General features: G+C 71.9%; 53 protein-coding genes (1 of these 53 only partly in view). 23 read left to right on the top strand and 30 right to left on the bottom strand.

Annotated elements, in window-relative coordinates:
* The 3 genes from ABT288_RS05535 to ABT288_RS05525 all read left to right on the top strand — a co-directional run.
* Positions 1–157 carry the end of an LCP family protein gene (locus ABT288_RS05535; protein WP_351603046.1) on the top strand. Its footprint begins 1,064 nt before the window's first position, so only the last 157 of its 1,221 coding nucleotides appear in the window; the start codon falls outside the window, past its left edge; the stop codon is at positions 155–157.
* 231 nt (positions 158–388) lie between these two features.
* Positions 389–2,149 (top strand): LCP family protein, encoded by a 1,761-nt coding sequence (locus tag ABT288_RS05530; protein WP_351603044.1) that lies wholly within the window; start codon positions 389–391, stop codon positions 2,147–2,149.
* Between the two features lie 131 nt (positions 2,150–2,280).
* Complete coding sequence (locus tag ABT288_RS05525) at positions 2,281–3,885, top strand: LCP family protein (RefSeq protein ID WP_351603098.1); 1,605 nt, start codon at positions 2,281–2,283, stop codon at positions 3,883–3,885.
* A 39-nt stretch (positions 3,886–3,924) separates the two neighbouring features.
* Here the strand turns inward: ABT288_RS05525 and ABT288_RS05520 are convergent, their stop codons facing one another.
* A complete protein-coding gene (locus ABT288_RS05520) occupies positions 3,925–4,962 on the bottom strand; it encodes a glycosyltransferase family 2 protein (protein WP_351603042.1) in 1,038 nt (345 codons plus the stop codon).
* Between the two features lie 128 nt (positions 4,963–5,090).
* Here ABT288_RS05520 and ABT288_RS05515 point away from each other — a divergent pair, with 128 nt between their 5' ends.
* Entirely contained in the window at positions 5,091–6,599 is a 1,509-nt protein-coding gene (locus ABT288_RS05515; protein ID WP_450859950.1) for an LCP family protein, read from the top strand.
* 16 nt (positions 6,600–6,615) lie between these two features.
* On the opposite strand, the gene ABT288_RS05510 is transcribed toward ABT288_RS05515, so the two are convergent.
* Positions 6,616–7,164, bottom strand: coding sequence for an acyl-CoA thioesterase (locus tag ABT288_RS05510; RefSeq protein WP_351603038.1), 549 nt, complete (start codon positions 7,162–7,164; stop codon positions 6,616–6,618).
* Between the two features lie 119 nt (positions 7,165–7,283).
* On the opposite strand from ABT288_RS05510, the gene ABT288_RS05505 reads away from it, so the two are divergent.
* On the top strand, positions 7,284–8,606 hold the full coding sequence (locus tag ABT288_RS05505; protein ID WP_351603036.1) for an LCP family protein: 1,323 nt from the start codon (positions 7,284–7,286) through the stop codon (positions 8,604–8,606).
* Between the two features lie 88 nt (positions 8,607–8,694).
* Here ABT288_RS05505 and ABT288_RS05500 read toward each other — a convergent pair whose 3' ends face one another.
* Together ABT288_RS05500 and ABT288_RS05495 are read right to left on the bottom strand one after the other, a co-directional pair.
* Entirely contained in the window at positions 8,695–9,057 is a 363-nt protein-coding gene (locus tag ABT288_RS05500; protein WP_351603034.1) for a four-helix bundle copper-binding protein, read from the bottom strand.
* A 165-nt stretch (positions 9,058–9,222) separates the two neighbouring features.
* The gene (locus tag ABT288_RS05495; protein ID WP_351603032.1) at positions 9,223–10,380 is read right to left on the bottom strand and encodes an acyl-CoA dehydrogenase family protein; all 1,158 of its coding nucleotides are present in this window, start codon (positions 10,378–10,380) and stop codon (positions 9,223–9,225) included.
* Between the two features lie 181 nt (positions 10,381–10,561).
* Here ABT288_RS05495 and ABT288_RS05490 point away from each other — a divergent pair, with 181 nt between their 5' ends.
* Entirely contained in the window at positions 10,562–11,905 is a 1,344-nt protein-coding gene (locus ABT288_RS05490) for a UDP-glucose dehydrogenase family protein (RefSeq protein WP_351603030.1), read from the top strand.
* A gap of 105 nt (positions 11,906–12,010) precedes the next feature.
* Here the strand turns inward: ABT288_RS05490 and ABT288_RS05485 are convergent, their stop codons facing one another.
* On the bottom strand, positions 12,011–12,517 hold the full coding sequence (locus ABT288_RS05485; protein WP_351603028.1) for a CGNR zinc finger domain-containing protein: 507 nt from the start codon (positions 12,515–12,517) through the stop codon (positions 12,011–12,013).
* 95 nt (positions 12,518–12,612) lie between these two features.
* Here ABT288_RS05485 and ABT288_RS05480 point away from each other — a divergent pair, with 95 nt between their 5' ends.
* Entirely contained in the window at positions 12,613–12,987 is a 375-nt protein-coding gene (locus ABT288_RS05480) for a VOC family protein (RefSeq protein WP_351603026.1), read from the top strand.
* A 20-nt stretch (positions 12,988–13,007) separates the two neighbouring features.
* Positions 13,008–13,400 (top strand): VOC family protein, encoded by a 393-nt coding sequence (locus tag ABT288_RS05475; protein ID WP_351603024.1) that lies wholly within the window; start codon positions 13,008–13,010, stop codon positions 13,398–13,400.
* Positions 13,401–13,402: 2 nt separating this feature from the next.
* Here the strand turns inward: ABT288_RS05475 and ABT288_RS05470 are convergent, their stop codons facing one another.
* From ABT288_RS05470 to ABT288_RS05455, 4 genes are all read right to left on the bottom strand, one after another.
* Positions 13,403–14,497 carry a dipeptidase gene (locus ABT288_RS05470; protein ID WP_351603022.1) on the bottom strand — a complete coding sequence of 365 codons (1,095 nt, stop codon included), beginning with the start codon at positions 14,495–14,497 and terminating at the stop codon, positions 13,403–13,405.
* Positions 14,498–14,762: 265 nt separating this feature from the next.
* Positions 14,763–15,941 carry a dipeptidase gene (locus ABT288_RS05465; protein WP_351603020.1) on the bottom strand — a complete coding sequence of 393 codons (1,179 nt, stop codon included), beginning with the start codon at positions 15,939–15,941 and terminating at the stop codon, positions 14,763–14,765.
* 6 nt (positions 15,942–15,947) lie between these two features.
* Positions 15,948–16,469, bottom strand: coding sequence for a 5-(carboxyamino)imidazole ribonucleotide mutase (gene purE, locus ABT288_RS05460; protein WP_351603018.1), 522 nt, complete (start codon positions 16,467–16,469; stop codon positions 15,948–15,950).
* Positions 16,466–17,629, bottom strand: coding sequence for a 5-(carboxyamino)imidazole ribonucleotide synthase (locus ABT288_RS05455; protein ID WP_351603016.1), 1,164 nt, complete (start codon positions 17,627–17,629; stop codon positions 16,466–16,468). The genes purE and ABT288_RS05455 overlap by 4 nt, the downstream gene beginning before the upstream one ends.
* A gap of 182 nt (positions 17,630–17,811) precedes the next feature.
* Between ABT288_RS05455 and ABT288_RS05450 the strand changes: the two genes are divergently transcribed.
* The gene (locus ABT288_RS05450; RefSeq protein ID WP_351603014.1) at positions 17,812–18,318 is read left to right on the top strand and encodes a GtrA family protein; all 507 of its coding nucleotides are present in this window, start codon (positions 17,812–17,814) and stop codon (positions 18,316–18,318) included.
* Positions 18,319–18,324: 6 nt separating this feature from the next.
* Here ABT288_RS05450 and ABT288_RS05445 read toward each other — a convergent pair whose 3' ends face one another.
* Complete coding sequence (locus ABT288_RS05445) at positions 18,325–19,596, bottom strand: sensor histidine kinase (protein ID WP_351603012.1); 1,272 nt, start codon at positions 19,594–19,596, stop codon at positions 18,325–18,327.
* A 44-nt stretch (positions 19,597–19,640) separates the two neighbouring features.
* On the bottom strand, positions 19,641–20,318 hold the full coding sequence (locus tag ABT288_RS05440) for a response regulator transcription factor (protein WP_020940464.1): 678 nt from the start codon (positions 20,316–20,318) through the stop codon (positions 19,641–19,643).
* 516 nt (positions 20,319–20,834) lie between these two features.
* Between ABT288_RS05440 and ABT288_RS05435 the strand changes: the two genes are divergently transcribed.
* Complete coding sequence (locus ABT288_RS05435; RefSeq protein ID WP_351603010.1) at positions 20,835–22,340, top strand: peptide MFS transporter; 1,506 nt, start codon at positions 20,835–20,837, stop codon at positions 22,338–22,340.
* 90 nt (positions 22,341–22,430) lie between these two features.
* On the opposite strand, the gene ABT288_RS05430 is transcribed toward ABT288_RS05435, so the two are convergent.
* From ABT288_RS05430 to ABT288_RS05400, 7 genes are all read right to left on the bottom strand, one after another.
* Positions 22,431–23,708: a hypothetical protein gene (locus ABT288_RS05430; RefSeq protein ID WP_351603008.1), complete on the bottom strand. Its 1,278-nt coding sequence runs from the start codon at positions 23,706–23,708 to the stop codon at positions 22,431–22,433.
* Entirely contained in the window at positions 23,705–24,760 is a 1,056-nt protein-coding gene (locus ABT288_RS05425) for a hypothetical protein (RefSeq protein WP_502972726.1), read from the bottom strand. The genes ABT288_RS05430 and ABT288_RS05425 overlap by 4 nt, the downstream gene beginning before the upstream one ends.
* Before the next feature lie 32 nt (positions 24,761–24,792).
* Positions 24,793–25,758, bottom strand: coding sequence for a COG1470 family protein (locus tag ABT288_RS05420; protein ID WP_351603004.1), 966 nt, complete (start codon positions 25,756–25,758; stop codon positions 24,793–24,795).
* Between the two features lie 83 nt (positions 25,759–25,841).
* Complete coding sequence (locus ABT288_RS05415; protein ID WP_351603002.1) at positions 25,842–26,516, bottom strand: LPXTG cell wall anchor domain-containing protein; 675 nt, start codon at positions 26,514–26,516, stop codon at positions 25,842–25,844.
* A gap of 178 nt (positions 26,517–26,694) precedes the next feature.
* Positions 26,695–27,978, bottom strand: coding sequence for a serine--tRNA ligase (gene serS, locus ABT288_RS05410; protein WP_351603000.1), 1,284 nt, complete (start codon positions 27,976–27,978; stop codon positions 26,695–26,697).
* 371 nt (positions 27,979–28,349) lie between these two features.
* Positions 28,350–28,919, bottom strand: a complete 570-nt coding sequence (locus ABT288_RS05405; protein WP_351603096.1) for an ATP-binding protein — start codon at positions 28,917–28,919, stop codon at positions 28,350–28,352.
* 357 nt (positions 28,920–29,276) lie between these two features.
* Positions 29,277–29,654, bottom strand: coding sequence for an STAS domain-containing protein (locus ABT288_RS05400; protein WP_351602998.1), 378 nt, complete (start codon positions 29,652–29,654; stop codon positions 29,277–29,279).
* Between the two features lie 246 nt (positions 29,655–29,900).
* Here ABT288_RS05400 and ABT288_RS05395 point away from each other — a divergent pair, with 246 nt between their 5' ends.
* Positions 29,901–30,797, top strand: a complete 897-nt coding sequence (locus ABT288_RS05395; RefSeq protein ID WP_351602996.1) for an RNA polymerase sigma factor SigF — start codon at positions 29,901–29,903, stop codon at positions 30,795–30,797.
* Positions 30,798–31,109: 312 nt separating this feature from the next.
* On the top strand, positions 31,110–32,693 hold the full coding sequence (locus tag ABT288_RS05390; protein ID WP_351602994.1) for an RICIN domain-containing protein: 1,584 nt from the start codon (positions 31,110–31,112) through the stop codon (positions 32,691–32,693).
* A gap of 30 nt (positions 32,694–32,723) precedes the next feature.
* On the opposite strand, the gene hutI is transcribed toward ABT288_RS05390, so the two are convergent.
* The 4 genes from hutI to hutU are packed head-to-tail and all read right to left on the bottom strand — an operon-like array spanning position 32,724 to position 38,147.
* Positions 32,724–33,899, bottom strand: coding sequence for an imidazolonepropionase (gene hutI, locus ABT288_RS05385; RefSeq protein WP_351602993.1), 1,176 nt, complete (start codon positions 33,897–33,899; stop codon positions 32,724–32,726).
* Between the two features lie 20 nt (positions 33,900–33,919).
* A complete protein-coding gene (locus tag ABT288_RS05380; RefSeq protein WP_351603094.1) occupies positions 33,920–35,278 on the bottom strand; it encodes a formimidoylglutamate deiminase in 1,359 nt (452 codons plus the stop codon).
* The gene (locus ABT288_RS05375; RefSeq protein WP_351602992.1) at positions 35,269–36,486 is read right to left on the bottom strand and encodes an allantoate amidohydrolase; all 1,218 of its coding nucleotides are present in this window, start codon (positions 36,484–36,486) and stop codon (positions 35,269–35,271) included. The genes ABT288_RS05380 and ABT288_RS05375 overlap by 10 nt, the downstream gene beginning before the upstream one ends.
* On the bottom strand, positions 36,483–38,147 hold the full coding sequence (gene hutU, locus ABT288_RS05370) for a urocanate hydratase (protein WP_351602991.1): 1,665 nt from the start codon (positions 38,145–38,147) through the stop codon (positions 36,483–36,485). Before hutU ends, ABT288_RS05375 begins: the two co-directional genes overlap by 4 nt.
* Before the next feature lie 143 nt (positions 38,148–38,290).
* Here hutU and ABT288_RS05365 point away from each other — a divergent pair, with 143 nt between their 5' ends.
* The 5 genes from ABT288_RS05365 (at position 38,291) to ABT288_RS05345 (ending at position 42,011) form a co-directional block, all read left to right on the top strand.
* On the top strand, positions 38,291–39,697 hold the full coding sequence (locus ABT288_RS05365) for a type III PLP-dependent enzyme domain-containing protein (protein ID WP_351602989.1): 1,407 nt from the start codon (positions 38,291–38,293) through the stop codon (positions 39,695–39,697).
* Between the two features lie 179 nt (positions 39,698–39,876).
* Positions 39,877–40,263, top strand: a complete 387-nt coding sequence (locus ABT288_RS05360; protein WP_351602987.1) for a hypothetical protein — start codon at positions 39,877–39,879, stop codon at positions 40,261–40,263.
* A complete protein-coding gene (locus ABT288_RS05355; protein WP_351602985.1) occupies positions 40,260–41,063 on the top strand; it encodes a transcriptional regulator in 804 nt (267 codons plus the stop codon). The genes ABT288_RS05360 and ABT288_RS05355 overlap by 4 nt, the downstream gene beginning before the upstream one ends.
* Before the next feature lie 31 nt (positions 41,064–41,094).
* Positions 41,095–41,616, top strand: a complete 522-nt coding sequence (locus ABT288_RS05350; protein WP_351602984.1) for a roadblock/LC7 domain-containing protein — start codon at positions 41,095–41,097, stop codon at positions 41,614–41,616.
* 20 nt (positions 41,617–41,636) lie between these two features.
* Positions 41,637–42,011, top strand: a complete 375-nt coding sequence (locus ABT288_RS05345; protein WP_351602982.1) for a roadblock/LC7 domain-containing protein — start codon at positions 41,637–41,639, stop codon at positions 42,009–42,011.
* Here ABT288_RS05345 and ABT288_RS05340 read toward each other — a convergent pair.
* The 3 genes from ABT288_RS05340 to ABT288_RS05330 form a co-directional block, all read right to left on the bottom strand.
* Positions 42,008–42,592 (bottom strand): hypothetical protein, encoded by a 585-nt coding sequence (locus ABT288_RS05340; protein ID WP_351602981.1) that lies wholly within the window; start codon positions 42,590–42,592, stop codon positions 42,008–42,010. The genes ABT288_RS05345 and ABT288_RS05340 overlap by 4 nt on opposite strands.
* Positions 42,593–42,684: 92 nt before the next feature.
* On the bottom strand, positions 42,685–43,590 hold the full coding sequence (locus ABT288_RS05335; RefSeq protein ID WP_351602980.1) for a MurR/RpiR family transcriptional regulator: 906 nt from the start codon (positions 43,588–43,590) through the stop codon (positions 42,685–42,687).
* Complete coding sequence (locus tag ABT288_RS05330) at positions 43,587–45,113, bottom strand: aromatic amino acid ammonia-lyase (RefSeq protein ID WP_351602978.1); 1,527 nt, start codon at positions 45,111–45,113, stop codon at positions 43,587–43,589. Before ABT288_RS05330 ends, ABT288_RS05335 begins: the two co-directional genes overlap by 4 nt.
* A gap of 250 nt (positions 45,114–45,363) precedes the next feature.
* On the opposite strand from ABT288_RS05330, the gene ABT288_RS05325 reads away from it, so the two are divergent.
* Positions 45,364–45,786 carry a hypothetical protein gene (locus tag ABT288_RS05325; protein WP_351602976.1) on the top strand — a complete coding sequence of 141 codons (423 nt, stop codon included), beginning with the start codon at positions 45,364–45,366 and terminating at the stop codon, positions 45,784–45,786.
* 4 nt (positions 45,787–45,790) lie between these two features.
* Here the strand turns inward: ABT288_RS05325 and ABT288_RS05320 are convergent, their stop codons facing one another.
* On the bottom strand, positions 45,791–46,552 hold the full coding sequence (locus tag ABT288_RS05320; RefSeq protein ID WP_351602974.1) for an SDR family oxidoreductase: 762 nt from the start codon (positions 46,550–46,552) through the stop codon (positions 45,791–45,793).
* A 147-nt stretch (positions 46,553–46,699) separates the two neighbouring features.
* Between ABT288_RS05320 and ABT288_RS05315 the strand changes: the two genes are divergently transcribed.
* Positions 46,700–47,566 (top strand): helix-turn-helix transcriptional regulator, encoded by an 867-nt coding sequence (locus ABT288_RS05315; protein WP_351602972.1) that lies wholly within the window; start codon positions 46,700–46,702, stop codon positions 47,564–47,566.
* A gap of 374 nt (positions 47,567–47,940) precedes the next feature.
* Here ABT288_RS05315 and ABT288_RS05310 read toward each other — a convergent pair whose 3' ends face one another.
* Positions 47,941–49,332 carry a cystathionine beta-synthase gene (locus tag ABT288_RS05310; RefSeq protein ID WP_228624605.1) on the bottom strand — a complete coding sequence of 464 codons (1,392 nt, stop codon included), beginning with the start codon at positions 49,330–49,332 and terminating at the stop codon, positions 47,941–47,943.
* A gap of 159 nt (positions 49,333–49,491) precedes the next feature.
* Here ABT288_RS05310 and ABT288_RS05305 point away from each other — a divergent pair, with 159 nt between their 5' ends.
* The 3 genes from ABT288_RS05305 (at position 49,492) to ABT288_RS05295 (ending at position 52,987) form a co-directional block, all read left to right on the top strand.
* Positions 49,492–50,511 (top strand): SGNH/GDSL hydrolase family protein, encoded by a 1,020-nt coding sequence (locus tag ABT288_RS05305; protein ID WP_351602970.1) that lies wholly within the window; start codon positions 49,492–49,494, stop codon positions 50,509–50,511.
* A 174-nt stretch (positions 50,512–50,685) separates the two neighbouring features.
* Positions 50,686–51,906 (top strand): acetyl-CoA C-acetyltransferase, encoded by a 1,221-nt coding sequence (locus tag ABT288_RS05300; protein WP_351602968.1) that lies wholly within the window; start codon positions 50,686–50,688, stop codon positions 51,904–51,906.
* A gap of 289 nt (positions 51,907–52,195) precedes the next feature.
* Positions 52,196–52,987, top strand: coding sequence for a hypothetical protein (locus tag ABT288_RS05295; RefSeq protein ID WP_351602966.1), 792 nt, complete (start codon positions 52,196–52,198; stop codon positions 52,985–52,987).
* Between the two features lie 38 nt (positions 52,988–53,025).
* On the opposite strand, the gene ABT288_RS05290 is transcribed toward ABT288_RS05295, so the two are convergent.
* Positions 53,026–53,337 (bottom strand): hypothetical protein, encoded by a 312-nt coding sequence (locus tag ABT288_RS05290; RefSeq protein ID WP_351602964.1) that lies wholly within the window; start codon positions 53,335–53,337, stop codon positions 53,026–53,028.
* A gap of 99 nt (positions 53,338–53,436) precedes the next feature.
* Here ABT288_RS05290 and ABT288_RS05285 point away from each other — a divergent pair, with 99 nt between their 5' ends.
* Positions 53,437–53,667: a DUF4287 domain-containing protein gene (locus ABT288_RS05285; protein ID WP_020940491.1), complete on the top strand. Its 231-nt coding sequence runs from the start codon at positions 53,437–53,439 to the stop codon at positions 53,665–53,667.
* 75 nt (positions 53,668–53,742) lie between these two features.
* Here ABT288_RS05285 and ABT288_RS05280 read toward each other — a convergent pair whose 3' ends face one another.
* On the bottom strand, positions 53,743–54,603 hold the full coding sequence (locus tag ABT288_RS05280; RefSeq protein ID WP_351602962.1) for a Bax inhibitor-1/YccA family protein: 861 nt from the start codon (positions 54,601–54,603) through the stop codon (positions 53,743–53,745).
* A gap of 186 nt (positions 54,604–54,789) precedes the next feature.
* A complete protein-coding gene (locus ABT288_RS05275; RefSeq protein ID WP_351602960.1) occupies positions 54,790–55,965 on the bottom strand; it encodes a 4-hydroxybenzoate 3-monooxygenase in 1,176 nt (391 codons plus the stop codon).
* Between the last annotated feature and the right edge of the window lie 18 nt (positions 55,966–55,983).

The raw sequence follows: 55,983 nt of genomic DNA, 5'->3' as shown, positions 1-55,983 counted from the left end.
GGCGGTGACCCGGGAGACACCGCAGCAGGCCCCGGAAACCGGGGCGGAGACGGGCGGGGGGACGGGCGGAACGGACGGCGAGGGCGAGCCGCCCGCCGGCCCGTCCCCCACACCGACATTCCGCGGGAACACCGCCGCCGAACACACCTGCCAGTGATGCGCACATCAAGACGCCGAACTTCCGTCCGGGAAATGAGGCGGATTGCCCAGTTGTAGGCACGGGGAATTTGTCACCGGCGTCGCTTGACGCTGAACTGGGCGGATAGTGTGAGCGATCCGGTGCACCCGGCCGCGAGATCCGTCCTGGGGCCGTGCACTGTTTCACCGAGACCCGAGCGTCTTTGAGGGGGAAGGCGCCGCGTGGCCCCGACGGAGGATTCGGACAACCGTGGACGCGCAAGGCCGTGGGCGGGCGGACAACATCGATCCCGCAGACCAGTGGGTGCTCAATCCGAACACCGGCGAATACGAACTGCGACTGGGCCCTTCCGCAGAGCAGTCGTCGGTTCCCGGACCCCGCAGACCCGCCTCCCGGGCGGGCTCCGGTGCGCCGCGCCGCCGTGACGACTCGGCGCCCGGCGCGACGCGTGAGCCGCGCCAGGGGCGCGGGGACGCCGTACCGCCGCCGCGGTCGGGCCGGCGCCGGGGCGGCGAGCCGGAGACCCCGCAGGGGCGCAGGGCCGCCCGGCGGCCGGTGAAGAAGAAGTCGAAGGCGAAGAAGGTGCTGGCGTGGACCGCCGGCGGCACGGCCTTCGTGCTGGTCGCCATCGGCACCGCCGGCTATCTCTACCTCAAGCACCTCGAGGGCAACGTCACCACGACGGACGTCGGCAGCGCGGCCAAGAACGGCTTCAGCAAGGACGACGCCTTCAACATCCTGATCATCGGCACCGACAAACGCACCGGGAAGGGCAACACGGGCTACGGCGACAAGGGCAGCGTCGGGCACGCCGACACCAACATCCTGCTGCACGTCTCCAAGGACCGGACGAACGCGACCGCGCTCAGCATTCCGCGCGACCTCATCGTCAACGTGCCGGACTGCCCGACCAAGGAGGCCGACGGCACCGAGAAGGTCATCCCCGCTACGGAGAACGTCCGCTTCAACACCAGCCTCGGACAGGACGGGCGGGACCCCGGCTGCACCATGCGCACCGTCAAGGAGGTCACCGGCATCCAGCCGGACCACTTCATGATGGTGGACTTCAACGCGGTCAAGACGCTGACGACGGCCGTCGGCGGCGTGGACGTCTGTCTCGCGCACGCGGTGAACGACAAGGAGTCGCATCTCAACCTGCCCGCCGGCAAGCACAAGATCGAGGGCGAGCAGGCGCTGGCCTTCGTCCGCACCCGGCACAGCTGGGGCAACCAGGGCGATCTGGACCGCATCAAGGTCCAGCAGCAGTTCATGGCCTCGCTGATGCGGAAGATGTCCTCCAGCGACACGCTCACCAACCCGAGCAAGCTGATCGACCTCGCCGAGGCCGCCACCAAGGCGCTGACCGTCGACAAGGGCATCGGCTCCGTGGGCACGCTCAAGGACATCGCGCTGGAGCTGAAGAAGGTGCCGACGAAGAACATCACCTTCGTCACGGTGCCGGTGAAGGACAACCCGGCGGACGGTGTCGTCCACAAGACGGTGATCGTCGACCCGGCGGTCGCCCCGCAGGTGTTCGACGCGATCAACAACGACGTCTCCTTCACCGAGGTGAAGAAGAAGCAGAAGGCGGAGAAGGACGCGGAGGCCGCACGCCTGAAGGGCAGCAGGTCCGCGCCCTCCGACGTGCGGGTGCGGATCCTCAACGGCGGTGCCGTGGGCGGCAGCGCGCAGCAGACCCTGGACTGGCTGCAGAACCAGCAGGGCGTGCTCAAGTCGGAGAACGCGGGCAACGCGCCCGCGGAGCTGGACAAGACCACGCTGGAGTACGCGCCCGGCCAGGCGGCGCAGGCCCGCGAGCTGGCTCAGCTGATGGGGCTGCCCGGTTCCGCGCTCAAGCCCGGCAAGAGCGTGATCAACTCCCAGGGACTGCCGGCGATGACGCTGACCCTGGGCAAGGACTTCAAGGGCGCGGGTGTCTCGCTCACCGCTCCGAAGAAGGCTCCGGACGTGGACAAGTCCACGGCGGACAAGGTGAAGTGCGCGTCGTAGGTAACCCAACGGGCCCGTCGTGCGTCTAACCGGACGCGGGACGGGCCCGTTGTAACGCGCAAAGGGTGGGGAGGGCAGGAAGTTTGGCGCAGAGCGATGTGCGAGGGCAGGACCCTGCGGTCGACGACACGATGTCGCTCGCACCGCAGGACCGGGACACACCGGAGCGGTCCAGCCGGCACGGCGGGGGGCAGCGCAGAGGGGGTTCCACGGCCGAGCGGCCACGGCGCAGACGGCGCGCCCTGCGCTGGTCCGCGACCGTGCTGGCGGTGGTCATACTCGGTACGGCGGGAGCCGGTTACCTGTACTACCAGCACCTGAACGCGAACATCCGGAAGGGCGCGCGCAGCAGCGGCGACGGCAAGGCGCAGAAGACCGCACCGAACGCCGCCGGCCAGACGCCGCTGAACATCCTGCTGATCGGCTCGGACAGCCGTAACTCGGCCGAGAACCTGAAGCTCGGCGGCAGCAAGGCCAGCGTCGGCGGCCCCCCGAACGGGGACGTGCAGATGCTCATCCACCTCTCAGCGGACCGCAAGAGCGCCGCCATGGTGAGCATCCCCCGGGACACCCGTGTCGACATCCCCCCGTGCAAGGACCCCGACACCGGCAAGTCGTACCCGGCGACGAACGACATCATCAACACCACCCTGGGCCGTGGCGGGGCCGGCTGCACACTGTCCACCTGGGAGAACCTCACCGGGGTCTACATCGACCACTGGATGACGATCGACTTCTCCGGTGTGGTGCGGATGGCGGACGCCATCGGCGGGGTCGACGTCTGTGTGAAGCAGAACGTGTGGGACCACCCGACCCCTGCCCAGCCCGGCGGCTCCTGGCTGAAGATGACGGCCGGCACGCACAAGGTCCAGGGCGTGCAGGCACTGCAGTGGCTGCGCACCCGGCACGCCTGGGGCAGCGATCCCTTGCGGGCCCGCGCCCAGCACATGTACCTGAACTCGATGATGCGTACGCTGCGGCAGCAGAACGTCTTCACCGACACCGGGCGCCTGATGAACCTGGCCGAGGCCGCCACCAAGTCCCTGAAGGTGTCCGAGGAGATCGGCACGGTCAAGAAACTGTACGACCTGGGCATGGAGATGAAGTCGGTGCCGTCCGACCGCATCACGTCGGTGACGATGCCCAACCTCCCCGATCCGCAGGACCCCCGCAACCACGTCGTGCCGGACAAGGCGAACGCCGACAAGCTGTGGCAGATGCTCCGCGACGACGTGCCGCTGGACAAGAACGGCGACAAGAACGGCTCCGGTACGAAGCAGGTCTCGAGCAGGCCCGCCCCGGCCAAGACGCCCTCCACGGATCCGAGTCGGCTCGGGGTGCTGGTGCAGAACGGCACGCAGACCTCGACCGAGGCCGCCGTGCAGCACCGGGCTTCGGCGGTCAGCGACGTCCTCGTACAGGCGGGCTACGCCAGGGCGGCGGCCGACACCTCGGGCACGCGGTCGGTGGACAAGACGATCGTGCAGTACCCGAGCACGGATCTGCAGGGCGACGCCGAGGCCGTGGCCAAGGCGCTGGGGATCCCGGCGAGTTCGGTGACGCGCTCGACCGACGTGTCCGGCGTCACGGTCGTCGTCGGCGCGGACTGGCGCACCGGGACGTCGTATCCCAAGGAGTCGAAGCCGAAGGCCGGGGACATCCCGGACGGCACCGACGCCGTCAACGGCTCGGACACGTCGAAGTGCATGGACGTGTACAAGCCCTATCAGTGGTGACCGGTGCCGGGGCCCCGGCGACGGGGCCCCGGCACATGGTCAGGCGCTGTACACCGCCGGCCGCCGCGAGGCGATGACCTTCCGCGCCAGCGACTTCGGGCTGGTCAGAAAGCCCCAGCCCCACGACATGTGCATCGTGGCCAGGGCCACCGGGATCTGCAGCCGGGCCTTCGGGGACAGCCCCTTGCCCGCCGGGAGCGAGCCCGCGACGATCGCCGCCAGATAGCCGCCGGGCACGACGAGGGCCCACGGGGTGAGCACCACGCCGACCACTGTGCCGGCCGCTATCGCGCACACCGCCGCCGGCGGGGCGAGGTAGCGCAGGTTGATGGAGCCGGAGTGGTAGCGGGCCACGACGTGCCGCCAGCGGCCGTAGTCCTTGTACTGCTTGGCCAGCGCGCGGACGGAGGGCCGCGGCCGGTACGACACCTTCAGCTCGGGCGAGAACCAGATGAGTCCGCCCGCCTCCCTGATCCGGAAGTTCAGCTCCCAGTCCTGGGCGCGGATGAACTCCTCGTTGTAGCCGCCCTGCTGCTCCAGGGCCTCGCGGCGGAACACCCCGAGGTAGACGGTGTCGGCGGGCCCGGCCTCGCCGCCCGTGTGGAAGGCGGCGTTGCCGACCCCGATCTTCGAGGTCATCGCGGCGGCGACGGCGTGCTCCCAGTCGTTCTCGCCCTCGGCGTGCATGATGCCGCCGACGTTCTGCGCGCCGGTCTCCTCCAGGAGCCTCACAGCGGTGGCGATGTAGTTCGGCGAGAGCATGCCGTGGCCGTCGACGCGGACCACGATCGGGTGCCGGGAGGCCTTGATCGCCGCGTTCAGCGCGGCGGGGGTACGGCCGGTGGGATTGGGGACGGTGTGCACGCGCTTGCTCTGGGACGCAGTCTCACGGACCAGCTCGGCGGCGATCTCGTCCGTGCGGTCCGTGGACGGACCGAGGGCGATCACGACCTCCATCTCGCCGGCGTACTCCTGCGCGAGGATCGCTTGGACGGCCCCGCGCAGATGCCGCTCCTCGTTGAGGACGGGCATGATCACAGATACGGCGGGGTGTCGCACGTCGGGCTTGGCGTTCATAGGGGGCTCACGTTACCGCGAACGGGGGACACCGGTGCGCGCCGCCGGGGCGGAGGGCCGGGCTGGAGATCGTATCGGCCTACCGTGCTCACGGATCCCACGTACGGCCTCGTCCGGAGGTGTCCCCGTTGGCAAGCCCGCCCCGGTCCCCCGCTCGTCCGCAGCGCCGACCGCAGCCACCCCGCCGTGTGCCGCGTCCGCCCGAGCGGCCCGTGCGGTCCGTACGGCCGCCCCGGCGGCCCCGGTGGGCCATGCGAGCGGTGAGCACGCTGTCCGTCGTGGTGCTCGCCTCCGCCGGGATCGGGCACGCGGTGATGAGCAGCCTGGACGCGGGGATCGCCCGCATCGACGCCTTCAAGGACATGAAGAACCGGCCGCGCGCGGGCCAGGGCATGAACATCCTGCTGGTCGGCACCGACGGCCGCGACAGGATCACCGCGCGGGAGCGGCGGGAGTACCGGCTGGGCGGGGTGCCCTGCCACTGCACCGACACCATGATGATCGTGCACGTCTCGGAGAACCGGGAGCGGGCCACCGTGGTGAGCCTGCCGCGCGACTCCTACGCCGAGGTGCCCGCGCACACCGACGCCGCCTCCCGGCAGGAGGTCGCAGCGCACCCGGTCAAGCTCAACGCGGCCTACGCCGAGGGCGGTCCCCAGCTGACCATCCGCACGGTCGAGAACATGACCCATGTGAAGATCGACCACTATCTGGAGGTCGACTTCACCAGCTTCATGCGGACCGTGGACGTCCTCGGCGGGGTGAACGTCTGCACGACGACCCCGCTGAAGGACTCCTACACCGGCCTCGACCTCAGCCCCGGCACGCACATGCTGAGCGGCGGGCAGGCCCTGCAGTACGTGCGGGCCCGGCACGTGGACTCGGCGAGCGACTTCGGCCGGATGCAGCGGCAGCAGCGGTTCCTCGCCGCGCTGATCGAGCGGGCCACCTCCTCCGGGGTGCTGCTGAACCCGATGCGGTTCAGGGACGTGACCCGCGCGGTGCTCGGCTCGGTCCGCGCCGACGAGGGTTTCGGCACCGACGAACTGCTCGACCTCGGCCGGGCCATGCGGAACTTCTCCCCGTCCTCCTCCGAGTTCGCCACCGTGCCCATCGTGCAGATGAACTACACCGTCAAGGGCCTCGGCTCGACCGTGAAGTGGGACCAGGCCAAGGCGGAGCAGCTCTTCTCGGCCCTGCGCGACGACAAGCCGCTCACCGTGGACCAGCCGCAGCGCGGCCACGGCCCCGCGCCCTCGGCGCCCGTGGAGGTGGATCCGCGGCAGATCCGGGTCCAGGTGGAGAACGGCACCGGCACGATCGGCCTCGGCAAACGCGTCGACGCGGGGCTCGCGGCGACCGGCTTCGCCACGACGCGCCTGCCGGTGACGGCCGCCGCGCACGTGCCGCACACCGTGATCTCCTACGACCCCCGCTGGGACCGCTCGGCCCGGGCCCTGGCGGCCGCCCTGCCGGGGGCCCAGCTGCGCGCCGTACCGGGCCAGGGCCCGCTGCTGAGGGTGATCGCCGGGGCGGACTTCAAGGACGTGCACAAGGTGCACTTCGAGGACCCCGCCCAGCCGCAGCAGACGGCTGTGCGCGGCAGCGAGGTCGTGTGCCCGGGCGCCGGCTCATGAGGCGCGGCGGCGGCTGCTAGTCCTCGAAGCCTTCGGCGGCGCGCTTCTCCCGCAGCTCGCGAATGGCCCGGCGGCGGGCCAGGCGGTGGGTGCGGCGGATCTGGGCCTCCTGGTAGCGGCGGCGGTCGCGGTCGGTCTCCGGGACCACCGGCGGCACCCGGCGCGGCTTGCCGTCCGCGTCGACGGCCGCGAAGACCAGGTAGGCGGAGCCGACCTGGGTGGGCGGGGCCGACTCGTTCCAGCGCTCGGCGAGGACCCGCACACCGACCTCCATGGAGGTCCGGCCGGTCCAGTTCACCTGCGCCTTCACATGGACCAGATCACCGACGCGGACCGGCTCCAGAAAGGCCATCTCGTCCATCGACGCGGTCACGGCGGGACCGCCGGAGTGCCGGCCCGCCACGGCGCCCGCCGCGTCGTCGACCAGCTTCATGATCACGCCGCCGTGCACCGTCCCCAGCAGGTTGGTGTCGTTGTGGGTCATGATGTGGCTGAGGGTGGTGCGCGAGGCGGAGGTCGGCTTGCCGGGGATGTCCGGTTCCGCGTCCGTGACCTGGTCTGTCATGCCCTCCACCTTATGCCGAACGACATTCGCCGGATTTTGTGTCAGCTTCGCAACAGGGCCGCCCTTATTTTCCGACAGCTCTTGTAACCCTCACACCGGCGCCCTGCACACTGGGGCGCATGAATGACTGGCCCGAGGGATGGTCCGACGACAACGGCGGCCCGCGCTACGGACGCGGCAGTGCCGGCGCACAGCCGGAGGGCGCCCGCGTGATGCGGCAGGTGCGGCGCGGCCCGGCGGTACCGCCCGGGCAGCGCTCCTACGGCGACCCCGGCCCGGCGGCGCCGCCGTACGGGGCCGGAGTCCCCCAGCAGCCGTCGTACGTCGACGGCCAGGGATACGACGACGGCTCCGGTTACGACAGCGGCTACAACACCGGGCAGGTGTACGGCGGCGGGCAGCGCGGCGGCGGCTTCGTGCCCAACGACAACGACCCGGACCCCGAGCTCGACCAGTACCGGCCGCGCCCGAACTGGCGGCGCCGGCTGAAGTGGACCGCGCTCACGCTCGTGACCGTGCTGGTCGTCGCGTCCGTCGCGACCTACTTCTGGGCCGACTCCAAGCTGCGCCGCGAGGTCGACCTGTCCAAGGTCATCGACCGGCCGGCCACCGGCTCCGGCACGAACTACCTGATCGTCGGCTCGGACAGCCGTGAGGGCATGTCCAAGGCGGACGAGAAGAGGCTGCACACCGGCTCCGCCCAGGGCAAGCGCACGGACTCGATGATGATCCTGCACGTCGGCGACAACGGCGACACGCTGATCTCGCTGCCGCGCGACTCGAACGTGACGATCCCCTCGTTCCAGGGCTCCACGTCCGGCAAGATCCGCCCCGCCATGGGGCAGAACAAGCTGAACGCGGCGTACGCGTTCGACGGCCCGACGTTGCTGGTGCGCACGATCGAGTACAACACCGGTCTGCACATCGACCACTACGTGGAGATCGGCTTCCAGGGCTTCGCCAAGATCGTGGACGCGGTCGGCGGTGTCACCATCAACATCGACAAGGGCTTCAAGGACTCGTACTCGGGCGCCGACTTCAAGGCCGGCAACCAGACGCTGAACGGCGCGCAGGCCCTCGCCTTCGTCCGCACCCGGCACGCGTTCGCCGCCTCCGACCTGCAGCGCACCAAGAACCAGCAGAAGTTCCTGTCGGCGCTGGCCCACCAGGTGGCCACCCCCTCGACCGTCCTCAACCCCTTCAGGTTCTACCCGACCATGGGCGCGGGCCTGGACTCCCTGATCGTCGACAAGGACATGTCCCTGTGGGACCTGGCCTCGATGTTCTGGGCGATGAAGGGCGTCCAGGGCGGTGACGGCACGTCGATGAACATGCCGATATCGGGCTCCGTCGGCGGCAACCTCGTCTGGGACAAGGCCAAGGTCAAGACGCTGGTGAACGAGCTGAACAACGACCAGAAGGTCACCGTCTCCGGCAACTGACCGACCCTTCGGACAGCACGTACGGAGAAGCCGTACCGAGAGCGAGGGCACCCCTGCGGGTGCCCTCGCTCTGCCGTCCGGGCAGGGCTCACATGCCGGCGCCCGCCATCGCCCGACAGGTTTCCGCGCAGCGGCGACACGCCTCCGCGCAGCGCATCATCTGCTGGTCGTCCGGCATGGACATACACGCCTCGGCGCACATCTCGCACACCTTGGCGCAGAGCGTGCACATCTCGGCGGACATGGGCGAGCGGCGCATCATCATGTCGGCGCACATGCGGGTGGTCTCGGAGCAGTCCATCAGGGCGCGCATGACCTGCATCTGCTGCTGGCCGCCCTTCTGCATGCAGGAGCTCATGGTCTCCTCGCACATGCCGTGGCAGTCCATGCAGGCCTCGATGCAGTCCTGCACCTGCTGGGTGAGCGCCGGCATCATCTGGGACTGGGTCATGGCTCCTCCTCGGAGAGGCGGGGGCCCGGGGCGGGCCCCGTGTGCTTTCCGTCCTACGTCGGCCGTGCCCGGCCCGCATGTGACCGACCGGTCGTAAGGTGCGGCCGAACAGCAGAAAGGCGCCCCGGAGGGCGCCTTCTGGATGAGACCCGAAGCCCCTTGCCGCTACGGCAGGTTGCGGGCCATGACGATGCGCTGGACCTGGTTCGTTCCCTCGTATATCTGCGTGATCTTGGCGTCGCGCATCATGCGCTCCACCGGGTAGTCACGGGTGTAGCCGTAGCCGCCGAGCAGCTGGACGGCGTCCGTGGTGACCTCCATCGCCACGTCCGAGGCGAAGCACTTGGCGGCGGCGCCCAGGTAGGTGAGGTCGGCGTCGCCGCGCTCGGAGGCGGCGGCGGCCTGGTAGGTGAGGGCGCGGGCCGCCGAGATCTTCATCGACATGTCGGCGAGCATGAACTGGATGCCCTGGAAGTCGGCGATCGGCTTGCCGAACTGCTTGCGCTCCTGGACATAGCCCTTGGCGTAGTCGAAGGCGCCCTGCGCGACACCGAGCGCCTGCGCGGCGATGGTGATGCGGGTGTGGTCCAGGGTCTTCATGGCGGTCATGAAGCCGGAGCCCTCCTCGCCGATCATGCGGTCGGCGGGGATGCGGACGTTGTCGAAGTAGACCTCGCGGGTCGGGGAGCCCTTGATGCCGAGCTTCTTCTCCGGGGCGCCGAAGGAGACGCCCTCGTCGGACTTCTCGACGACGAACGCCGAGATGCCCTTCGAGCGCTTGGCGGGGTCCGTGACCGCCATGACCGTGTAGTACTCGCTCACGCCGGCGTTGGTGATCCAGCGCTTCACGCCGTTGAGGATCCAGTGGTCGCCGTCGCGGACCGCCTTGGTCTTCATGCCGGCCGCGTCCGAGCCCGCCTCCGGCTCGGAGAGGCAGTACGAGAACATCGCGTCGCCCTTGGCGAGCGGGGTCAGGTACTTCTTCTTCAGCTCCTCGCCGCCGGAGAGGATCACCGGGAGGGAGCCGAGCTTGTTCACGGCGGGGATGAGGGAGGAGGACACGCAGGCGCGGGCCACCTCCTCGATCACGATGACCGTGGCGAGCGCGTCGGCGCCGGCACCGCCGTACTCCTCGGGGACGTGCACCGCGTGCAGGTCATTGGCGACGAGGGCGTCGAGGGCCTCCTGCGGGAAGCGGGCCTCCTCGTCCACCGCCGCGGCGTACGGCGCGATCTTCGCCTCGACCAGGGAGCGGACGGCGTCGCGGAGCATGTCGTGCTCCTCGGACGGGCGGTACAGGTCGAAGTCAGCCGATCCGGCCACGGTCTCTCACGCTCCAAAGACGCAGTGATACTGACGCTAATTACCGTTAAGTAACTCAAATTTTAGAGGGCCGCCCGCAGCACGCCTACGTGAGCTACACGACAGCGGGGAGATTGCCCGTCGAGGGGCCCGACTATGCTCAGGGGCCGCATCACCGACGTACCCGAGCTGGAGCGCATCCATGAGCCTGAAGATCACCGTGATCGGCACCGGTTATCTCGGCGCCACGCACGCCGCGGCCATGGCCGAGCTGGGCTTCGAGGTGCTGGGACTCGATGTCGTACCCGAGAAGATCGCCATGCTGGAGCGCGGCGAGACCCCCATGTACGAGCCGGGTCTCGAGGAGCTGCTGCGGCGGCACGTCGCCGGGTTCGAGGGCTCCACCGGACGGCTCCGCTTCACCACCGACTGGGCCGAGGTCGGCGCCTTCGGTGACGTCCACTTCGTGTGCGTGAACACCCCGCAGCGGCACGGGGACTACGCGGCCGACATGTCGTACGTCGACTCCGCGGTCTCCTCGCTCGCCCCGCATCTGCACGGCCCGGCGCTGGTCGTCGGCAAGTCGACCGTGCCGGTGGGCTCGGCCGAGCGGCTGGCCGGCCACCTCGCCGAGCACGCCCCGGCGGGCGCGGACGCCGAGCTGGCCTGGAACCCGGAGTTCCTGCGCGAGGGCTTCGCCGTGCAGGACACCCTGCACCCGGACCGGATCGTGGCGGGTGTGCGCAGCGAGCGCGCCGAGAAGCTGCTGCGCGAGGTGTACGCGACCCCGATCGGCGAGGGCACGCCGTTCGTCGTCACCGACTTCCCCACCGCCGAGCTGGTGAAGACGGCCGCGAACTCCTTCCTCGCCACCAAGATCTCGTTCATCAACGCGATGGCGGAGGTGTGCGAGGCCGCGGGCGGTGACGTGGCGAAGCTGGCGGAGGCCATCGGGCACGACGACCGGATCGGGGCGAAGTTCCTGCGCGCCGGGATCGGCTTCGGCGGCGGCTGTCTGCCCAAGGACATCCGGGCGTTCATGGCCCGGGCCGGTGAGCTGGGCGCGGATCAGGCGCTGACCTTCCTGCGCGAGATCGACTCGATCAACATGCGCCGGCGCGGGCAGATGGTCGAGATGACCCGGGAGGCGCTGGGCGGCGGCTCCTTCCTCGGCAAGCGGGTCGCGGTGCTCGGCGCCACGTTCAAGCCCGACTCGGACGACGTGCGTGACTCGCCCGCGCTGAACGTGGCCGGCCAGATCCACCTCCAGGGCGGCCAGGTCACCGTGTACGACCCGAAGGGCATGGAGAACGCCCGCAAGGTCTTCCCCACCCTGGGGTACGCCGGCTCCGCGCTGGAGGCCGTGCGGGGTGCCGACGTCGTCCTGCACCTCACCGAGTGGCGGGAGTTCCGCGAGGTGGACCCGGCGGCGCTGGGCGAGGTCGCGGCGGCGCGGCTGATCCTGGACGGCCGCAACGCGCTCGACCCGGAGCTGTGGCGCCGGGCGGGCTGGACGTACCGGGCGATGGGCCGTCCGACGGCCTGAGGACATACGGTGACGCCGGTTCGGCCGAGGCTCAGTCGGCCGAACCGGCGTCTTCCCGCATTCTGCACCACCGGACACATACGTGGCCGGTGAACTCCCTGTGTCCTACCCCTCTTTGGCCCGGTACCGGCGCATCTTCGCCCGCGCCCCGCACACCTGCATCGAGCACCAGCGGCCGCGGCCGGCCGGGCTGCGGTCGTAGTACGCCCAGTGGCAGGTCCCGGCCTCGCAGGCCTTCAGCCGCATCCAGGTGCCCTCCGCCAGCCCCTCGGCGACGGCGGCGGCGACCCGGGAGAGCAGCGGGGCGTCCGGGGCGGGGGCGAGGGCCGCGGAGCCGTCCCGTTCGTCGACGGCGACGTACAGCGGTGCGCGGGACAGCAGCGTGCCGAGCGGGGTCACCTCGCGGTGCGGCCGGTGCCCGGCGTGCGCGAGCAGCACGGCCCGCAGCGACTCCCGCAGCTCCCGTGCCTCCTCCAGCCCGTCCTCGGCGATCCCGAAGCGTCTCCGGCCCTCCTCGGTGTCCAGCGTGTCGGCGCCGGTCTCGAGGTCCAGCGTGTTGACCAGGGACTCGACCAGCGCCAGGGCTCCGGGGGCGGCCGATCTCTCATTCATGGTTGCGACGTTACCTCCAATGCGGGAGCATGCAGTAACCGTTACCGGTTGCCCGCCTCTATGGGTAACTCGGTCCGTGTCACAAGGAGGTAGTCATGGCTCTCGCCAAGCTCGGTGTCGTGGTGCTGGACTGTCCCGACCCCCGTGCGCTGGCCGGCTTCTACGCCGAGGTGCTGGGCGGCACGGTGGAGGTGCAGGGAGACCCCGAAGACGACGGGTGGGTCGACCTGAAGGTGCCCGGCGGGACGGCGCTGGCCTTCCAGCGGGCGCCCGGGTACGTGCCGCCGCAGTGGCCCTCGCCGGACGCCTCGCAGCACTTCCATCTGGACCTGGTGGTGGAGGACCTCGACGCGGCGGAGAGGGGGGTGCTGGAGCTGGGCGCCAAGCCGCTGGACGCGGAGGACCGCGAGCGGACCTTCCGTGTGTACGCCGACCCGGCTGGGCACCCGTTCTGTCTGTGCGCCTGCTGAGCCGTCCGGAGGAGGACACCATGGCGTCCGTCGCCCGTTTCCGTTCCGTCGTGCTCGACTGTCCCGATCCGCACGCGCCGGCCGCCTTCTACGCGGCCGTGGCCGGGGGCACCCCGGACGCCGAGGACGACGACTGGGTCGTCCTGCGGGTGCCCGACGGGCCCCGGCTGGCCTTCCAGCGGGCCGAGGGGTACACGCCGCCGGAGTGGCCCCGCGCGGACCGCAACGGCCAGCAGTTCCACCTCGACTTCGACGCGGGCCGGACCTGGGCGGAGATCGACGTGGCCCATGAGCGGGTACTGGCGCTGGGCGCCCGGCCGCTGGACCTGGAGGACCGGGAGAAGAAGGACTTCCAGGTGTACGCCGACCCGGCCGGGCATCCGTTCTGCCTGTGCCGGATCGACCACGAGTGACGCTAGGGCGCGTCCAGTTCCCCGATCTTCGCGGTCGACGCCTCCCGGCGGTGCTGCGCGGCCTTCGCGGCGAAGTCCGCGCCGCGCAGCACCCGTTGGACGTTGCCCCAGGTCAGCAGGGCCAACTCGGGCTCGGACCAGCCGCGTTGGAGCAGCTCGGCGATCAGGTGGGGGTAGCGGGAGGCGTCGGCGAGGTCGCGGGGGTGGGCGGCGCCGGAGTCGTAGGTGCCGGACAGGGCCACGCAGTCCGGGCCGGCCACGTCGCGGACGTGGTCGAGGTGGTCGGCGACGTCACGGACCGTCGGCCCGGTCTGCTCGGCGGTCAGCGGCACCATGCACAGGCCCTTCGCCGCGCCCAGCGAGGTGAGCAGCTCGTCGGGCAGGTTGGCCGGGTGCGGGCGCAGGGCGCGGGCGGCGGAGCGGGTGCACAGCACCGGGGTCCTGGACAGCGCGAGGGCACGTTCGGTGGTGGCCCGGGAGGCGCCGGAGACATCGGCGAGCACACCGAGCCGGTTCATCTCGCGCACCACCTCCTCGCCGAACCGGGTCAGCCCCGGCTCCCCCGCCCAGGCCGTGCCCGCGAGCGTGAGCACGCGCAGGCCGAGGGCGTGCAGGACGCGCAGGATGCCGAGGGAGTCGTCGAGCGCGGTGGCGTGCGCGGGGCCCAGCACCACGGCGACCCGGCCGCAGTTGCGTGCGTCGATGATCTGCCCGGCGGTGCGCGCCAGGCGCAGCCCTTCCGGATGGGCCTCGATCACCGAGCTCGCCTGGTCCAGCTGTTCCAGGGTCGCGGCCGTCGCACGGTCGCCGCCGGGGCCCTCGGGCAGGTGCAGCGACCAGAACAGCACGCCCACGTGGCCCGCACGCAACCGGGGTATGTCGGTGTCGATGGCCGCCTCGCCCAGCTCCAGGTCGTACCAGGGCAGATGGCGCAGGGCCCACGGCAGTCCGCTGTAGCCGTCGGCGACCGGGTGGGCGGCGAGCAGGGCGTGGGCGCGCCGCAGGGACGCGGACTCGGAGGGGAAGGGGTCGTCCGGCAGGGCCTCGTCCTCGCCGACCTCGGTCGTGCCCGGGATGTCGTCCTGGAGGTCGGCCATGGCGGGGCTCCGTACGTCGTCGTTGCTTACGCCGGTCGTGAGCTACGTCGTGCTGGGTCGTATCGCCACGGTCGCACGGCGGGAAGGACGGCTTCCTGGTGAGTGGGGCGTTCGGGGGTACGGCCGGTCAGGCGTCCCGCACGCTCCTGGCTCGTCACCCGCCGGGGCCTGCGAGGCTCGTGGTCGTGTGCCGCCCATCCCTTCCGGTGGTACCGGAGAACCGGACTGCTTCGGTACGGCCTTCCGGTACCACGAGAGAGGCTGCTCAGCCGTCCAGCGACTCGATGGTGGCGTGCGACGGGGCACGGGTGGCCTGGAGATCGCGGGCCACGTCCTCCGCCGCGCCCAGCACCCGTACCGCGTTCTGCCAGGTCAGCTTGGCCAGGTCGGACCTGGACCAGCCCCGGTCGAGCAGCTCGGCGAGCAGGTTCGGGTAGCCGGAGACGTCGCTGAGGCCGTCCGGGGTGAAGGCGGTGCCGTCGTAGTCGCCGCCGATGCCCAGGTGGTCGACGCCGGCGACCTCGCGCATGTGGTCCAGGTGGTCCGCGACCGTGGACACCGTGGCGACCGGGCGCGGGGTGCGCTCCTCGAAGGCCGCGTGGATCTTCATCGCCTCGGGGCTGGTGTCGAGGTGGTGCAGGCCGTGGGCGCGCATGTTCTCGTCGGCCGCCGCCGTCCAGTCGACGGCCGCCTGGAGCACGAACTTCGGCACGAACGTCACCATCGCCATGCCGCCGTTGGCGGGCAGCCGCTCCAGGACGTCGTCGGGGATGTTGCGCGGGTGGTCGCACACGGCCCGCGCGGAGGAGTGCGAGAAGATCACCGGCGCGGACGTGGTGTCCAGCGCGGCCCGCATGGTCGTGGGGGCCACGTGGGAGAGGTCGACCAGCATGCCGAGGCGGTTCATCTCGCGGACCACCTCGCGGCCGAAGGCCGAAAGGCCGCCGACCTTCGGCTCGTCGGTCGCCGAGTCCGCCCAGTCGTTGTTGTCGTTGTGGGTGAGCGTCATGTAGCGCACGCCCAGCTCGTACAGACCGCGCAGGGTGCCGAGGGAGTTGTCGATCGAGTGCCCGCCCTCCGCGCCCATGAGGGAGGCGATACGGCCCTCGGCGCGCGCCGCCTCCATGTCGGCGGCGGTCAGCGCGGCCCGCAGGTCGGCGGGGTGCCGGGCGATGAGCTGCCGTACGCAGTCGATCTGCTCGAGGGTCGCCGGCACCGCCCCGGGCAGGTCCGAGCGCACGAACACCGACCAGTACTGCGCCCCCACCCCGCCCGCGCGCAGCCGCGGGATGTCGGTGTGCAGGTGGGCGTCCTGCCGTACGGCGATGTCGCGGGCGGCGAGGTCGTAGCGGACCTGTTCGCGCAGCGCCCACGGCAGGTCGTTGTGGCCGTCGACGACCGGGAACTCGCGCAGCAGGGACCGTGCTTCGTCGGTTGAGGTCATTGCCTGTTACTTCCCGAAGCCGAAGCCGCTCGACCCCTCGACCTTGGAACGCAGCCGCTTGCCCTTCTCGGTGGCCTGGTCGTTGAGGTCGTGCTGGAAGTCGCGCATCTTGTGCAGCAGGTCCTCGTCGTGGGCGGCGAGGATGCGGGCCGCGAGGAGACCGGCGTTGCGGGCACCGGCGACGGAGACGGTGGCGACCGGGACACCGGCCGGCATCTGCACGATGGACAGCAGGGAGTCCATGCCGTCGAGGTACTTCAGCGGCACCGGCACGCCGATGACCGGCAGCGGGGTGACGGAGGCGAGCATGCCCGGCAGGTGGGCGGCACCGCCCGCACCGGCGATGATCACCTTCAGTCCGCGGTCGGCGGCCTGCTCGCCGTAGGTGATCATCTCGCGGGGCATGCGGTGCGCGGAGACGACGTCGACCTCGTAGCCGATCTCGAACTCGTCCAGGGCCTTGGCGGCGGCCTCCATGACGGGCCAGTCGGAGTCCGACCCCATGACGATGCCAACAACGGGGCTCATTCGGTGATCGTGCCTCTCAAGTAGCCGGCAGCGTGACGGGCGCGCTCCAGCACGTCGTCCAGGTCGTCGCCGTAGGTGTTGACGTGTCCGACCTTGCGGCCGGGCTTCACGTCCTTGCCGTACATGTGGATCTTGAGCTTGGGGTCGCGGGCCATGCAGTGCAAGTACGCGGAGTACATGTCCGGGTAGTCGCCGCCCAGGACGTTGACCATCACGGTCCACGGGGCGCGCGGGCGCGGGTCGCCGAGCGGGAGGTCGAGGACCGCGCGGACGTGGTTGGCGAACTGCGAGGTGATCGCGCCGTCCTGGGTCCAGTGGCCGGAGTTGTGCGGGCGCATGGCCAGCTCGTTGACCAGGATGCGGCCGTCGCGGGTCTGGAACAGCTCGACCGCGAGGTGCCCGACGACATCGAGTTCCTTGGCGATGGTCAGGGCCATTTGCTCGGCCTGGAGGGCGAGGGACTCGTCCAGGCCGGGCGCGGGGGCTATGACCGTGTCGCAGACGCCGTTCACCTGCCGGGACTCCACCACCGGGTAGGCGACGGCCTGGCCGTGCGGGGAGCGCACGACGTTGGCGGCGAGCTCGCGGACGTAGTCGACCTTCTCCTCGGCGAGGACCGGGACGCCGGCCCGGAACGGCTCGGTGGCCTCCTCGGCGGTCTCCACGACCCACACGCCCTTGCCGTCGTAGCCACCGCGCACGGTCTTGAGGACGACCGGGAAGCCGCCTGCGCCGGCTCCCTCCCACCCGCCCAGCTCAGCCGCGAACCGGACCACGTCCTCCGGGTCGGCGACGATCCGGTGCCGCGGGCACGGGATGCCGATCAAGTCGAGCTTCGCGCGCATCACGCCCTTGTCCTGGGCGTGCACCAGCGCGTCGGGCCCCGGACGCACGGGGATACCGTCCGCCTCCAGGGCCCTGAGGTGCTCGGTGGGTACATGTTCGTGATCGAAGGTGATCACATCGCAACCGCGCGCGAACTCACGCAGCGTGTCGAGATCGCGATAGTCGCCGATGACGACATCGCTCACGACCTGCGCCGCCGAGTCCTGAGGGGTGTCACTGAGAAGCTTGAACCTGATGCCCAACGGGATGCCCGCCTCGTGCGTCATACGCGCGAGCTGCCCCCCGCCGACCATGCCGACTACCGGGAACGTCACACCCCTAGCGTATCGGCCACGCCGGGGCGACCGGATCGCGTCCCTCACACGATCTCTTACCGGTCGCTTTCCACCCTCTTTCCGATCTGTTTCCTGGACTTGGGCTTGTGCACAGGCGGCGGTGGATTCACCCGGTTAGCATGGCTGGGCTGACGAAACCTACCGACGGGAGCTGCACAGCCATGGAACCTCGTTCCTCGGGGCTGCAACGGCTTGTACGCGAGGTGGCCAAGTTCGGCACCGTCGGCGTTGCGGGCATCTTCGTCAACCTCGGCGTGTTCAACCTGGTCCGCCACGTCTCCGGCCTTCCGGTGGTGCGCGCCAGCATCATCGCGACGGTGGTCGCCATCGCGTTCAACTACGTCGGGTTCCGTTACTGGACGTACCGGGACCGCGACAGGGGCGGCCGTACCAAGGAGCTCACGCTCTTCCTCTTCTTCAGCGCGATCGGCCTGGTGATCGAGAACGGCGTGCTGTACGCGGCGACCTACGGCTTCGGCTGGGACAGTCCGCTGCAGAGCAACGTCTTCAAGTTCGTCGGCATCGGCGTCGCGACCCTCTTCCGCTTCTGGTCGTACCGCACCTGGGTGTTCCGCGTGCAGCCGACGCAGGAGGCGGAGTCGATCCTGGTGGCCGAGTCGAAGAGGCCCCACTCCGAGCCCGAGCCGAAGTCCCAGCGCGTTCCGTAAACCGGTTCAGCGCACCGTCGGCCGGTCCTCCTCCGGCTTGCGGGCCGGCGGTGTACGTGAGAGGAACAGGCCGAACACCGGCGGCTGGGCCTGGAGCAGTTCCAGCCGGCCGCCGTCGGCCTCCGCGAGGTCGCGGGCGACGGCCAGTCCGATCCCGGTGGAGTTCCGGCCGCTGATCGTGCGCTCGAAGATCCGCGCGCCGAGGTCGGCGGGAACACCGGGGCCCTCGTCGGTGACCTCGACCACGGCCTGGTTGCCGGTGACCCGGGTGCGCAGCGCGACGGTGCCGCCGCCGTGCATGAGGGAGTTCTCGATCAGCGCCGCGAGCACCTGGGCGACCGCCCCCGGCGTGCCGACGGCCTGCAGATGCCGCTTGCCGGAGCTGACGATGGCCCGGCCGGCGCTGCGGTAGGCGGGCCGCCACTCGGCGAGTTGCTGCTGGATGACCTCGTCCAGGTCGAAGGTGACGGCGGAGCCGGTGCGCGGGTCGCGGGAGTTCGTCAGCAGCCGCTCGACCACGTCGGTGAGCCGCTCGACCTGGGTGAGCGCGACGTTCGCCTCTTCCTTCACGATGTCCGGGTCGTCGGTGAGGGTGATCTCCTCGAGGCGCATGGACAGCGCGGTCAGCGGGGTGCGCAGCTGGTGGGAGGCGTCGGCGGCCAGGCGCCGCTCGGCGGTCAGCATGCGGCCGATCCGCTCGGCGGAGGAGTCCAGCACATCGGCGACCCGGTCCAGCTCGGGGACGCCGTACCGCTTGTGCCGGGGGCGCGGGTCGCCGGAGCCGAGGCGCTCGGCGGTCTCCGCGAGGTCGGTGAGCGGGGAGGCGAGCCGGTTGGCCTGGCGTACGGCGAGCAGTACGGCCGCGACCACCGCGAGCAGCGCCACCAGGCCGATGATCAGCAGGGTCCGGCCGACCTCGCGGGTGACCGCGGAGCGCGGCTCCTGCACGGTGACGGTCTCGCCCTCCTCGCCCTGCTGGGTGGCGTGGATGGCATCGCCCTGCGGCCGGGTCCCGATCTCTATCGGCTGCCGGCCGGGCATGCGGATGACCGCGTACTGGTCCTTGGCGACCGGATTGCGCAGCACGTCCGCGTTGACGTTCTCCGCGGCGAGGATCCGGCTGTCCACGATGCTGGCCAGCCGCACCGCCTCGGAGTCCACCCGTTCCTGGGCGCTGTTGCTGATCGTCCTGGTCTCGACGATCACCAGGGAGATACCGAAGACGGCGATCACCACGAGGACGACGGCGAGGGTGGACTGGATGAGACGTCGGCGCATGTTCTGTTACCTGAGGTGATCGCTGGTCCCCCGCGCGGGGAACCTCAGCTCTTCTCGAAGCGGAAGCCCACTCCACGCACCGTGGCGATGTAGCGGGGGTTCGCCGCGTCGTCGCCGAGCTTCTTGCGCAGCCAGGAGATGTGCATGTCGAGGGTCTTGGTGGAGGACCACCACGTGGTGTCCCAGACCTCGCGCATCAGCTGGTCGCGGGTGACGACCCGGCCGGCGTCCCGCACCAGCACGCGCAGCAGGTCGAACTCCTTGGCGGTGAGCTGGAGTTCCTCGTCGCCCATCCACGCCCGGTGCGACTCGACGTCGATGCGCACCCCGTGCGTGGCCGGCGGCTGCTGCGGCTCGGCGGCACCGCGCCGCAGCAGGGCCCGTACCCGGGCGAGCAGTTCGGCGAGCCGGAAGGGCTTGGTGACGTAGTCATCGGCGCCCGCGTCCAGGCCGACGACGGTGTCCACCTCGTCGGCCCGCGCGGTCAGGATGAGGATCGGCACGGTGTGGCCGTCGGCCCGCAGCCGGCGGGCGACCTCCAGGCCGTCCATGCCCGGCAGGCCCAGGTCCAGTACGACCAGGTCGACGCCGCCCTGCATTCCGGCGTCCAGCGCGGTGGGTCCGTCCTCGCGCACCTCGACCTCGTAACCTTCCCGGCGCAGGGCGCGGGCCAGCGGCTCCGAGATGGACGCGTCGTCCTCGGCGAGCAGTACACGGGTCATGGAGTGATGGTAGACCGCCCGCGTGCGGTGCTGGGGTGTGATCGTTCCAGGAACTCTTACCTTCGTACGCCGCCGGCGTGTCGCTGGTACGAACCATCGCTCTGGGGATGCGATCGTAGGAGAGACCTTCGATTCCGGTCCTGCGGTTCCTTCGACACCTGTGATCCGCGTCTCAAGTCCTTCCATATCCGGCAGTGTCCTGCCTTACAGTGACCTGAACGCCTGTAGTACACCAGGGGACCTTCGGCGGGCAGACGACGCTGAAGGTCTCTTTTGTGTGCGGGCTGATCAAGATCGCTCTTGGTCGGCCTTGAAAGGAATGACCTCTGGCCGGGCTCCGCAGCGCATCGACGCGCGACGGGGCGTGGATCCCGGTGGTCGCCGTCCACCGCTTCCGAGACCCGGAGGCGGACTCCCCTCGGGCGTTGGGGGCGGACGACCGACCCCGCCGGTGCCGGCCGCACCCCCACCGGGCGCGTAACGCTCTACGCGCGTCCCGACCAGCAAGGAACGACCATGGCGTCCAGCCTGACGAAGGACTCGGTCCGCCCGGGCACCCCCGGTTCCGAGAAGACCTTCTTCGGCCACCCCCGCGGCCTGGCCACTCTCTTCATGACCGAGATGTGGGAGCGATTCTCCTACTACGGCATGAGGGCTCTGCTCCCGCTGTACCTGGTGGCCCCGGGCGGCCTGCACATGAGCGCGGGCACGGCCACCGCGATCTACTCGGTGTACGTGTCGCTCGTGTACCTGCTCGCCCTGCCCGGCGGCTGGGTCGCGGACCGCTTCCTCGGCCCCCGCAAGACGGTCGCCGTCGCGGGCATCATCATCATGCTCGGCCACCTGTGCCTCGCACTGCCCGTGGCCGCCAGCTTCTTCGTCGGCCTGGGTCTCGTCGCCATCGGTTCGGGTCTGCTGAAGGCCAACATCTCCACGATGGTCGGCCACCTCTACAAGGGCCCGGACGACCCGCGCCGGGACGGTGGCTTCACCCTCTTCTACATCGGCATCAACCTGGGCGCCTTCGCCGCGCCGCTGGTCATCGGCACCGTCGGTGAGAACGTCAACTGGCACCTGGGCTTCGCCCTCGCCGCGCTCGGCATGGCCCTGGGTCTGGCCCAGTACCTGCTGGGCGGCCGCCACCTGAACCCGAGGAGCAGCGAGGTCCCGACCCCGCTGACCCCCGCGGAGAAGTCCGCCACCCTGCGCAAGGGCCTGATCTGGCTCGCCATCGCGGCGGTCTTCTACGGCGTCGTCGGCGGCACCGGCCACTTCACCCTGAACTGGGCGCTGATCCCGCTCACCCTCATCGGTCTGATCGTGCCGATCCTGGTCATCGCCCGGATGCTGCGCGACAAGGACCTGGACTCGGGCGAGAAGTCGAAGGTGTCGGCGTACGTCTGGTTCTTCGTCGCCGCCGCCGTCTTCTGGATGATCTACGACCAGGGCGGCTCGACCCTGTCGCTCTTCGCGGACAGCTCGGCCAAGAACTCGATCGCCGGCTGGACGTTCCCGGTCTCCTGGTACCAGTCGGTCAACCCGGTCATGATCATGGCGCTGGCGCCGGTCTTCGCCTGGGCGTGGCTGTGGCTGAACCGGCGCGGCAAGGAGCCGAGCACGATCGTGAAGTTCGCCTCCGGCCTGGTGCTGATCGGTGCGTCCTTCTTCCTCTTCCTCGCCCCGCTGTCGATCGCCGAGGGTGGTCACAAGGCCGCGGCGATGTGGCTGGTCGCGATCTACTTCGTGCAGACAGTCGGTGAGCTGACGCTGTCGCCGGTGGGTCTGTCGGTGACGACGAAGATGGCGCCGAAGAAGTACGCCTCGCAGATGATGGGCGTCTGGTTCCTCGCGGTCACCGCGGGCGACTCGATCACCGCGCTGGTGTCCAACCCGGCCGTCGGCGGCGTCAACCTCGACAAGATGGGCTTCGTCGCCCTGGAGGCCGTGCTCGCCGTGATCGCCGGTGCGGCGGTGTGGATGTACCGCAAGAAGGTCAACAAGCTGATGGGCGACGTTCACTAGTCGTCCGGACCTGGCCGAGAGAGGGCCGCTGCACCCCGGTGGGTGCGGCGGCCCTCTTTCATGTCGGGAGGGTCAGCCCTGTCAGGAGGATCAGCGGGCCCTTCGTTTCGGCATGAACGTGAACACCGCGCCGCCCAGCAGGATCGCCGTGCCCGCCACCAGGCCGAGGGCCTTCAGGGCGCCGTGGTCGCTCGCGCCGGTCTGGGCGAGGCCGCCGGAGCCGGAGGTGCCGCCGCCGCCCGCCGAGGAGGTGCCTCCGGACGTCGACGTGCCCCCGGACGAGCCGCCCGGCTGCCGGCTGGTGTCCAGGGTGAGCGAGACCTCGGTCTTCGTCGGCGTGCACGTCGTGGTCGTACCGAGCGCCTTGACCGTGAGGACGCCCGGGGACAGCGTCGAGGTGCCGCTCGCGCCGGGCTTGTAGGTGCCGGTGAGATCGGGGATCTCGATCGGGTCGCCGGACTTGATGTCCTTGGCGTTCGTCGGCCCCTCCACATGCACCGTGCCCTTGTCGGCACCGCCCAGCACCACCTCCATGGACGGCTTGACGGACCCCTTCGGGATGTCGGCGGGGCTGTTCATCACCGACTTCTTGAACTGCACGGTGAGGTCGAAGTCCCCGTTGTTCTTCCTGGCGTTGATCTGCACCGGCGAGGTCGCGTTCTTGTCGCCGATCGGGGTCTTGCAGGCGTAGGGGATCTGCACCTCCTTGCCGGTGAAGTCGGTCTGGCCACCACTGCCGCCGGTCGCCGTGGGGGAGGCCGTGCTCGTCGGTGTGGCCGACTGCGTGGGGGTCGTCGACTGGGTCGGTGTCGGGCTGGAGGTGCCGCCACCGCCCCCCGTCACCTGGATGGTCGCCGCCTTCTGCACGGTCTCCTTGGGCGTGCACCTGGTGTCGGTCGACATCGCGTTGACGGTGTACGCGTCCGGCGTCAGCGTCACCTCGCCGGCCGTCGTCAGCTTGATGCTGCCCTTCATGTCGGACAGCACCATGGCGGCGCCCTTGGGGATCGCCGGGTTCTGCCGGGGCCCCTGCATCGCGATGTCCGCGACCTGCGCCCCGGCCGCCTTCAGAATCCCGGACGGCTGGACCGAGTTGGCGGGCAGGTCGATGATGTCGGGGTTCTTGGACGCGGCCTGGACGAACTTCCACACGACGTCCACCGTGTCGCCGACCTTCGCCGTGGCCGGCGCGGTGATCTCGACCTTCGTGGTGCCGTCGATCGGGCTGATGCCCGCGGGCGGCACGCAGTGGGTGGCGTACGACACCTCGGCCGCCTGCGCGGGGCTCGCGGCCAGGCCCAGCAGGACGCCCGCACCGCTCAGCGCCAGCGCGGCGCCCGCGGCCGTACCTCTCCTTCGGATGCTCACGTCGGTCCTTTCGTGGTGGGAGTCGTGGGACTCGTCGGGCTGTCGGTGTGCGGTGCGGAGAGCCGGCCGGCCGGGTCGCCCGGGACGGAGTCCGGGGCGAACCACGGCAGGGTCGGGTTCGTGGGGGGCGCATCCCCGGTGCGGGAGCGCGGCAGCCGCAGGGCGGGCCGGGGCAGCCGCGGGGTGCCGGTACGGCGGGCGGCGCCGGGCCGGCGTGGCCGCAGCCGGTCCACCACGGCCATGCCGATGCGGAACAGCGCGGCCGGGACGACCAGGCAGAGCAGGATCCAGAAGAGCGTCACGCCCCAGGGGCGGCCCACGCCCCACGGCTGTTCGGCGAGCACCCTGCCGTCGTACTCGAGGGAGACGGTGTAGTCGCCGTGCGCCCCGGCGGACAGCTCGACCGGCAGCCTGACCTCGGCCTTCCCGCCCGGAGCCAGGGTGCCGTGCCACTGCCGGTCGTCCCACTGCGGGGCGAAGACGCCGTGCGCGGAGCCGACCTGGAACACCGGGTCCTTGACCGTGCCGGAGCCGGTGTTGCCGACGGTGAAGACGAGGGTGCGGCTCGGCGGCGCCCCGAACCAGGTGAGCAGTCCGCTCGACCCGGTCAGCCGCGTGTCGGAGAGAATCGCCAGCCGGCCCCCGGACTGTTCGGCGGGCAGCGGGGCCACGGGATGCCCGGCGACCTGCAGGACGGCGTCCGCCTCCGCCCCGGGACCGGTGACGGTGGCCACGTGCACCACACAGGGGCAGGGCACGGGCGGCTCGGCGACCGGGAGTTCCCGGCCGAAGGCACCCTGGGCGTCGGTGGTCACGGCCCGGCCGTCGCCGTTCGCGCAGGAGTTGGTGCCGCCGATGACACCCCGGGCCGGTGTGGCCCGCCCACACACCAGCACCATCAGCAACGTGTGCGACCGCCAGCCGCTGCCCCTGACGGTGACCGAGCCACCGGCACCGGCCTGAGCCGCCGACAACGTCACGACGGGTCCGCCCGCGGCGGACGCCGGGCCACCGCCGGCCGTCAGCATGAGCAGCGCGAGCACCGCAGCCATGGCCGACAGCCGCAGGCCCCTCACCTTCCCGCTCACTTCACCGCGCCTTCCGTCAACTCACCTCGGGGGTGGGGGGTCTCGGCAACGACAGCGCCCCGCGGGCGCTCGGGCACCGGCCCCCCGGCCGCGGTACGGCTCCGCCGCCTGCGCACGGCGAGCACCGCGACCGTCCCCACCAGCAGCGCACCGCTCGTCCCCGCCACCGTCGGCCACGGCACGAACCGGGCCGACGTGGTCGCCGTGCCGTGGGCTCCGCCCGGGGCCGTGACCGTCAGCCGTACGTCGACCGCGTCCAGCGCGGGCCGGTCGGGCCAGGGCTCGGCGAGCCGCACGCGGGCGCCGGGGCGCAGGTGGACGGGGAGGGTGCGCGGCGCACGGTCCAGGAGCCGGCCGAGTACGCCGTCCGCGCGCACCGCGAGCCTCGGCACCAGGACGGTCGTACCACGGTTGACCAGCTCGTACGTGATGCGGTCGGCGTGCACGGCGAGGTGCTCGACGGTCAGCGCGGCGAGCGCCGGGCCACCGACGCGCAGCCGGACCGGGACGCTCGCCGTACGCCCCCGTGTGTCCCGTGCGACGACGGCACCGGAGCGGTCGCCGGGCGCGGCCCCGGCCGGCACGGTCACGGTGAAGGGCACCTCGGCGCGGGTGCGGGCCGGGACGCGTATCCCGCCCTCGGCCTTCTCCGCGAAGACCGTGCGCAGTCCCGTTCCGGACAGCCGTACGACGACGGGCGCCCGCCCGGGATTGGTGACGGACACCGTGTCCTGCAGGACCGTCCCCGGCGGCCCCTCGGCGTAGAAGGACGGACGGCCGCCGCCCGCCGGCGCGATGGACCACTGCGCGGACGCGGCGAAGGCGCCGGGTGCGGCGCCCACCACGGCTCCCCATGCGGCGCACAGGCACAGGGCCGCGGGCAGAGCGGCGCGCGCCGGAAGCGATGCGCGGGTCCGGGGCGAGCACCGATGGCGGGTCAGGGCGCGGGCGGCGGACGGCATGGGCGGCTCCGGCGGTTGGCCTGGGTTGCGGCGGTGGCTCGGCTTCGGCGATCGGTCCGGGTTTCAGCGGTCGTCGGTCCGGCTCAGCGGCGTACGGTCTGGCGGCGGGTCAGCCAGAGCGTGCCCGCCGCGCCGGCGAGGAGCACCGTGCCGCCGAGTGTGCCGAGGGCGATCGCGCTGTCCTCGGGGCCCGTCTGCGGGAGCTGCCCGCCGGAGGGCGAGGAACCGCCGGAGGAGCCCGACCCGCCGGCCGCGGTCACGTCCAGCGTGAGCCCCGGCTCGGGGCTGTTGGTCGGCGTGCAGGTCGTCGTCGTACCGAGCGCCTTGATGATCAGCGTGCCCGGCGTGAAGGTGACCTTGCCGGTCTTCTTCGGCGTGTAGGTGCCGCTCAGGTCGCTGATCCTGATGGGGGTGTTGGCGGGGATCGCGGCCGCGTTGGCCGGTCCGCTGACCGGCACCGTGCCGCTGTCGGCGCCGCCCAGCACGATGCTCGCGCTCGGGGTCATCGCGCCCTTGCCCAGCTCGACGGGGCTGGAGGAGACGCCCTTCTGCCAGGACATGGTGATCTTGTAGCCGCTGCCGCTCCTGACGCCCGTCATGTCGATCGGCGAGACGGCGCTCTTGACGCCGATCGGGGTCTGGCAGCGGTAGTTGACGTCGACGACATCGGCGTGGGCCGCCGGCGCGGCCAGCAGCACCACCGAGCCGGCCAGGGCCGCGGCGGACGCGAGCGCGGCGGTTCGTTTCGGGTACGACACGGTCGGTCCACCCCATTCGTTCCGGATTCGTTCGGACGAGCAGTTCCTGACGGCGTATCAGATTTGGCCGTCAAGGTACGCCCGGCGTCGCGAGGAGGGAAGACGCATCACACGCCGGAGTTGTGGCGATCCGGCGGGTGTGACGCGTGGCTGGAGTGGAGGGTGGGCCCGGGACGTCCTACGGCCTGCGCAGCACCTCCGGCAGGCCCCAGCGCCGCAGCACCTCGGGCACGGCGACCGTGCCGTCGGCCCGCTGGTGCTGTTCCAGGAGCGCCGGCACCAGACGGCTGGTGGCCAGGCCCGAGGCGTTGAGGGTGTGGACGTACCCGGCCTTGCCGCCGCCCGCCGGGCGGTACCGGATGCCGCCCCGCCGGGCCTGGTAGTCGCGGGCGTTCGACACCGAGCTGACCTCGGCGTAGGTGCCCAGGCTGGGCAGCCACACCTCGACGTCGTACGTCCTGGCCTGCGCGGCGCTGGTGTCCCCGGCGGCGAGCCGGGTGACCCGGTAGTGCAGGCCGAGACCGGCCACCAGCTCCTCCGCCCGGCCGAGGAGTTCCCGCTGGGCCGCGTCCGCGTCGGCGGGCCGGGTGAGCTGGAACATCTCGACCTTGTTGAACTGGTGACCGCGCAGGGTGCCGCGCTCGGCGGTGCGGTGGGCGCCCGCCTCCTTGCGGTAACAGGGCGTGTAGGCCACGTACTTGAGCGGCAGCTCGCGCTCGTCGAGGGTCTCGCCGTGGTGCAGGGCGGCGAGCGCGGTCTCGGCGGTGGGCAGCAGGAACCGCTCGGGGCGGCCGTCGGCCCCGCGGTCCGTGACGAAGACGTCGTCGGCGAACTTCGGGAACTGGCCCGCGGTGTAACCGGCCTCCCAGGTGAGCAGGTGGGGCGGCAGCACGAAGGTGTAGCCCGCCCGGCGGTGGCTGTCCAGGAAGTGGTTGAGCAGGGCCCACTCCAGCGCGGCGCCCTCGCCCCGGTAGACCCAGTTCCCGCTGCCGGCGAGCGCGGCGCCGCGCCGGTGGTCGACCAGCCCGAGGTCCTCGGTGAGCCGCACGTGGTCGCGGGGCGGGAAGCCGAACTCCGGGCGGGTGCCCTCGGTGCGGACGACCTCGTTGTGTTCCTTGCCGCCCGCGGGCACGTCCGGGTCGGGGAGGTTCGGCAGGCCGTCGAGGAACGCGCGGTGTTCGGCGTCCAGCCGGCCGTGCGCGACGGTGGCCTCCGTGACCCGGTCGGCCAGTTCCGCGGCCGTGTCGAGGAGTTCGTCCGCCGGTGTGCCGGCCCGGCGGCGGGCCGCGATGTCCGCCGAGACGCGGCGTCGCTCGCCGCGCAGCCGCTCCAGGGCCGTGCGGGCCTCGCGCAGCCGTTCGTCGAGGGCGAGGAAGGCGTCGAGGTCCACGTCCAGGCCGCGTTTGGCGAGGCCTTCGCGGACGCGTCGGGGGTGCTGCCGGATGAGGGTGACGTCAAGCATGGTGCTGCCCAACTGGTCGGCGGGGCGGCACGGTCCGCCCCGGGTCGGTTCCCTCGGGGCGTGGGCGAGAGGGTGCTCGCGGTGCCACCACGCCTTCGCCGTCGTACGACGGCCTCTTCGGGCCCGATGACGGGGGCCGGCCGGCGGGGCATGGGGGCCGTCGTGGCGCGGCGGTCCGTTCCTCCCCGCACTCGGGAGGGGATTCACGCCGGGGTGCGAGGCCGCCTTCACAGCGGCTGGCGGCTCTCTCGGCTCGCTGGGTCCCGGGCTACTTGTCTCCGTCAGCGCGTTGCGCCCAGCGTAGGGAGTGCCGTACCCGGCGAAAACCGAATTTCCACGCGCCGGGCACGGAACGACCGGAGACCGACGGCCTACGCCGGAGCGCCCAGCTCCGCCCACACCGTCTTGCCCGGGCGGCCCGCGGTGCGGACGACTCCCCAGTCCAGGCAGAGCCGCTGCACGATGAACATGCCGTGGCCGCCGGGGCGGCCGGCGCGATGGGGGGTGCGGGGGGCGGGCTGGCCGGTGCCGCGGTCGGAGACCTCGATCCGGATCACCTTGTTGTCGCAGGCCAGGAGCAGCTCGTCGGGGCCCTCGGCGTGCAGGCAGGCGTTGGTGACCAGTTCGGAGACGACGAGCAGCACATCCTCGGCCGCGGCCCGCTGGTCGGCGCCGGCGGCGGGCAGCCAGCCCCATGCGTACAGCGCCTGACGGGCGAAGTCGCGGGCGAGCGGGACGACCCCGCTCTCGCCCTGCAGGCCGATCCTGCGGACCTGCGGCCCGCCGATGCCCTGAGTGCCGCCGGCGGGCCCGGGCGGCACGGACGGCGCGGCTGCCCCCGTGGGCGCGTCTGCCGTCGGCGCACCCTCCTCGGACGCCCCGGAAGCGCCGCTGGGCTCCGGGCCGCGGTCGCCCGGCGAGTAAGGCCGGGTGGTCATCAGCGCTTCACCTCACCGATTCACCAGTTCATGGTCCAAAGGGCCGGCACTGCTCCGTGCAGGCCGGTCCGTACGTCGTCCGCCCGTGGTCCGTACCTCGTACGGCCACCGTCCGTACGTCGTCCGGCCGCTGTCCGCGCGGGGTGTCCCGCTCGCCCCTCCGTCCGTCGCACGTATGTCCCGTCCAGTCGTTTTCGCCGGTGCCGGGGCGGTCCGGGACCGGCGCTCGTCAGGGTGTGCCCCGCCTCCTCCTGCCCTCTCCTGCCCGGCCGATCCGGCACAACACCCCCGTTTTCGGCGTTGCCGGGCGCGGGCGCGGCGCCCGGGTCCGGAGGCATGCGGGAGGGCGGGACGGCGGACTCAGTCGCCGCCGTCGGCCAGGGCCGCCTCCACGGAGTCGTGCACGGTGAAGACCGCCTCGGCCCCGGTGATCTCGAACACCCGGGCGACCACCGGCTGCATCCCCGCCAGATGGACCCCGCCACCGGCGGCCTCCGCCTTCAGCCGGGCGCCGAGCAGGACGTTCAGCCCCGTGGAGTCGCAGAACTCCAGGCGCGTGCAGTCCACGACGAGGCGTGAGAAGCCCTTGGCCAGGAGGTCGTCGAGGGGTTCGCGCAGAAGATCGGCGGTGTGGTGATCGAGCTCACCCGCCGGTGTCACAACGGCGCTGGAGCCCTCTTCCCGCACCTCCACCAGAAGCCGGCCCGACTGTGCGCTGCCGACCGTCCCGTGGTCCATGCCGTCTCTCTCCCGAGGTCGTGGACGCTGACTGCTCTCGAACATTACGCCCTCCATGTGCACTCCGGCACCCGAAGAACCTCACGGAAGTGGACATATCACAACAGAACGCACTTGCGATCGCCTCCGTCGAACGGGTAGGGCTAGTAGGAACATCTTTCGCTACACGCCGGCTTTGGAGGCGCCGCACACCGCAGTGCACGTATTGGCATCGGCAGCCATATGCCGAGAACGATGGAGGACACCATGTCACCCCGGCTCGACGCATCGCATACCCCGATCGCGACGTCGACACCCCCACCGGAACAACTGGATCATCCCATCGACCCCCTCGACCCCTTCGAGGGACTCCCGGAGATCCCCCCGTACGACGAGATCGGCCCGGTCGACGCGCGGGCCCTGTCCAAGACCCTGTTCGAGCGCCTGGAGTCGCTGGAGGAGGGGACGCACGAGTATGCGTACGTCCGCAACACCCTCGTCGAGCTCAACCTCGCGCTCGTCAAGTTCGCCGCCTCCCGCTTCCGCTCCCGCAGCGAGCCGATGGAGGACATCATCCAGGTCGGCACCATCGGCCTGATCAAGGCGATCGACCGCTTCGAACTCGCCCGCGGAGTGGAATTCCCCACCTTCGCGATGCCGACGATCATCGGCGAGATCAAGCGTTTCTTCCGCGACACCTCGTGGTCCGTGCGCGTTCCGCGCAGGCTGCAGGAGCTGCGCCTGGACCTGGCCAAGGCCGGGGACGAGCTGGCCCAGCGGCTGGACCGGGCCCCGACCGTCCCGGAGCTGGCCGAGAAGCTCGGCATCTCCAACGACGAGGTCGTCGAGGGCATGGCCGCCTCGAACGCCTACACCGCCTCCTCGCTGGACGCCCAGCCGGAGGAGGACGAGACGGAGGGGGCGCTCGCGGACCGCATAGGGTACGAGGACCACGGCCTGGAGGGCATCGAGTACGTCGAGTCCCTCAAGCCGCTCATCGCCGAACTCCCGCAACGGGACCGGAAGATCCTCGCCCTGCGGTTCGTGGCGAACATGACCCAGTCGGAGATCGGCGAGGAACTCGGCATCTCCCAGATGCACGTGTCCCGGCTGCTGTCCCGGACCCTGGTACGGCTGCGCAAGGGTCTGACGGTCGAGGAGTGACCTCCGCGTCCGCTGCGGTGACGCCTTGACGGCGGTCCGGCCACCCGTGCCGGGCCGCCGCGGCGTTCCCGTCGCCGGGCCCACCCCTCCGGTTGGCGCGGGTATCCACGAATCCGCCCGCCACACCGGATTCCTGGCACCCCTTCGGGCCAACTGCCCCCGTGATCCCAACCGTTATGCTGTTACCCGCGGAAACCTCTTTCCCCGGCCGTCCCCCTCGACCACTATGGCCCCCCGAACTGGCTACTGGCCGGTATGTCAGGCCCGGGACCGCAACGGCGCGGTTCCCGGTGGTACGAGGAGGCTGGACACATGGCTGAGGGGGACGGGGCCGGAGCGGGCGGAACCGAGGCGGGTGGCACCGGTCCGGGCGTCACCGGGACCGGCGGTGAGTACGAGGCCGCGCCGGACGCCCGGCTGGCCGAACTGCTCCGCTCCCCCACGGCGACGGCGTACCCCGCCCTGCAGGAACTGCGCCGCCGGCACCACCCGGCGGTCCTGGCCTACGCCCGGCTGTGCGCCGCGGGCGAGTCCGCCGCCCGCCGGCTGGCGGCCGAGGTGTTCACCACGGCGGCCCGCGAGACGGCCCGCGGTGTCGACCCGGCCGTACCGCTGCGCCACCGGCTGCTGCTGCTCGCCGCACGGCTGGCGGCCGGCTGGGCGCGCGACGAGCGCTCCGCCGGCGTGGACCCCGGGCTGCTGCTCGTGCTGAACGCCTCCGGCCTGCCCGAGGGCCCCACCCCGCCCCTGCTCCCGGCGTTCCGCTCGCTGCCCTCCCGTATCCAGGGCCTGATCTGGTACGGCGTGCTGGAGGCGGAGCCGCAGGCCAGCACCGCCGCCTTCCTCGGCCTGAGCGGCGTCGACGTGGCTTACGGCACCCCGCAGGCCCTCAAGGCCCTGGCCCAGGCCTGCCTCCGCGACCGGCTCGCCGCCTCCGACGACCCGCGCTGCGCCGACTTCCGCCGGCTGATCGAGGAGGCGGTACGGCCGGACGGCCCGCGCCGCAGCCCCGACCTGGACGCCCACATGGCCCGCTGCCCGCACTGCACGGCCGCCTTCGAGGATCTGCGGGCCCTGCGGGACGCGCCCCGGCAGACCCTGGCGGAGGGCCTGCTGCCGTGGAGCGGAACGGCCTACATACGCGCCGGGGAGCCCCCGGCCGCCCCCGGCCCCGCCGCCGTACGTCCGTCCTGGCCGCCCCGGAGGCGCCTCCTGCTGGCCTCGGCGGCCCTGGGCGTGGCCCTGACCCCGCTCCTGGTGTTCGCCCTCACCCCGGCCCACACCGACGACCAGCAGCCGACGGCCGCGACGCCCACGCCGCCACCGGTGACGGTGACGGCCACGGTCTCCGTCACCCCGTCCCCGTCGCCCTCCCCCACGAGCTCCCCCTCCGCCGGGTCCTCTTCCCCCACGCCGAGTCCGTCCCGCCCGGCCACGCACCCGCCGCGCACCCGGAAGCCCACCGCCACGCCGACGCCGTCGTTCGCACCGCCCGGCACCCTCTTCGCCCAGGTGGTGAACCTGGCGACGGGCCGCTGCCTGGACATCCGCGACGGCGATCTGTCGCAGGGCAACGACGTCATCACGGCCCCCTGCTCCTCCGCCGACACCCAGCGCTGGAGGTTCGACACCTATCTGGGCGTACTGCGCTCCGGAGCCGACGACACCTTCTGCCTGGACAGCCGGGGCTCGACCGACCGCGGCCTGGGCATCTGGACCTGCGACTCGGTCTACGGCGGCAACGGCGACAACCTCCGCTTCACCATCGACCCCGACGGCACGATCCGCCCGGACATCGCCATCGAGACGGCGGTGACCCCGGACGGCGGATACGGCGTGTCCCTGCAGCCCCTGGACGACAGCGCGGAGCAGCGGTGGCGGGCGGGGGCGCGGTGAACCGGGCCGCCGCCCACAGGCGATCCCCGCTCAGACCACCCGAGCTCCGCGCCGCCACACCCCGCTGACCAGGGGCACGCCCGGCCGGTAGGCGAGGTGGACGTGGCTGGGGGCGTCCAGGAGGGTGAGGTCGGCACGGGCGCCGGGGGCGAGGCGGCCGATGTCGGTGCGGCGCAGGGCCGCCGCGCCGCCCGCCGTGGCCGACCAGACCGCCTCGTCCGGGGTCATCCGCATGTCGCGCACGGCCAGGGCGATGCAGAAGGGGACCGAGGAGGTGAAGGACGAGCCCGGGTTGCAGTCCGTGGACAGGGCCACCGTCACGCCCGCGTCCAGCAGGCGGCGGGCGTCCGGCCACTCGGCGCGGGTGGAGAACTCGGCGCCGGGGAGCAGGGTGGCCACGGTGCTGCCGTTCGCCAGGGCGTCCACGTCCGCGTCCGTGAGGTGGGTGCAGTGGTCGGCACTGGCCGCGTCCAGTTCTACGGCCAGCTGGACGCCGGGGCCGTAGGAGAGCTGGTTGGCGTGGATGCGGGGGTGGAGGCCCTTGGCCTTGCCCGCGGTGAGGATCGCGCGGGCCTGGTCGCCGTCGAAGGCGCCCTTCTCGCAGAACACGTCGATCCAGCGGGCGTGCGGCGCGCAGGCGTCCAGCATCTCGCCGGTGACCAGGGCGACATAGGCCGCCGGGTCCTCGGCGTAGTCGGGCGGGACGACGTGCGCGCCGAGGTACGTCACCTCGTCGGTGTGCCGGGCCGCGAGGCGCAGCGCGCGGTACTCGTCCTCGACGGTCAGGCCGTAGCCCGACTTGGTCTCGAACGTCGTCGTGCCCTGGCGCAGAGCCTCGTCGAGGTAACGGGTGAGGTTGGCCTCCAGTTCCGCGTCGCTCGCCGCCCGGGTGGCCGCGACGGTGGTGCGGATGCCGCCCGCCGTGTAGGAGCGGCCGGACATGCGGGCGTTGAACTCCTGCGTGCGGTCTCCGGCGAAGACCAGGTGCGAGTGGGAGTCCACGAAGCCCGGCAGCACCGCCCGGCCGCCCGCGTCGACCCGATTGTCAGTGGCGGGTGCTTTGCTGGATTCACCGGTCCACGCGACGGTGTCGCCTTCGATGACGACGGCCGCGTCCTGGATCAGGCCGAGGGGGGAGCCGTCACCGAGGGAGGGGTCGTTGGTGACCAGCGTGGCGATGTTGGTGATGACGGTGCTGCTGCTCATGGTGTCCTCGTGGGTGGTGGTCAGGAGCGGAGGGCTTCGACTGCCCGCGCGAGGGCCTGTGGCACATCGGGGACGAGCGTGTGCGCCCCGTCCCGTACGACATGCCGACCGCCGACGACCGTATGCCGTACGTCCGCTGCCGTCGCGGCGAATACGGCCGTCTCGGCGCCCAGCCTGGGCAGCGGGCCCGCTGTCCTGACCGAGTCCAGGGCGATCGTCGTGAAGTCGGCGAGCGCGCCGGGTTCGAGGGTGCCGGCCTCGTCCCAGCCGAGGGCGGCATGGCCGTCGGCGGTGGCGGCCCGCAGCAGGGCGGCCGCCGTCCAGTGCCCCCGGGTGCGGGTGCGCAGCCGCTCGTTCAGCTCCATCGCGCGCGCCTCTTCGAGCAGGTCGATGACGGCGTGGCTGTCGGAGCCGAGGGAGAGCGGGGAGCCGGCCCGCTGCAGGGCGACGGCCGGGCCGATGCCGTCGGCCAGGTCCCGCTCGGTCGTCGGGCACATGCAGGTACCGGTGCCCGAGCCGCCGAGCAGGGCGATGTCCTCGTCGGTGAGATGGGTGTTGTGCACACCGGTGGTGCGCGGCCCGAGGACGCCGTGGTCGGCGAGCAGCCGGGTGGGCGTGCAGCCGTGCGCGGCGAGGCAGGCGTCGTTCTCGGCGGTCTGCTCCGACAGGTGCACGTGCAGCGGGGCCCGCCGCTGCTCGGCCCACCCCGCCACGGTCGCCAACTGCCCTGCCGGCACGGCCCGTACGGAGTGAATCGCCGCCCCGATCCGCGCGTGATCCCGCTCCTTGAGAACTGCACAGCGTTCGGCCCAGGCCTCCGCGCTGCCGTCGGAGAACCGCAGCTGGTGGGGGTTGGGCGGCTCGCCACTGTGCTTGTTCACGATGGCGGAGGACAGGTAACAGGTGTCGAGGAGGGTGATCCGGATCCCGGCCTCGGCGGCGGCGGCGACCAGCGCCTCCCCCATGGCGTTGGGGTCGGCGTAGGAGGTGCCGCCGGGCGCGTGGTGCACGTAGTGGAACTCGCCGACGCAGGTGACGCCGGCCAGGGCCATCTCGGCGTACACCGCGCGCGCCAGGGCGTGGTAGGTGTCCGGGGTCAGGTGGTCGGCGACGGAGTACATCACCTCGCGCCAGGTCCAGAAGGTGCCGGAGCCGACCTGGACGGTGCCGCGCAGCGCCCGGTGGAAGGCGTGGCTGTGGGCGTTGGCGAGCCCCGGCAGGGTGAGCCCGCGCAGCACCTCGGCGCCGGGCGGCGGAGCGGGCGTCCCGGTGCGGACGGCACTGATCCGGCCGTCCTCGGTGTCGAGGGCCACGCCCGGCTCGACGTTCGTGCCGAGCCAGGCGTGCTCCAACCAGTAGGTCCGCTTGGTCACCTGCAGGCCAGCCCTTCCAGTACGTCGGCGAGCGCGCGCACCCCGGCCACGCAGTCGTCCTCGGCGGCGAACTCGGCCGGGGAGTGCGAGACACCGGTGGGGTTGCGCACGAACAGCATGGCGGTCGGAATGCTGCCGGAGAGGATTCCGGCGTCGTGTCCCGCCCCGGTCCCGAGGACGGGCACCTTCAGGCCGGTGTCCTTGCCCAGGATGCGGGCGAGTTCGTCGCGCAGGGCGTGGTCGAACTCGACGACCGGGGTGAAGGACTCCCGGACCACGTCCAGGTCGATGCCGTGGGCGTCCGCGTACTCCCGGGCGGCCTTCTCGATCCCGCCCACCACGGTGTCCAGGGTGTCCTGGTCGGCGGCGCGGGAGTCGAGCCAGCCGCGCACGAGGGAGGGGATCGCGTTGACCCCGTTGGGCTCCACGGCGATCTTGCCGAAGGTGGCGACGGCACCGGCGAGTTCGGCCTCGCGGCGGGCGGCGAGCACGGTCTCGGCGTAGGACAGCATCGGGTCGTGGCGGTCGGCCAGCCGGGTGGTGCCGGCGTGGTTGGCCTCGCCCCGGAAGTCGAACCTCCAGCGGCCGTGCGGCCAGATGGCACTGGCGATGCCGACCCGGTCGCCGGACAGGTCCAGCGCACGCCCCTGCTCGACGTGCAGCTCGACGAAGGCGCCGATCCGGGCCAGCCGCTCCGGGTCGGCCCCGATGTCCTCGGGGTCGTACCCGGCGGCCTCCATGGCCTGCGGGAGGCTGATCCCGTCGGCGTCGGTGAGCCGGTGGGCCTGCTCGGCGCTCAGCTGTCCGGCGGTGAGCCGCGAGCCGACACAGGCGAGCCCGAACCGGGCGCCTTCCTCGTCACCGAAGTTGACGACGGCCAGGGGCTTCGCGAACCGCAGGTTCCTGCTCCGCAGCTCGTCGAGGGCCGCGAAGGAGGACACCACACCGAGAGGGCCGTCGAAGGCACCACCGTCGGGTACGGAGTCCAGGTGGGAGCCGGTGACGACGGCGTCCCCGGCAGCGGGGTCACCGAGCCAGGCCCACTGGTTGCCGTTCCGGTCCACCTCGTACGTCAGCCCGCGCGCCCCGGCCTGCTCCTTGAACCAGGCCCGGCAGTCGGCATCGGCACCGGTCCAGGCGTAGCGCCGGTAGCCGCCGGAGGCGGAGCTGCGGCCGATCGGCAGCAGCTCCGCCCACATGCTGTGGAAACTCACGCGTCGTCACCCTCGCGCATGGGCACCCGGACACCGCGCTCCCCGGCCACCGACTCCGCGATGTCGTACCCCGCGTCCACGTGCCGGATGACACCCATGCCCGGGTCGTTCGTCAGCACCCGGCGAATCTTCTCGCCACCCAGCTTCGTGCCGTCGGCCACGGTCACCTGCCCGGCGTGAATGGACCGGCCCATGCCCACGCCGCCACCGTGGTGGATGGACACCCACGACGCGCCGGAGGCCACGTTCACCATGGCGTTCAGCAGCGGCCAGTCGGCGATCGCGTCGGACCCGTCGAGCATGGCCTCGGTCTCGCGGTACGGCGAGGCCACCGAGCCGCAGTCCAGGTGGTCGCGGCCGATCGCCAGCGGAGCGGCGAGCTCGCCGGAGGCCACCATGTCGTTGAAGCGCTCGCCGGCCTTGTCGCGCTCGCCGTAGCCGAGCCAGCAGATGCGCGCGGGCAGACCCTGGAAGTGGACGCGCTCGCCGGCCATCTTGATCCAGCGGGCCAGGGACTCGTTCTCCGGGAACAGCTCCAGGATCGCCTTGTCGGTCTTGGCGATGTCGGCGGGGTCACCGGACAGGGCCGCCCAGCGGAAGGGGCCCTTCCCCTCGCAGAACAGCGGCCGGATGTAGGCGGGGACGAAGCCGGGGAAGGCGAACGCCCGGGCGTAGCCGGCCAGTTGGGCCTCGCCGCGGATGGAGTTGCCGTAGTCGAAGACCTCGGCGCCGGCGTCCATGAAGCCGACCATGGCCTCCACGTGCTTCGCCATGGACTCGCGGGCCCGGGTGGTGAAGCCCGCCGGGTCCTTCGCCGCCTCGGACGCCATGTCCTCGAAGGCCACACCCACCGGCAGGTAGGACAGCGGGTCGTGGGCGGAGGTCTGGTCGGTGACGATGTCGATGGGGGCGTTCATCGCGAGCAGCTGCGGGACCAGCTCGGCCGCGTTGCCGAGGACGCCGATGGACAGCGGCTTGCGCTGGTCGCGGGCCTCCACCGCCAGCTGGAGCGCGTGGTCGAGGGAGTCGGCCCTGACGTCCAGGTACCGGTGCTCGATGCGGCGCTCGATGGCGCGCGGGTCGCAGTCGATGCAGATCGCGACGCCGTCGTTCATCGTCACGGCGAGGGGCTGGGCGCCGCCCATGCCGCCGAGGCCGGCGGTCAGGGTGATGGTCCCGGCGAGGGTGCCCTCGAACTTCTTCGCGGCGACGGCGGCGAAGGTCTCATAGGTGCCCTGGAGGATGCCCTGGGTGCCGATGTAGATCCAGGAGCCGGCGGTCATCTGGCCGTACATGGTCAGGCCGAGGGCCTCCAGGCGGCGGAACTCCTCCCAGTTGGCCCAGTCGCCGACCAGGTTGGAGTTGGCGATGAGGACGCGCGGGGCCCACTCGTGGGTCTGCATCACGCCGACCGGGCGGCCGGACTGGACCAGCATGGTCTCGTCCTGCTTGAGGGTCTTCAGGGTGCGGACCATGGCGTCGAAGGAGCGCCAGTCACGGGCGGCCTTGCCGGTGCCGCCGTAGACGACGAGCTTGTCGGGGTGCTCCGCGACCTCCGGGTCGAGATTGTTCTGCAGCATGCGCAGGGCGGCTTCCTGCTGCCATCCCAGGGCGCTCAGTTCCGTGCCGCGCGGTGCTCGTACGGGGCGGGGTCCCGACATCGTCTGCCTCCTCCTGTTGCCATGTCTATTCACATCCTGTCGCTCTGAATAGAACTAGTCAATACATCGGGGCGACCCCGCCCGCACGCCCTCGGTGTTTGGCTGGATGTACGCGAGACGGACACGCGGGGACACGAGGGGACATGAGGGGAGAGGCCGTGGAGCGGGACCTCGAAGTGGAGCGGGACCTCGGAAGGGAGGCCCTGAAGCGCGCCGCGCGGCGGGACGAGGCGGTGCGGGCCGCCGTGGAGCAGGGGCTACTGGGGCCGGACGCGGCCGTGGCCGGGCTGCTGGACGTGACCGGGATCCGGGAGTCCGCGGCGGCCCTGCGGGCGGCGTTCGACGCGGTCGTGCCGCCCGGGACACCGGTGCTGCACGCCTTCGCGGTGAAGGCGACCCCGCTGGTGCCCGTACTGCGGCTGCTGCACGAGGCGGGCATCGGCGCGGAGGTGGCGAGCCCGGGCGAGCTGGCGCTGGCGCGGGCGGCCGGGGTGCCGACGGCCCGGACCGTGCTGGACTCGCCCGCCAAGACCCCGGCGGAGCTGCGCGAGGCACTGGCGCTGGGCATCGCGGTGAACGCCGACAACCCGCAGGAGCTGGACCGCCTGGACGCCCTGGTGCGGTCCGCACCCACCGGCTCCCCGCTGGGCATCCGGGTGAACCCGCAGGTCGGCGGCGGCACGATCGGGGCGACCTCGACGGCGACGGCGACCTCCAAGTTCGGGGTGGCACTGCGCGACGAGGGGGCGCGCGAGTGGGTCGTACGCGCGTATCTGGACCGGCCGTGGCTGACCCGGCTGCACGCGCACACCGGCTCGCAGGGCATCCCTGTGGCACTGCTGGCGCGGGGCGTGGCGGAGACGTACGCGCTCGCGGAGGAGATCAACGAGCGGGCGGGGCGGCGGCAGATCGACACCCTCGACATCGGCGGCGGACTGCCGGTGAACTTCTCGGCCGAGGCGACGGCACCCTCCTACGCGCACTACGCCCGGTTGCTGGCCGAGCGGGTCCCGGGGCTGTTCGACGGGCGGTACGGGCTGGTGACCGAGTTCGGCCGGTCACTGCTGGCCAAGCACGGGACGGTGGTGGCCCGGGTGGAGTACGCCAAGAGCGCGGGCGGGCGGCGGATCGCGGTGACGCACGCCGGCGTGCAGGTGGCGACGCGGACCGTGTACGCGCCGGAGGCGTGGCCGCTGCGGATCGCCGCCTACGACGCCAAGGGGCGGCCGAAGCCGGGACCGGAGGTGGTGCAGGACGTGGCCGGGCCGGCCTGCTTCTCGGGCGACCTGCTGGCGGAGGGGCGCGCGCTGCCGCTGCTGGAGCAGGGCGACTACGCGGCCGCGCTCGACACGGGCGCGTACTACTTCGCCCACCACTACGCCTACAACTCCCTTGTCCGGCCGGGCATTTACGGCTTCGCACCGGACGGCTCGGCGGGCGTCGCCTTCGCGACCGTACGGGAGCCGCAGACCATCGCGGAGGTGGTGGCGGAGTCCGGCGGGGCGCACCCGGACGCGCTCACCACCCTGGGGACCCCGGGAAGCCGTTGACGCACCCCCGGCGCCCTCGAACAAATGGATCAACTCTCCTGGCACAGTGGCCAGTTGACCCACACTAGTACGCCGGACGCATGTTCCACCGGAAAATGCCAAAGGCTCCACCTTCCCCGCGCACGGTGCGTAGTGTCGCTGTCACTCAGCCGGAGAACCAGGCGGGAGGGGAGCCACCGGTGCCCGGAATCGACGAGTGCCTGCTGGAAGCGATGCGATTGCCCGGTGCCCGGGGAGCGGCACTGGTGGACTGGACGAGCGGACTGGCCCTCGGCACGGTCGGCGAGGCGCCCGGCGGCGACCACGAGACGACCGCCGCCGAGGCCGCCGAACTGGCCCGGATGGCCGCCGAGCACGGCGCCTTCGCGGCCCGGACCGACGACGGGCACCCACCCGTCGAGGACGTGATCGTCAGCAACCGCGACAGCTACCACCTGCTGAGATTCGTGGACACGTCCTTCGACAGCAGCGTCTTCCTGCACCTGTGGCTCGACCGCGAGGAGGGCAACCTCGCGCTCGCCCGGATCCGGCTCGGCGAGATGGCGGCCCGGCTGGTGCTGGGATGACCATGGTGCAGATACCTCCGCCCCCGCTGCCGGTGCGGGACAAGTCGGCCACGCGGGCGCTGTCACCGATGCTGACCCGGCTCGCCGAGGAGCGGGCCACCGGCGTCCTGGTCCGCGAGCACGGCACCCTGTACCTCGCCGAGGGCCGGGTGGTGCACGCCGAGAGCCCCTTCGCCCCCGGTCTCGACGTGCTCCTCACGGCCCACGGCACCCTCGCCGCCACCGCCTGGCAGCGGGCCGCAGACCGGACCTCCGGCCCGCTGCACGCCGCCGAACTCCTGCTGGACTCCGGGCTGTTGCCCGCGGGCGCGCTGGAGCTGTGCCATCTGGACGCCCTCTACGACGCCGGGTACTTCGCGCTGGCCCCGAGCAGCGCCCCGGGCCGCTTCCGCTACGACAGCGCGCCCCGGACCGGCCCGCTGCCCTCGGTCCCGGTCGTCGCCCTGGAACGCGAGACGCTGCGCCGCCGGCTGCTGCTGCACCGGCTGTGGCCCGACCCGGCTGCCGACAGCGCCCCGCTGATCCGTGCGGACCCGGCGGGAGCACGCACCGCCGCCGCGCCGGTCACGCCCCGGCAGCGGGCGGTCCTGGACCGCGTGGACGGCGTCCGCACGGCCCCCGGGATCGCCCGGAACCTGGGCCGGCAGGCCTTCCACACGCTGGTCGACGTACGCCGGCTCGTGGCCGCCGGCCATGTCGCACCCCGGCCGGCAGCGCCCGCACCGCCGCCCCCACCCCCGGTCACCGACCCCGACATCGCGCTGCTGAAGAGGCTCAGGGATGCGCTGGAGGCACTTTGAACGGCACCGCCCCGCCGAGAGGAGAGAGCTGATGGCGTCCGAGGAGGACCTCGAGGCCGTCGTGGACGAACTGCACCGGCTGCGCAACCGGGTGCCGCAGCTCACCGGCGCCCTGGCGGCCGGCGTCGACGGTCTCGTCGTCGCCCACGACGCGCCCGGTGTCGACCCGGAGGGCCTGGCGGCCCTCACCGCCGCTGCACTCGGCGTCGCCGTACGGGTCGCCGACGCCACCGGCAACGGCGGCTTCCGGGAGCTGCTGGTGCGCGGCGAGCACGGCTATGTCGCCACCTACGCGGCCGGCCGCACCGCCGTACTCACCCTGCTCGCCGAGGGCCGGGTCAACGTCGGCCGGCTGCATCTGGAGGGCCGCCGCGCCGGAGCCCGCATCGGGGAGCTGCTCGACGCCGCCGACGCCGCCGCCCGGGAGGCCGGCCGGCGCGGACGGCCGCTGGGCGCCGCCGGCACCGCACCCCCGGCCCGTACCCGCACGACCCGCACACCCCGCACGCCCCGCCCCACGAGCGCCGACGCGCGCACCGCAACCGACAGTTGAACCGTCAGAGAGGATCCACCATGGCCAACACCGAGACCGCGCTGAAGGAAGCCCTCACCTCCATCGAGGGCGCCACCGGGGTCGCGCTCGTCGACTACACCAGCGGGATGGCGCTGGGCACGATCGGCGGCAGCAAGACCTTCGACCTGAACGTGGCCGCCGCGGGCAACACCGACGTGGTCCGCGCCAAGATGCGCGCGATGGAGATGCTGGGCCTCAAGGGCGAGATCGAGGACATCCTGATCACGCTGTCCGACCAGTACCACATGATCCGCCTGCTCAAGGGCCGCGGCGGCAACGGCCTGTTCCTGTACCTGGTCCTGGACGCCGGCCGGGCCAACCTGGCGATGGCGCGGCACCAGCTCAAGAAGATCGAATCGGAGCTCGAGGTCTAGACCAGTGCGCCGGTGCGGCGGCGGGCCCCGCCCGGGGCCGCGTCGCCGGCCGCGATGCCCGTACCGCGCAGGCCCTTGACGGCCTTGCCCGCCGGGCTGCCGCCGCGCCGGTCGAGCCAGTCCACACGCACCCACAGCAGCGTGTCCTCGGCGCGTTCGCGGCGCCCGATCCAGGCGGCCTTCAGCCGCAGCCCGGCGCCGAGCCCGGCCAGCAGCATGCCGCCGGCCGCGGGCACCGCGAAGGCCGAGCCGAGCGCCACGGCGAAGGCCGCCAGCAGCCACCAGCGGTGGCCCCGGCGCCAGTTGCGCACGGTCACCGCCCGGTCCTGCAGCACGTCGTACTTGCCCGCGCGGGCCGCGCCCCGGGCGAGGGCGCCGTACCGGCCCCGCCGCACCAGTGCCACGACCGCCGCGCCGACGAGGAACAGCGCCGCCCCGGCGAGCACCCCGGTCCGGCGCCCGGTCAGCCCGGACGGCAGCACCCCGACCCCCGCGGCGAACACCCCGAACCACCACAGCGGTGCGGCCCCCGCCCGTACGACGACGGCCACCCGGGCCAGCCCCTGTCCTCCGCGCGCCACGTCAGCCTCCCGTGTCACGTGTCCGCAAAGCGTTTTGAGTCTTGGGGGGAAGCTAGCGGGCGAACGTGAGACGAATCTGAGAGCGCGCAGGCCTATTCGACGAAGAGCCCGCGGGACGCCGCCGTGGCGTCGAACTCCTCCAGCCGGGCCTGCGCCTCGGGCAGGTCGTCGCAGAGCGCCTCCAGCAGCACCCGTCCGAGCAGCATCGGCGCGCACGCGGTGTCGAAGGCGAGCCCCGTGCCGACGGCTGCGGGCAGCAGCAGGTCGGAGTACTTGGCGACCGGCGCGAACGCGGAGTCGGCGACCGTGACCGTCGTCAGGCCGACGTCCTTGGCGTAGGCGAGGGTGTCGACGACCTCGCGCGGATGCCGGGGCAGCGCGAAGCACAGCAGCGCGGAGGCGCCCGCGCGGACGGCCGCGTCGATACGGTCCTGGATCATGGTGCCGCCCTCGTTGAGCAGCCGGACGTCCGGGTGGACCTTGGCGGCGAAGTAGGCGAAGCCGTACGCCTGGGAGGCGGCGGCGCGCAGGCCGAGCACGGGCAGCGGGCGGGAGGCGGCCAGGATCCGCCCGGCCCGCTGCACCGGGCGCGGGTCGGCGAGCAGGTCGGCGAGGTGCCTGAGGTTCTCGATCTCGGCCTCGACGGCCTGCTGGTACTCGTTGAAGGCGCCCGCCTCGGCGGCCGGTTCGGCGGGGACGACCTCGCGCAGGTGCTTGCGCAGCGCCGGATAGCCGTCGAAGCCGAGCGCCACGGCGAACCGGGTGACCGACGGCTGGCTGACCCCGGCCAGTTCGGCGAGCTCCACGCTGGACAGGAAGGGCACGTCGGCGGCCCGCCGGACCATGCTGTGCGCGATCCGGCGCTGGGTCGGCGTGAGCCGGTGGCCCTCGAACAGCGCCTGGAGCCGGTTCGCGGGGCTGTCCGTGACACCGGGGACACCGGGGGCCGTACCGGACGGGACACTCTCCGTCGCGTCAGCACTCCTGTCCACGCTCATGACGTGCTCCCCCTCCAGATGTCCGTGAACCGGTCGAGCAGTGCGGCCGCCTCCGTCACGTCGTCCGTGAGCGGCCGGTCGGCCGGATCGGCGTCCAGGACCGACTCGGCGAGCGCGAACGCCCGGCCGGCCGGCAGCCCCGGGTCGGGCCGCAGGTCGCGCTGGCGCAGCGCACGGACGGCGGCGACGAGCTCGCAGCCGACCACCAGACGATACGCAGCGCACGCGCGCAGGGTCTGCCGCGCGGCGAGCGAGGCGAAGCTGGCCTGTTCCTCGACGCCCCGGGAGAGTACAGCGTGGCCGAGCGAGGCGGGCGCGGAGAAGGCCCGCAGATCGCCGAGGGCCGCTCCGGCCGCGTACTCCAGGATCATCACGCCGGAGGAGGCCGGCTCGTGGTCGGCGAGGAAGGGGCGCAGCCGCGTGTAGGCGGGCTCGTTGAGCGTGGACAGGCGGGAGGTGGACAGCCGGGCCACCTGGGTCAGTGCGAGCCTGAAGTGGTCGAGGGCGAGGGCCAGTTGGGCCTGGTAGAAGCCGCCGTGGTGGTAGGCGGCCTGGTCCTCGGGGGCGATGAGCGGGTTCTCGGCGGCCGCGTTGATCTCCACGGTCAGCACCTGCTCCAGGGCGTCGGCCGCGTCGTGCGCCGGGCCGTGGATCTGGGGCAGGCAGCGGAAGCCGTAGGGGTCCTGGATCCGGCCGAGCGGCGGGGTCGGCCGGTCGGCGGCACCGATCAGCTCCCGCATCCGCCGGGCCACCTCGGTGCTGCCCCGGTGCGGGCGGGCGGCGTGCACGGGGGCGGCGTACGCCTCGTGGGAGCCGTCGACGGCGATGAGGGACAGGGCCGCGACGACCTGGGTGGCGCCGACGAGCCCACGCAGCTCGTGCAGGGCCAGCGCGGACTGGCCGAGGGTGAGGGCGTTGCTGCTGATCAGGGCGAGGGCGTCGTTGTTGTCTAGGGGTTGGGCGGCGGGGCCGCCGGCGCCGCGCCAGGGGTGTTCCCCGGCGAGCGCGAGCCCAACCTGGGCGAGGGCGGCTATGTCGCCGGTGCCGACGGAGCCGAACTCGTTGACGACCGGGTACGCGCCGCTCTCCAGGGCCTCGCACAGGGCGGTGACCACGCCGGGCCTGAGGCCCGCGCCGCCGGCCAGCAGCTGGTTGGCACGGACGGCGAGCATGGCGCGCACCTGGCGGGCGGGGAGCTCCTCGCCGATGGCGCCGGCGTGGCTGCGCAGCAGGCGCAGGCCGTGGCCGGCGGCGGCCTCGGTGGGCACGTCCTCGTTCCGGTTGGCGCCCACGCCGGTGGAGCGGCCGTAGACGCGCCCGGTGGCGGCGATCTGCCGGGCGGCGTTCCAGGAGTGCTCCGCGCGCCGCAGCGCGTCGGCCTCGGGGACGGGACGCGCGGCGCCGTCGGCGAGCCGCACGACGTCCTCGACGCCGAGCCCGGCCCCGTCCAGGACCACGGGCGCGGACCGCCCGGACGGCAGGGACGGCACGGACACCGGTGCGTCCACGATGCGAGACGACATCAAGCCCAGACTCCCCTCGACCCGGACACCTGTTCTCGCCCTTACCTCACGTCGACGAGCTATTCACACACCAAGAACTCTGCATGATGTTATGCAGCCGGGCAAGGGACATCTCATGATCCGGTTCGACGACCTCCGATGACGTGGCGAACGCCCACGCCGGGCAGCACGGCCCGGTGAGGTGGCCGGGTGTCCGAGAGGGGGGCTGTCCCCAGTGCGGAAGGTCTGAGCGCTGCCTAACGTATCCGTCATGACCGGAACGGACGGGCGGGACACCGACCTGAGAAAAGAACTCGACGCCACTCTCCAGACCCGCAGGGAACTGGGCGAGGAGTACGAGTCGGCGCTGGTCGACTCCTTCCTGGAGAAAGTCGACCAGCGCATCGACGGCGCGGTCGAGCGGCGGTTGAGGCGGACACTGGCCGAGCAGCGGATGCAGGTGGCGCGCGGCAGCCGCACCGGGGACGGCGCGGACTCCTGGGCCGAGCGGTTCGGCCTGGCCGTCATCTCGCTGGTGCTGGCGATCCCGCTGTCGGCGATCGGCGCCTACAGCGTCGGCCTGTCCGGCCTGCTGATCTCCTGGGGCGGCATCGTCGGCGTCAACCTCGTCCAGGCCGCCCGCACCAATCCGGACCTGCTCAGGGGCCGCCGCCGCGCCTCCGAAGAGGACTGACCCCTCACGCCTGCCGGGTCGGCAGGACCATGATCTGGCGGAGGTTGACGTGCCGGGGCCGGCTGGTGGCGTAGGCGACGACATCGGCGACCTCGGCCGCCGACAGGCTGCCGATCGCGTCGAGCATGCCGTCCAGCTGGCCGGACAGTTCCGCGCTGTCGATGTGTGTCGCCAGCTCGGTCTCCGTCAGCCCCGGCTCGATGTTCGTCACCCGCACGTCGAGCGGCCCCAACTCGGAGCGCAGGTTGTTCGAGAGATGGGTGACGGCCGCCTTGGTCGCCCCGTACACCGCGTAGTTGGGGAAGGTGAGGTGGGCGCCGATGGAGGAGACGTTGACGAGGTCGGCGGTACGGCCCTCGCCGGCGGCGCCCACCAGGTCGGCGGTGAAGGCGCGGATGATCCGCAGCGCTCCGGTGACGTTGGTGTCGAGCATCCGCTGCCACTCGTCGAGCCGGCCGTCGGTGACGGGGTTCGGGAGCATCACTCCGGCGTTGTTCACGACGAGGTCGACGGTGCCGAAGGTCTCGTGCACCAGATCCCGGGCGGCCGTCACGGACGCGTCGTCGGTGACGTCGGCGGTCACGGCGAGCGCCTCGCCCCCGCCGGCCCGGATCTTGTCCACCAGTTCCTGAAGCCGGTCCGCGCGCCGGGCGAGCAGCGCCACCCGGGCGTCCTCGGCGGCGAGTTGCAGCGCGACGGCCTCGCCGATGCCGCTGGCGGCTCCGGTGACGACGGCGGTACGGCCGGACAGGTTCTCGTACGACATGGGTGTTCCCCCTGGTGATGGGCGCCGGGGCGGCTCCCCGGCGGCCGGCACCAGCCTTGCCGCCTCCGCCGGCCGTACCCAGGGCTGGGCTTTTCCTGGGTCTGCCAGTACCAGGTTGGCGACCGGCCGCTCCCCTACGATCGAGGTATGGACGGGGACTGGCTGGAAGGGGAAGTCGGCGACTTCCTGCGCTCGCGACGTGCACGGATCCAGCCCGAGGAGGTGGGGCTGCCCAGCCACGGGCGGCGCCGCGTACCGGGCCTGCGCCGCGAGGAGGTGGCCCAGCTCGCGGGGGTCAGCGTCGACTACTACATCCGGCTGGAACAGGGCCGGGGCACGAGCGTGAGCGACGCGGTGCTGGACGCGATCGCGCGGGTGCTGCGGCTGGACGAGACCGAGCAGGCGTACCTGCGGACGGTGGCGCGCCCGCAGCACCGGCAGCACGGGCGGCAGGGGCAGCGGGCGGTCCCGCCCCGCATCCGTCCGGGCATCCAGGTCCTGCTCGACGGCATGGAGCGCAACCCGGCCTTCGTGCTCGACCCCCGGATGAACGTCGTGGCCTGGAACGCGATCGCCGACGCGCTGAGCGGCTTCGGCCGCATGACACCGGGGGAACGGAGCGTGCCCCGGCAGGTCTTCCTCTCCCCGGACGGCCGGAACCTCTACCCCGAGTGGGCGGCGGTGGCCGCGCAGACGGTGGCCCATCTGCGGGTGCTGTCGGGCCGGTACGCCGACGACCCCGAGCTGTGCGCGCTGGTCGCCGAACTGTCCCTGAAGAGCGAGGACTTCCGCCGCCTGTGGGCCGACCACGAGGTCAGGGAGTGCGCGTACGGCGTGAAGCAGGTACGGCACCCGGTGGCGGGCCTGCTGACCCTGCCGTACGAGACGCTCACGATGCCGGCGGCCCCGGACCGGACGATCGTGGTGTACACCCCCGAACCGGGCTCGGAGACGGCCGAACGCCTTGCATTGCTGGGCAGTTGGAAAGCGGCGACGGCCGCAACCGGTCATTGAGGAACCACGACGGCGAGCAACCACCTCCGCGAGAGCGGCGCCGGCTCAGGCGCAAAAGGGGTGTGCGCGGGGACCGCCGCACCCCCGTTGCCGGGGGGCGGGACGACGGCGGTCCCCGCGAAGGACGCGGGCCGGGTCAGGGCCGGACTTCTCGCGTCCGTGGCGTCCATGGAGGTCCGGGAGCCGCTCCGGAGGTCCTAGGCGCCGTTCGGCGCCGGCCGGGGAGGGGAGCCGCTCCCGCCCCCGCCGACACCCACCAATGTGCCGGACCCGTGTTAAGCCGGTGCTGCGCGCACGTGACGCGCTCGTACCACTTCCGCGAACCCCGCACCGCCCGAGCCACGCCAGTGAACCCCCAGTTCACCGGGGGTTCGCTACTGCTTCCCGCCCTTGGCGAGGAAGGCCAGCAGGTCCTGCCGGCTGACCACGCCGGTGGGCTTGCCCTCGACCAGGACGATCGCCGCGTCGGCCGAGCCGAGCACGCTCATCAGGTCACCGACCGGCTCGCCGGAGCCGACCTGGGGCAGCGGGGCGGACATGTGCTTCTCCAGCGGGTCCTCCAGGGAGGCGCGCTTGGAGAACAGGGCGTCCAGCAGCTCCCGTTCCACCACGGACCCGACGACCTCGGCGGCCATCACGTCCGGGTGACCGGCGCCCGGCTTGACGACCGGCATCTGCGAGACGCCGTACTCGCGCAGCACCTCGATGGCCTGGCCGACGGTCTCCTCCGGGTGCATGTGCACCAGGGAGGGGATGGTGCCGGCCGCCTTGTCGTTCAGGACGTCGCCGACGCGGGCGCTCGGGCCCTCGTCCTCCAGGAAGCCGTAGTCGGCCATCCACTCGTCGTTGAAGATCTTGCTGAGGTAGCCGCGGCCGCTGTCCGGAAGCAGTACGACCACGACGTCGTCGGGCCCGAGCCGCTCGGCGACCCGCAGCGCCGCGACGACGGCCATACCGCAGGAGCCGCCCACCAGCAGGCCCTCCTCCTTGGCGAGCCGGCGGGTCATCTGGAAGGAGTCCTTGTCGGACACGGCGACGATCTCGTCCGCGACGGTGCGGTCGTAGGCGGTCGGCCAGAAGTCCTCGCCCACGCCCTCGACCAGGTACGGCCGCCCGGACCCGCCGGAGTACACCGAGCCCTCGGGGTCGGCGCCGACGACCTTGACGCGGCCGTCACTCACGTCCTTCAGATACCGGCCGGTGCCGGAGATGGTGCCTCCCGTGCCCACGCCCGCCACGAAGTGGGTGATCTTCCCCTCGGTCTGCTCCCACAGCTCGGGACCGGTCGAGTGATAGTGCGAGAGCGGGTTGTTGGGGTTGGAGTACTGGTCCGGCTTCCAGGCGCCCGGGGTCTCGCGGACGAGCCGGTCGGAGACGTTGTAGTAGGAGTCCGGGTGTTCCGGAGCGACGGCGGTCGGGCACACGACGACCTCGGCGCCGTAGGCCCGCAGCACGTTGATCTTGTCGGTGGAGACCTTGTCGGGGCACACGAAGATGCACTTGTACCCCTTCTGCTGAGCCACGATGGCCAGGCCCACACCGGTGTTGCCGCTGGTCGGCTCGACGATCGTGCCGCCCGGCTTGAGCTCGCCGCTCTGCTCGGCGGCCTCGATCATGCGCAGGGCGATGCGGTCCTTCACGGAACCGCCCGGGTTGAAGTACTCCACCTTGGCCAGCACGGTGGCCTGGATGCCCTCGGTCACGTTGTTGAGCCGCACCAGCGGGGTGTTGCCGACGAGGCTGATCATCGAGTCGTGGAATTGCACCGTTGTCTCCGGTTGCTGCAAAAGATGTGGTCTTAGTGGTGCCGCCAGCCTAAGGCCAGCTGTGTGGCCGGGGCGGCCGTTCACTCCCCGTTGAGATTGACGCACGGTCCGTACGGGGCAAGGAGTGGGTGAACGGCTACGAGGAGGTGGCGGCGACGCATGACGAGCATGTCGAGGGCGAGGGTGGCCCGGCGGATCGCGGCCGGAGCGGCGTACGGCGGTGGCGGGGTCGGGCTGGTCGGGGCGGCCGCGGTCGGCCTGCTGCTCGCGGAGGTACGGCTGGCCCGGCGCCATGTGGGCAACCACAGCGGCGGCCGCGTTCCCATGGCCGACGGCGTGTACGGCCACACCTACGACGTCCCCGGCGAACCGCCCCTCCGCCTGACCATGCTCGGCGACTCCACGGCGGCCGGCCAGGGCGTGCACCGGTCGGGCCAGACGCCGGGCGCGCTGCTGGCGTCGGGGCTGGCGGCGGTGGCGGAACGCCCGGTGGAGCTGCGGAACGTGGCGCAGCCGGGGGCCCGGTCCGACGACCTGGACCGCCAGGTGGCGCTGGTGCTGTCGGGGGCGTCGCCCGTCCCGGACGTCTGCGTGATCATGATCGGTGCGAACGACGTGACCCACCGGATGCCGCCGACCCGTTCGGTACGGCATCTGTCGGCGGCGGTACGACGGCTGCGCACGGCCGGTGCGGAGGTGGTCGTCGGCACCTGTCCCGACCTCGGCACCATCGAGCCGGTGCAGCAGCCGCTGCGCTGGCTCGCCCGGCGGGCCTCGCGGCAGCTGGCGGCGGCGCAGACGATCGGGGCGGTGCAGCAGGGGGGACGGACGGTGTCGCTGGGCGACCTGCTGGGACCGGAGTTCGAGGCGAACCCGCGGGAGCTGTTCGGGCCGGACAACTACCACCCCTCGGCCGAGGGGTACGCGACGGCGGCCATGGCGGTGTTGCCGACGGTGTGCGCGGCGCTGGGCCTGTGGCCGGCGGAGGAGGAACGGCCGGACGTGTCGCGGCGCGAGGGCTTCCTGCCGGTCGCTCGCGCGGCTGCCGAGGCGGCGTCGGAGGCGGGTACCGAGGTCACGGCGGCGATGCCGACGGGGCCGCGGGGACCGTGGGCGCTGCTGAAGCGGAGGCGGCGGCGCCGCGTACCGGAGGCCGAGCCCGCCCGCCCGTCCCTGTGACCTGGGCGGCGACCGGGCCCGCCCGCGCATGGTCGGCCGAGCCACGGGAGGCAAAAGCAAGCGCTTAGTAAACTGCGGCCAGTGTCACACCCCGACACCGGTGACCTGGACCATACGTAGCGGTAACTTCCCAACCGGCCCTGCCCGTACAAAACCCCGTTCACTGGAGCCGTGATGCCCGAAGCCGTCATCGTCTCGACCGCCCGCTCCCCCATCGGCCGCGCCGTCAAGGGCTCCCTGAAGGACCTGCGCCCCGACGACCTGACCGCCACGATCATCCAGGCCGCGCTCGCCAAGATCCCCGAGCTGGACCCGAGGGACATCGACGACCTGATGCTCGGCTGCGGCCTCCCCGGCGGCGAGCAGGGCCACAACCTGGGCCGTGTCGTCGCCGTGCAGATGGGCATGGACCACCTGCCGGGCTGCACCATCACCCGCTACTGCTCCTCGTCCCTGCAGACCTCCCGCATGGCCCTGCACGCCATCAAGGCCGGTGAGGGCGACGTCTTCATCTCGGCCGGTGTCGAGACGGTCTCCCGCTTCGTCAAGGGCAGCTCCGACGGTCTGCCGGACACCCACAACCCGCTGTTCGCCGAGGCCGAGGCCCGCACCGAGGCGGTCGCCCAGCAGGAGGGGACGACCTGGCACGACCCGCGCGAGGACGGCCTGCTGCCCGACCCGTACATCGCGATGGGCCAGACCGCCGAGAACCTGGCCCGCGCCAAGGGCATCACCCGCCAGGACATGGACGAGTTCGGCGTCCGCTCGCAGAACCTGGCCGAGCAGGCCATCAAGAACGGCTTCTGGGAGCGCGAGATCACCCCGGTGACCCTCCCCGACGGCACGGTCGTCAGCAAGGACGACGGCCCGCGCGCCGGCGTCACCCTGGAGGGCGTCGCCGGCCTGAAGCCGGTCTTCCGCCCGGACGGGCTCGTCACCGCCGGCAACTGCTGCCCGCTCAACGACGGCGCCGCGGCCGTCGTCATCATGAGCGACACCAAGGCTCGTGAGCTGGGCCTGACCCCGCTCGCCCGGATCGTGTCCACCGGCGTCTCCGGCCTCTCCCCCGAGATCATGGGCCTCGGCCCGGTCGAGGCGAGCAAGCAGGCGCTGCGGCGCGCCGGTCTCACCATCGACGACATCGACCTGGTCGAGATCAACGAGGCCTTCGCCGCCCAGGTGATCCCCTCCTACCGGGACCTCGGCATCGACATCGACAGGCTGAACGTCAACGGCGGCGCCATCGCCGTCGGCCACCCCTTCGGCATGACCGGCGCCCGGATCACCGGCACGCTCATCAACTCCCTGCAGTGGCACGACAAGCAGTTCGGCCTGGAGACCATGTGCGTCGGCGGCGGCCAGGGCATGGCGATGGTCATCGAGCGCCTCAGCTGATCTGATGCACCGTCCGTGACGGGACAGGCACGTCACGTCAGGAAACGGCCCGGAACCGAGGAAACCCCAAGGTTCTGGGCCTTTTCGTGATCCAATTTCCCCCAGGATGTGACCTATCTCGCCCCCTGGACACATCGGTGCAGGTCAGCGTGGGTCGTCGCGGTACGCGAGGACGCCGCGAACCCAAAGTCCTGTCCGTTTCGTGACGTTACGCACTGACAGCTCGATAGTCCGCCCTTCAAGCTGATGTAGGAAAGTCGGGGGTCGACTTTGAACCGGGAGTACGTCAGTGAGCGCCATGCCGATCGCCCTGCTGCTCACCACGGCCGCCACCGGCGCCGTGGGCGTCGCCGTCCTGCGCACCGTTCTGAAGCTGCGCCGCCAGCTGGCGGAGCTGCAGACCCAGCTCGCCGAGAACCAGTCGGCCGCCATGCGCGCGCTGCTGCCGAACGCCCGCAGCGGCGCGGAGGCCGACCAGATACGCGCCGCCGTGGCCGAGGCGCTCGCCGAGGAGCGGGAGCGGGAGCTGGCCGAGGCACGTGCCTTCTGGGCCGCACAGGAGGCCCGTGACGCCTCCGACGCCCCGACCCTCCTCGGCCTGCCCGACACCGAGGTGTTCCTGCCCCGGCAGACCGACTTCGCCGGCCTGGAGCCGGTGTCCGAGCCGACCGCCGACGCCGACGAGTTCGCCGGGGAGTCCCCGGAACTGGCCGCGGCCCGCCGCCGTCACCCCTCGCACCCCGACTTCGTCCCGGTGCAGTCGCCGGGGGTGAACGACCACGAGCGCACCGTGACCACGCTGGAGCAGCTGGCCGCCGACCGCGTCGAGCTCTCCGACGTCCGCCCGGGCCCGCTCGGCACCCTCGACGTCTACGTCTTCGCCGACGGCACCACCCTGTGCATGACCCCGGGCCACCGCGAGACCGCCGAGCGCCTGGCGGCAGCGGTGGAGGCGGGCGAGGCCCCGTACCTGCTGGGCGGGTCCGGCATCTCCGGCGCCTACACCCTGACCTTCGCCTACGGCGAGGACGGCACGAACATGGTCTACATCCTGGCCGACAGGGTCATCGCGTCGCTCTGAGGGCGTGGACGGGGCGAGGACAGCGCCCCTCGGGCGCCTCAGACCCCCGCCCTCTGACGCGCCTCCTCAACCACCCGCACCGCTTCGGCCACTTCGTCGTCACTCCGCAGCACCACCGCCAAGTCATGCGCGGCCACGAGAATCTGATCGGCCACGGCGAACATCCCGGCGTCCGGCATCTGCCGGGGCTCGCTCCCGGGCTCCTCGACGGCCTGGGCCCGCCGGGCCAACTCCCTGGCCAGCTCGAGAGCCTCGGCCGCGGCACCCCGCTGAAGCCGGCTCTGCGGCGCCGCGCGCAACCTGTCGGCGAAGTGATCCACTGCTCGGGTCAAGGGCGTCGTATCAACCACGCGCCGAGCGTAACGTGCCGCACTGTTGCCAATACGCGAACGCTCAGGCACCGTGACGTGAAGGACCGGCTTACATCCCCTTTGCGTTCGGAGGCGCCGATGTCCCAGCTCTTCTCGGAGGAGACCCACCGCAATCTGCTCGCCCGCATTCCCCACTGCACCGGTCGCGAGGTTTCCGACTGGCTGCGCACCGTTGAAGAAGGCCCCGCCCTGTTCCGCTTCGAGGAGAAGGTCAGCTGGCTCCGGCACGAGTACGACCTCGCGTACGGACACGCGAAGGCGATCGTCCACGAGTACGACCTGAGGAGGGCGGCACGCAAGCTGCTCTAGCCGCCGCAGACGGCGAGCAGACGGCGAAGGGCCCCGGGTCGGAGCCCGGGGCCCTTCTCATGACCGGCGCGTGCGCTAGTCGTTGTTGGTGAAGATCGCCACCAGCCGCAGCATCTCCAGGTAGATCCACACCAGGGTCACGGTGAGACCGAACGCGGCGAGCCAGGACTCGTTGCGCGGGGCGCCGTAGGCGATGCCGTCCTCGATCTGCTTGAAGTCGAGGGTCAGGAAGAACGCGCCGATCACGATGGCGACGATGCTGACGAGCGCGCCGAGCGGGCCGAAGCTGCGCAGACCGCCGTTCTCGGCGACGCCGAACACGACCAGCAGCAGGTTGACCGCCATGACCACCAGGAAGGCCATGGCGATGGCCATGCCGATGCGGGCGTAGCGGGCGGTGACGCGGATCCAGCCGGCCTTGTAGACGAGCAGGGTCGCGGCCGAGACCGCCATGGTGCCGAGCACCGCCTGGAAAGGCGCGCCCTGCCAGCGGCTGTTGTACATCTCGCTGATGACGCCCAGGAAGACGCCCTCGAAGGCGGCGTACCCGAGGATCAGCGCGGGCGACGGGGTGCGCTTGAAGTTCTGGACCATCGCCAGGACGAACGCGACGATCGCCGAGCCGACGGCCAGGCCGTAGCTGGTCGCCGTGACCGGCAGCAGCGCCCAGGCGAGGACCGCGCCGACGACGACGGTGCCGAGCGTGAGGGCCGAGCGGACGACGACGTCGTCCATCGTCATCCGGCCGGTGGTGGCGGGGGCCTGCGGCGGGGCGCCGTACTGGAGGTCCGCCTGCGCGTACGGGTTCTGGGCGTAGGGGTTCTGCGCGTACGGGTTGCCCTGTGCGTACCCGGCCTGCGGTGCGGTGTTGAAGCCGGCGTAGCCGTTGTCGCGGCTGAACCCCCGTCGCGAGAAGACCGGGTTACTGCTCCTCATTTCACTCCTCCATGGCTGCCGTGCGCGGCCTTGGCTCAAGAGTAATGGATTGGCAAAGGACCGACCATGATACCTGAGGAGGATCTTTCCCCTGCCGTGCTGCCCAACACGCTACGCGTACCGGTGATTCCCGGCCAAGGATGATCGCGTTCCATGACGAACCTGCTACCTCGCCGAGACGTGCCGCTAACCCAGCGGGAACCCGGTGTACGCCTCGGCCAGGTCGGTCTCGGCCGCGCGGGAGGAGGCGATCCGCTCCAGCCGGGCCAGTTGGAGGCGGGCGTCGAAGGGCGTGGCGTCCGGGGCCGGATGGAGCATCGTCGTCATGTCGCAGGAGAACCGCTCGGCCTGCCAGACACGGCGCAGACAGGTCGCGGAGTAGGCGTCGAGGAGGTCCGCCGAGCCGGTCTCCTTCTCGTGGGCGAGAGCGCGCGCGAGGGTGACGACGTCTCCGACGGCGAGGTTCAGCCCCTTGGCTCCGGTCGGCGGCACGATGTGGGCGGCGTCACCGGCGAGGAAGAGCCGGCCGTGGCGCATCGGCTCGTGCACGAAGGAGCGCATCGGCGTGACCGACTTGTGGGTGACGGGGCCGCGTTCCAGCCGCCAGTCGTCCTCGGTCTCGAAGCGGCGCTCCAGCTCCGACCAGATCTCGTCGTCGGTCCAGTCGTCCGCCTCCGCGCCTGCGGGGACCTGAAGGTAGAGGCGGGAGACGGACGGGGACCGCATGGACAGGAGGGCGAAGCCGCGGTCGTGGCGGGCGTAGACGAGTTCGTCGTGGGAGGGTGCGACGTCGGCGAGGATGCCGAGCCAGGCGTAGGGGTACGTCCGTTCGAACACGCGGGACAGGGCGGCCGGGAAGGCGCTGCGGGCCACGCCCCAGAAGCCGTCGCAGCCGACGGCGTAGTCGCACTCCAGCAGGTCCTCGCGGCCCTGGCGCCGGAACCGGATGCGCGGCCGGTCGCCGTCGGCGCCCTCCACCGCCAGCGCCTCGGCCCCGAACAGCAGCGGCCCGCCGTCCTTCAGCTGAAGGGCGATCAGGTCCTTGCAGACCTCCGTCTGGGCGTACACCATCACGGACCGGCCGCCGGTCAGGCCGGGGAAGTCGACGCGGTGGCGGCGCCGGCCGAAGCGCAGCTCGATGCCGTCGTGCCGCAGGCCCTCCCGGTCCATCCGCTCCCCGGCGCCGGCCGCGCGCAGCACGTCCACCGTGCCCTGCTCCAGGATTCCGGCGCGCTGCCGATGTTCGACGTAGGCGCGGTCGTGGCTCTCCAGGACGACCGAGTCGATGCCGGCGCGGTGCAGCAGCCGCGCGAGCAGCAGTCCGGCCGGTCCGGCTCCGATGATCCCGACGGTGGTGCGCATCGGCTCTGCCCCTTCCGG

The organism is Streptomyces sp. NPDC001093 (assembly GCF_040298985.1).
Classification (GTDB): domain Bacteria; phylum Actinomycetota; class Actinomycetes; order Streptomycetales; family Streptomycetaceae; genus Streptomyces.
The sequence above is the reverse complement of the archived record's forward strand: the minus strand, read 5'-3'. Positions and strand labels throughout refer to the sequence as shown.

What these genes read in the sequence shown, in the direction of transcription:
- ABT288_RS05525 (WP_351603098.1), top strand. Translation starts at nt 2,281, where the DNA reads ATGTCGCTCGCACCGCAGGACCGGGACACACCGGAGCGGTCCAGCCGG.
- ABT288_RS05520 (WP_351603042.1), bottom strand. Translation starts at nt 4,962, where the DNA reads ATGAACGCCAAGCCCGACGTGCGACACCCCGCCGTATCTGTGATCATG.
- ABT288_RS05510 (WP_351603038.1), bottom strand. Translation starts at nt 7,164, where the DNA reads ATGACAGACCAGGTCACGGACGCGGAACCGGACATCCCCGGCAAGCCG.
- ABT288_RS05505 (WP_351603036.1), top strand. Translation starts at nt 7,284, where the DNA reads ATGAATGACTGGCCCGAGGGATGGTCCGACGACAACGGCGGCCCGCGC.
- ABT288_RS05500 (WP_351603034.1), bottom strand. Translation starts at nt 9,057, where the DNA reads ATGACCCAGTCCCAGATGATGCCGGCGCTCACCCAGCAGGTGCAGGAC.
- ABT288_RS05490 (WP_351603030.1), top strand. Translation starts at nt 10,562, where the DNA reads ATGAGCCTGAAGATCACCGTGATCGGCACCGGTTATCTCGGCGCCACG.
- ABT288_RS05485 (WP_351603028.1), bottom strand. Translation starts at nt 12,517, where the DNA reads ATGAATGAGAGATCGGCCGCCCCCGGAGCCCTGGCGCTGGTCGAGTCC.
- ABT288_RS05480 (WP_351603026.1), top strand. Translation starts at nt 12,613, where the DNA reads ATGGCTCTCGCCAAGCTCGGTGTCGTGGTGCTGGACTGTCCCGACCCC.
- ABT288_RS05475 (WP_351603024.1), top strand. Translation starts at nt 13,008, where the DNA reads ATGGCGTCCGTCGCCCGTTTCCGTTCCGTCGTGCTCGACTGTCCCGAT.
- ABT288_RS05470 (WP_351603022.1), bottom strand. Translation starts at nt 14,497, where the DNA reads ATGGCCGACCTCCAGGACGACATCCCGGGCACGACCGAGGTCGGCGAG.
- ABT288_RS05465 (WP_351603020.1), bottom strand. Translation starts at nt 15,941, where the DNA reads ATGACCTCAACCGACGAAGCACGGTCCCTGCTGCGCGAGTTCCCGGTC.
- purE (WP_351603018.1), bottom strand. Translation starts at nt 16,469, where the DNA reads ATGAGCCCCGTTGTTGGCATCGTCATGGGGTCGGACTCCGACTGGCCC.
- ABT288_RS05450 (WP_351603014.1), top strand. Translation starts at nt 17,812, where the DNA reads ATGGAACCTCGTTCCTCGGGGCTGCAACGGCTTGTACGCGAGGTGGCC.
- ABT288_RS05445 (WP_351603012.1), bottom strand. Translation starts at nt 19,596, where the DNA reads ATGCGCCGACGTCTCATCCAGTCCACCCTCGCCGTCGTCCTCGTGGTG.
- ABT288_RS05440 (WP_020940464.1), bottom strand. Translation starts at nt 20,318, where the DNA reads ATGACCCGTGTACTGCTCGCCGAGGACGACGCGTCCATCTCGGAGCCG.
- ABT288_RS05435 (WP_351603010.1), top strand. Translation starts at nt 20,835, where the DNA reads ATGGCGTCCAGCCTGACGAAGGACTCGGTCCGCCCGGGCACCCCCGGT.
- ABT288_RS05425 (WP_502972726.1), bottom strand. Translation starts at nt 24,760, where the DNA reads ATGGCTGCGGTGCTCGCGCTGCTCATGCTGACGGCCGGCGGTGGCCCG.
- ABT288_RS05420 (WP_351603004.1), bottom strand. Translation starts at nt 25,758, where the DNA reads ATGCCGTCCGCCGCCCGCGCCCTGACCCGCCATCGGTGCTCGCCCCGG.
- serS (WP_351603000.1), bottom strand. Translation starts at nt 27,978, where the DNA reads ATGCTTGACGTCACCCTCATCCGGCAGCACCCCCGACGCGTCCGCGAA.
- ABT288_RS05400 (WP_351602998.1), bottom strand. Translation starts at nt 29,654, where the DNA reads ATGGACCACGGGACGGTCGGCAGCGCACAGTCGGGCCGGCTTCTGGTG.
- ABT288_RS05395 (WP_351602996.1), top strand. Translation starts at nt 29,901, where the DNA reads ATGTCACCCCGGCTCGACGCATCGCATACCCCGATCGCGACGTCGACA.
- ABT288_RS05390 (WP_351602994.1), top strand. Translation starts at nt 31,110, where the DNA reads ATGGCTGAGGGGGACGGGGCCGGAGCGGGCGGAACCGAGGCGGGTGGC.
- hutI (WP_351602993.1), bottom strand. Translation starts at nt 33,899, where the DNA reads ATGAGCAGCAGCACCGTCATCACCAACATCGCCACGCTGGTCACCAAC.
- hutU (WP_351602991.1), bottom strand. Translation starts at nt 38,147, where the DNA reads ATGTCGGGACCCCGCCCCGTACGAGCACCGCGCGGCACGGAACTGAGC.
- ABT288_RS05365 (WP_351602989.1), top strand. Translation starts at nt 38,291, where the DNA reads ATGAGGGGAGAGGCCGTGGAGCGGGACCTCGAAGTGGAGCGGGACCTC.
- ABT288_RS05355 (WP_351602985.1), top strand. Translation starts at nt 40,260, where the DNA reads ATGACCATGGTGCAGATACCTCCGCCCCCGCTGCCGGTGCGGGACAAG.
- ABT288_RS05350 (WP_351602984.1), top strand. Translation starts at nt 41,095, where the DNA reads ATGGCGTCCGAGGAGGACCTCGAGGCCGTCGTGGACGAACTGCACCGG.
- ABT288_RS05345 (WP_351602982.1), top strand. Translation starts at nt 41,637, where the DNA reads ATGGCCAACACCGAGACCGCGCTGAAGGAAGCCCTCACCTCCATCGAG.
- ABT288_RS05335 (WP_351602980.1), bottom strand. Translation starts at nt 43,590, where the DNA reads ATGAGCGTGGACAGGAGTGCTGACGCGACGGAGAGTGTCCCGTCCGGT.
- ABT288_RS05330 (WP_351602978.1), bottom strand. Translation starts at nt 45,113, where the DNA reads ATGTCGTCTCGCATCGTGGACGCACCGGTGTCCGTGCCGTCCCTGCCG.
- ABT288_RS05325 (WP_351602976.1), top strand. Translation starts at nt 45,364, where the DNA reads ATGACCGGAACGGACGGGCGGGACACCGACCTGAGAAAAGAACTCGAC.
- ABT288_RS05320 (WP_351602974.1), bottom strand. Translation starts at nt 46,552, where the DNA reads ATGTCGTACGAGAACCTGTCCGGCCGTACCGCCGTCGTCACCGGAGCC.
- ABT288_RS05315 (WP_351602972.1), top strand. Translation starts at nt 46,700, where the DNA reads ATGGACGGGGACTGGCTGGAAGGGGAAGTCGGCGACTTCCTGCGCTCG.
- ABT288_RS05305 (WP_351602970.1), top strand. Translation starts at nt 49,492, where the DNA reads ATGACGAGCATGTCGAGGGCGAGGGTGGCCCGGCGGATCGCGGCCGGA.
- ABT288_RS05300 (WP_351602968.1), top strand. Translation starts at nt 50,686, where the DNA reads ATGCCCGAAGCCGTCATCGTCTCGACCGCCCGCTCCCCCATCGGCCGC.
- ABT288_RS05285 (WP_020940491.1), top strand. Translation starts at nt 53,437, where the DNA reads ATGTCCCAGCTCTTCTCGGAGGAGACCCACCGCAATCTGCTCGCCCGC.
- ABT288_RS05280 (WP_351602962.1), bottom strand. Translation starts at nt 54,603, where the DNA reads ATGAGGAGCAGTAACCCGGTCTTCTCGCGACGGGGGTTCAGCCGCGAC.
- ABT288_RS05275 (WP_351602960.1), bottom strand. Translation starts at nt 55,965, where the DNA reads ATGCGCACCACCGTCGGGATCATCGGAGCCGGACCGGCCGGACTGCTG.